41 protein-coding genes, 9 tRNA genes and 1 rRNA gene are annotated in these 42,978 nt (G+C 38.6%); 13 read left to right on the top strand and 38 right to left on the bottom strand.

The features are described from left to right. Window positions 1-310: 310 nt before the first annotated feature. Both ACFQ19_RS18455 and ACFQ19_RS18450 read right to left on the bottom strand, forming a co-directional pair. A complete protein-coding gene (locus ACFQ19_RS18455; protein WP_379594154.1) occupies window positions 311-1,480 on the bottom strand; it encodes a lactate 2-monooxygenase in 1,170 nt (389 codons plus the stop codon). Window positions 1,481-1,775: 295 nt separating this feature from the next. Beyond that, a complete protein-coding gene (locus tag ACFQ19_RS18450; protein ID WP_379594157.1) occupies window positions 1,776-3,257 on the bottom strand; it encodes a peptide MFS transporter in 1,482 nt (493 codons plus the stop codon). A 792-nt stretch (window positions 3,258-4,049) separates the two neighbouring features. Between ACFQ19_RS18450 and ACFQ19_RS18445 the strand changes: the two genes are divergently transcribed. Next, entirely contained in the window at window positions 4,050-5,264 is a 1,215-nt protein-coding gene (locus tag ACFQ19_RS18445) for an RNA polymerase factor sigma-54 (RefSeq protein WP_379594153.1), read from the top strand. Window positions 5,265-5,294: 30 nt separating this feature from the next. On the opposite strand, the gene ACFQ19_RS18440 is transcribed toward ACFQ19_RS18445, so the two are convergent. The 5 genes from ACFQ19_RS18440 to ACFQ19_RS18420 are packed head-to-tail and all read right to left on the bottom strand — an operon-like array spanning window position 5,295 to window position 10,531. After that, window positions 5,295-6,176, bottom strand: coding sequence for a dihydrodipicolinate synthase family protein (locus ACFQ19_RS18440; protein ID WP_379594152.1), 882 nt, complete (start codon window positions 6,174-6,176; stop codon window positions 5,295-5,297). Then, complete coding sequence (nhaC, locus tag ACFQ19_RS18435; RefSeq protein ID WP_379594151.1) at window positions 6,160-7,581, bottom strand: Na+/H+ antiporter NhaC; 1,422 nt, start codon at window positions 7,579-7,581, stop codon at window positions 6,160-6,162. Before nhaC ends, ACFQ19_RS18440 begins: the two co-directional genes overlap by 17 nt. A 17-nt stretch (window positions 7,582-7,598) precedes the next feature. Next, entirely contained in the window at window positions 7,599-8,336 is a 738-nt protein-coding gene (locus tag ACFQ19_RS18430) for a hypothetical protein (protein ID WP_379594150.1), read from the bottom strand. 15 nt (window positions 8,337-8,351) lie between these two features. Next, window positions 8,352-9,356: a proline racemase family protein gene (locus ACFQ19_RS18425; RefSeq protein WP_379594149.1), complete on the bottom strand. Its 1,005-nt coding sequence runs from the start codon at window positions 9,354-9,356 to the stop codon at window positions 8,352-8,354. After that, window positions 9,353-10,531 carry an NAD(P)/FAD-dependent oxidoreductase gene (locus tag ACFQ19_RS18420; protein WP_379594148.1) on the bottom strand — a complete coding sequence of 393 codons (1,179 nt, stop codon included), beginning with the start codon at window positions 10,529-10,531 and terminating at the stop codon, window positions 9,353-9,355. The genes ACFQ19_RS18425 and ACFQ19_RS18420 overlap by 4 nt, the downstream gene beginning before the upstream one ends. Window positions 10,532-10,672: 141 nt before the next feature. On the opposite strand from ACFQ19_RS18420, the gene ACFQ19_RS18415 reads away from it, so the two are divergent. Genes ACFQ19_RS18415 through ACFQ19_RS18400 form a run of 4 tightly spaced genes read left to right on the top strand, consistent with a single transcriptional unit; the run spans window position 10,673 to window position 13,868 of the window. Further along, window positions 10,673-12,040, top strand: a complete 1,368-nt coding sequence (locus tag ACFQ19_RS18415; RefSeq protein ID WP_379594147.1) for a sigma-54 interaction domain-containing protein — start codon at window positions 10,673-10,675, stop codon at window positions 12,038-12,040. A 52-nt stretch (window positions 12,041-12,092) separates the two neighbouring features. Then, window positions 12,093-12,368, top strand: coding sequence for a (2Fe-2S)-binding protein (locus tag ACFQ19_RS18410; RefSeq protein WP_379594146.1), 276 nt, complete (start codon window positions 12,093-12,095; stop codon window positions 12,366-12,368). Further along, window positions 12,365-12,703, top strand: coding sequence for a (2Fe-2S)-binding protein (locus ACFQ19_RS18405; protein WP_379594145.1), 339 nt, complete (start codon window positions 12,365-12,367; stop codon window positions 12,701-12,703). Before ACFQ19_RS18410 ends, ACFQ19_RS18405 begins: the two co-directional genes overlap by 4 nt. Continuing rightward, complete coding sequence (locus ACFQ19_RS18400; RefSeq protein ID WP_379594144.1) at window positions 12,690-13,868, top strand: NAD(P)/FAD-dependent oxidoreductase; 1,179 nt, start codon at window positions 12,690-12,692, stop codon at window positions 13,866-13,868. The genes ACFQ19_RS18405 and ACFQ19_RS18400 overlap by 14 nt, the downstream gene beginning before the upstream one ends. 36 nt (window positions 13,869-13,904) lie before the next feature. On the opposite strand, the gene ACFQ19_RS18395 is transcribed toward ACFQ19_RS18400, so the two are convergent. Both ACFQ19_RS18395 and ACFQ19_RS18390 read right to left on the bottom strand, forming a co-directional pair. Next, a complete protein-coding gene (locus ACFQ19_RS18395) occupies window positions 13,905-14,432 on the bottom strand; it encodes a helix-turn-helix domain-containing protein (protein ID WP_379594142.1) in 528 nt (175 codons plus the stop codon). 16 nt (window positions 14,433-14,448) lie between these two features. Further along, entirely contained in the window at window positions 14,449-15,945 is a 1,497-nt protein-coding gene (locus tag ACFQ19_RS18390; protein ID WP_379594141.1) for an aldehyde dehydrogenase family protein, read from the bottom strand. 503 nt (window positions 15,946-16,448) lie between these two features. Between ACFQ19_RS18390 and ACFQ19_RS18385 the strand changes: the two genes are divergently transcribed. After that, a complete protein-coding gene (locus tag ACFQ19_RS18385) occupies window positions 16,449-17,138 on the top strand; it encodes a Na-translocating system protein MpsC family protein (protein ID WP_379594140.1) in 690 nt (229 codons plus the stop codon). Window positions 17,139-17,364: 226 nt separating this feature from the next. After that, window positions 17,365-17,763, top strand: coding sequence for an anti-sigma regulatory factor (locus ACFQ19_RS18380; RefSeq protein ID WP_379594138.1), 399 nt, complete (start codon window positions 17,365-17,367; stop codon window positions 17,761-17,763). A gap of 264 nt (window positions 17,764-18,027) precedes the next feature. Here the strand turns inward: ACFQ19_RS18380 and ACFQ19_RS18375 are convergent, their stop codons facing one another. Both ACFQ19_RS18375 and ACFQ19_RS18370 read right to left on the bottom strand, forming a co-directional pair. Continuing rightward, window positions 18,028-18,666 (bottom strand): HD domain-containing protein, encoded by a 639-nt coding sequence (locus tag ACFQ19_RS18375; protein ID WP_379594156.1) that lies wholly within the window; start codon window positions 18,664-18,666, stop codon window positions 18,028-18,030. Between the two features lie 103 nt (window positions 18,667-18,769). Continuing rightward, window positions 18,770-19,693, bottom strand: coding sequence for a LysR family transcriptional regulator (locus ACFQ19_RS18370; protein WP_379594155.1), 924 nt, complete (start codon window positions 19,691-19,693; stop codon window positions 18,770-18,772). A 292-nt stretch (window positions 19,694-19,985) separates the two neighbouring features. Here ACFQ19_RS18370 and ACFQ19_RS18365 point away from each other — a divergent pair, with 292 nt between their 5' ends. Continuing rightward, window positions 19,986-20,678: a helix-turn-helix transcriptional regulator gene (locus ACFQ19_RS18365; protein WP_379594136.1), complete on the top strand. Its 693-nt coding sequence runs from the start codon at window positions 19,986-19,988 to the stop codon at window positions 20,676-20,678. Window positions 20,679-20,771: 93 nt separating this feature from the next. Next, window positions 20,772-21,680, top strand: a complete 909-nt coding sequence (locus ACFQ19_RS18360) for an EamA family transporter (protein WP_379594135.1) — start codon at window positions 20,772-20,774, stop codon at window positions 21,678-21,680. A gap of 48 nt (window positions 21,681-21,728) precedes the next feature. On the opposite strand, the gene ACFQ19_RS18355 is transcribed toward ACFQ19_RS18360, so the two are convergent. Together ACFQ19_RS18355 and ACFQ19_RS18350 are read right to left on the bottom strand one after the other, a co-directional pair. Further along, complete coding sequence (locus ACFQ19_RS18355; RefSeq protein WP_379594133.1) at window positions 21,729-22,328, bottom strand: class I SAM-dependent DNA methyltransferase; 600 nt, start codon at window positions 22,326-22,328, stop codon at window positions 21,729-21,731. A 270-nt stretch (window positions 22,329-22,598) separates the two neighbouring features. After that, on the bottom strand, window positions 22,599-23,066 hold the full coding sequence (locus tag ACFQ19_RS18350) for a nucleoside deaminase (protein ID WP_379594132.1): 468 nt from the start codon (window positions 23,064-23,066) through the stop codon (window positions 22,599-22,601). A gap of 225 nt (window positions 23,067-23,291) precedes the next feature. Here ACFQ19_RS18350 and ACFQ19_RS18345 point away from each other — a divergent pair, with 225 nt between their 5' ends. Together ACFQ19_RS18345 and ACFQ19_RS18340 are read left to right on the top strand one after the other, a co-directional pair. After that, window positions 23,292-23,960 carry an RluA family pseudouridine synthase gene (locus ACFQ19_RS18345; protein ID WP_379594131.1) on the top strand — a complete coding sequence of 223 codons (669 nt, stop codon included), beginning with the start codon at window positions 23,292-23,294 and terminating at the stop codon, window positions 23,958-23,960. Between the two features lie 180 nt (window positions 23,961-24,140). Continuing rightward, window positions 24,141-24,356, top strand: coding sequence for a YjzC family protein (locus tag ACFQ19_RS18340; protein WP_379594130.1), 216 nt, complete (start codon window positions 24,141-24,143; stop codon window positions 24,354-24,356). Between the two features lie 471 nt (window positions 24,357-24,827). On the opposite strand, the gene ACFQ19_RS18335 is transcribed toward ACFQ19_RS18340, so the two are convergent. After that, window positions 24,828-24,980: a hypothetical protein gene (locus ACFQ19_RS18335; RefSeq protein ID WP_379594129.1), complete on the bottom strand. Its 153-nt coding sequence runs from the start codon at window positions 24,978-24,980 to the stop codon at window positions 24,828-24,830. A 174-nt stretch (window positions 24,981-25,154) separates the two neighbouring features. On the opposite strand from ACFQ19_RS18335, the gene ACFQ19_RS18330 reads away from it, so the two are divergent. Together ACFQ19_RS18330 and ACFQ19_RS18325 are read left to right on the top strand one after the other, a co-directional pair. Further along, window positions 25,155-25,643 carry a hypothetical protein gene (locus ACFQ19_RS18330; RefSeq protein WP_379594128.1) on the top strand — a complete coding sequence of 163 codons (489 nt, stop codon included), beginning with the start codon at window positions 25,155-25,157 and terminating at the stop codon, window positions 25,641-25,643. A gap of 72 nt (window positions 25,644-25,715) precedes the next feature. Then, complete coding sequence (locus ACFQ19_RS18325) at window positions 25,716-26,402, top strand: Dph6-related ATP pyrophosphatase (protein WP_379594127.1); 687 nt, start codon at window positions 25,716-25,718, stop codon at window positions 26,400-26,402. Window positions 26,403-26,952: 550 nt separating this feature from the next. Here the strand turns inward: ACFQ19_RS18325 and ACFQ19_RS18320 are convergent. The 24 genes from ACFQ19_RS18320 to rrf all read right to left on the bottom strand — a co-directional run bounded on the left by ACFQ19_RS18320 (window position 26,953) and on the right by rrf (window position 42,766). Further along, window positions 26,953-27,303, bottom strand: a complete 351-nt coding sequence (locus ACFQ19_RS18320) for a DUF2200 domain-containing protein (protein ID WP_379594126.1) — start codon at window positions 27,301-27,303, stop codon at window positions 26,953-26,955. A gap of 18 nt (window positions 27,304-27,321) precedes the next feature. Continuing rightward, window positions 27,322-28,302: a tRNA dihydrouridine synthase gene (locus ACFQ19_RS18315; protein ID WP_379594125.1), complete on the bottom strand. Its 981-nt coding sequence runs from the start codon at window positions 28,300-28,302 to the stop codon at window positions 27,322-27,324. A 183-nt stretch (window positions 28,303-28,485) separates the two neighbouring features. After that, window positions 28,486-28,785 (bottom strand): hypothetical protein, encoded by a 300-nt coding sequence (locus tag ACFQ19_RS18310; protein WP_379594124.1) that lies wholly within the window; start codon window positions 28,783-28,785, stop codon window positions 28,486-28,488. Between the two features lie 125 nt (window positions 28,786-28,910). After that, a complete protein-coding gene (locus tag ACFQ19_RS18305; RefSeq protein ID WP_379594123.1) occupies window positions 28,911-30,578 on the bottom strand; it encodes a hypothetical protein in 1,668 nt (555 codons plus the stop codon). Between the two features lie 79 nt (window positions 30,579-30,657). Continuing rightward, window positions 30,658-31,008 carry a Uma2 family endonuclease gene (locus ACFQ19_RS18300; RefSeq protein ID WP_379594122.1) on the bottom strand — a complete coding sequence of 117 codons (351 nt, stop codon included), beginning with the start codon at window positions 31,006-31,008 and terminating at the stop codon, window positions 30,658-30,660. Window positions 31,009-31,265: 257 nt separating this feature from the next. Further along, window positions 31,266-31,676 (bottom strand): DUF3021 domain-containing protein, encoded by a 411-nt coding sequence (locus ACFQ19_RS18295; RefSeq protein WP_379594121.1) that lies wholly within the window; start codon window positions 31,674-31,676, stop codon window positions 31,266-31,268. Window position 31,677: 1 nt separating this feature from the next. After that, window positions 31,678-32,127 (bottom strand): LytTR family DNA-binding domain-containing protein, encoded by a 450-nt coding sequence (locus tag ACFQ19_RS18290; protein ID WP_379594119.1) that lies wholly within the window; start codon window positions 32,125-32,127, stop codon window positions 31,678-31,680. Window positions 32,128-32,160: 33 nt separating this feature from the next. Beyond that, window positions 32,161-32,910 (bottom strand): ABC transporter permease, encoded by a 750-nt coding sequence (locus tag ACFQ19_RS18285; RefSeq protein ID WP_379594118.1) that lies wholly within the window; start codon window positions 32,908-32,910, stop codon window positions 32,161-32,163. Window positions 32,911-32,931: 21 nt separating this feature from the next. Next, on the bottom strand, window positions 32,932-33,831 hold the full coding sequence (locus ACFQ19_RS18280; protein ID WP_379594117.1) for an ABC transporter ATP-binding protein: 900 nt from the start codon (window positions 33,829-33,831) through the stop codon (window positions 32,932-32,934). 231 nt (window positions 33,832-34,062) lie between these two features. Further along, entirely contained in the window at window positions 34,063-35,199 is a 1,137-nt protein-coding gene (locus tag ACFQ19_RS18275) for a DUF418 domain-containing protein (RefSeq protein ID WP_379594116.1), read from the bottom strand. Window positions 35,200-35,734: 535 nt separating this feature from the next. Then, window positions 35,735-37,273, bottom strand: a complete 1,539-nt coding sequence (locus tag ACFQ19_RS18270; protein ID WP_379594115.1) for an MFS transporter — start codon at window positions 37,271-37,273, stop codon at window positions 35,735-35,737. Window positions 37,274-37,372: 99 nt separating this feature from the next. Then, a complete protein-coding gene (locus ACFQ19_RS18265) occupies window positions 37,373-38,224 on the bottom strand; it encodes an arylamine N-acetyltransferase (protein ID WP_379594114.1) in 852 nt (283 codons plus the stop codon). A 147-nt stretch (window positions 38,225-38,371) separates the two neighbouring features. Beyond that, window positions 38,372-39,007 carry a response regulator gene (locus ACFQ19_RS18260; protein ID WP_379594113.1) on the bottom strand — a complete coding sequence of 212 codons (636 nt, stop codon included), beginning with the start codon at window positions 39,005-39,007 and terminating at the stop codon, window positions 38,372-38,374. A gap of 6 nt (window positions 39,008-39,013) precedes the next feature. Next, window positions 39,014-40,693 (bottom strand): GAF domain-containing sensor histidine kinase, encoded by a 1,680-nt coding sequence (locus ACFQ19_RS18255; RefSeq protein ID WP_379594112.1) that lies wholly within the window; start codon window positions 40,691-40,693, stop codon window positions 39,014-39,016. Between the two features lie 892 nt (window positions 40,694-41,585). Beyond that, window positions 41,586-41,659 (bottom strand) — tRNA-Ile (locus tag ACFQ19_RS18250). Window positions 41,660-41,673: 14 nt separating this feature from the next. Continuing rightward, window positions 41,674-41,744: transfer RNA gene (locus tag ACFQ19_RS18245), tRNA-Gly, on the bottom strand. 12 nt (window positions 41,745-41,756) lie between these two features. Beyond that, window positions 41,757-41,842 (bottom strand) — tRNA-Tyr (locus ACFQ19_RS18240). Between the two features lie 14 nt (window positions 41,843-41,856). Continuing rightward, window positions 41,857-41,932 (bottom strand) — tRNA-Phe (locus ACFQ19_RS18235). Between the two features lie 15 nt (window positions 41,933-41,947). Further along, window positions 41,948-42,040 (bottom strand) — tRNA-Ser (locus ACFQ19_RS18230). Between the two features lie 45 nt (window positions 42,041-42,085). Beyond that, window positions 42,086-42,162 (bottom strand) — tRNA-Asp (locus ACFQ19_RS18225). 4 nt (window positions 42,163-42,166) lie between these two features. Continuing rightward, window positions 42,167-42,243: transfer RNA gene (locus ACFQ19_RS18220), tRNA-Met, on the bottom strand. 22 nt (window positions 42,244-42,265) lie between these two features. Continuing rightward, window positions 42,266-42,341 (bottom strand) — tRNA-Val (locus tag ACFQ19_RS18215). A 107-nt stretch (window positions 42,342-42,448) separates the two neighbouring features. Continuing rightward, window positions 42,449-42,523: transfer RNA gene (locus tag ACFQ19_RS18210), tRNA-Glu, on the bottom strand. A 127-nt stretch (window positions 42,524-42,650) separates the two neighbouring features. Further along, a 5S ribosomal RNA gene (gene rrf, locus ACFQ19_RS18205) occupies window positions 42,651-42,766 on the bottom strand. Window positions 42,767-42,978: the final 212 nt, after the last annotated feature.

The following is a 42,978-nucleotide window of genomic DNA, read 5'->3' as shown; positions in this document are numbered from 1 at the left end:
TACCCAAGTTAAATATTGGAAGAAACGCCTCTTAAATGGGGAGGGGGAATTTGTGCGCTTTTTGAAGGGAATAAGTCTTATTGAATCAGAGTGTATTACCATTTATGAAATATAATGGAATGAAAGGGAAAATCAAGCTTGTGAATAAGTGCTGTTATCCACAAGCTCGAAATGCAGGATTATTATTTTCCAATACAAAGCAATCATACAAAAAGAAAAGGCATGATAAAAGCCCATTACCAAAAATGGGCTTTTATCTACGATTCACGATGTTAAAAAAAGTGACCCGAAAGCTGCTCTCGAATATTTCTTACTCCATTTTCCTTAACAACGATGCCTCTAAGTTACTTACGGAGCTTTGCCCAGCCAGTCCCATCGTAATGTCCAAATCAGCAAGCATGTTTTGCATGACTTCTTTTACGCCTTTCTGACCTGCCGCTGCAAGTCCATACATAAGCGGTCTGCCGACAAGTACTGCTTTTGCGCCAAGCGCCATGGCTTTCATAATATCTGACCCTCGCCTGATTCCGCTATCCATGAGGATTTCCGTTTTATCCCCGACTGCAGCTACAATATCAGGAAGTACGTCCAAAGCCCCAATAGCGCCATCTACTTGACGTCCGCCATGGTTTGATACGATAATACCATCTACACCCTTTTCTACAGCAAGTTTCGCGTCTTCCGGATGTAAAATCCCCTTTAAAATAATTGGCAGGCTAGTATGCTCACGCAAAAAGTCGATACTCTCCCAAGTCAATCCTGTATTCCCAAAAATCTTCGTCCAATGCATAATGGCAGATTGCGGATCTTCCTGCGGCGATTGGTCCAACTTAGCCAAGAATGCCGGATCCGTGAAATAATTCCCGACACCTTCGCCTGCCAAGAATGGCAAATAGACATTTTTTAAATCATGCTCTCTCCAAGCCATCATCGGAGTATCTAAAGTCACTACAATCGCAGAATACCCCGTTTTTTCAGCACGCCTTAAAAAGCTTGCTGTGATTTCAGGGTCTCTGCTCCAATACAATTGAAACCAGCGTGGTGCATCTCCCATCGCCTCTGCTATTTTTTCCATCGGTACGGAGGAAGCTGAACTTGCAATATAAGGAACGCCCATTTCAGCAGATGCCTTTGCAGAGCCAATCTCTCCTTCTTCATGTATGATAGACTGTACCCCAATAGGTGCTTGTAATATGGGAAAAGGGTATTTTTGACCCAATAAACGAACCGATAAATCACGTTTATCTACATTCCGTAACATACGCGGAATGATCCTTTGGTTCGAAAATGCTTGCAAATTGGCTTGCATGGTTTTCTCACCACCAGCCCCACCTGCAATATAGTAATAAGGGCCATCCTGCAATTTTTCACGAGCTACATTTTCCCATTCCTCATGTATTACTGGAAGTCGGTTAGGGTCTGGATTATGCATTGTTGCATAGATTTGGTATTGAATATCATTCCCGATATTATTCTCCATCGCTTATTTCTCCTCCATTTCTTATATTTATATATACTATTATCATATACCATATTTTATTAATTTTGCATTATCAGAAAATAATTCTTTTCTCCCTCATATTTTATATGTAAGCATTAGGGCTTAATGAAACGTTGAATTACACAAAAAACGTCTTCTAAAAGGAATATAATATTCCTTTTAGAAGACGTTCAGGACAAGTAAGTACGCAGTAAAATCCCAGTTCCATATAGCATTTTCAAATCTTTTCTATTCTTAAAACAGGAGTCTTACTGTCTGTTGCTCTGTGATAAACTTATGCTCTCTTCTTAATTACAGAAGAAACCACAAACAAGATTACCCCCAGCAACACAGCAATTCCGCCGATAATTCCAAAGTAAAGAATCTCTGTTTCAGGGCTGTATAACTTAACAATTTGCGCATTAATTGCCTGTGCCGAAGCATTGGATAAGAACCAGAGACTCATGGTCTGTGCAGAAAATGCTGCTGGCGCCATTCTTGTTGTTGCCGCTAGTCCAACTGGCGACAAGCATAGTTCACCTAAAACAACAATCAAGAAACTGAGCACAAGCCATATTGGACTGACAAGGGTATCCGGGCCAGCGTAAACAGCTGGAATAATCATAATTAAGAAAGAAAGACCAGCAAATATCAAACCAAATGAAAACTTCTTATTGGTAGATGGCTGCCTCTTGCCAAGCTTCATCCATAATGCCGCAAATACTGGAGCTAACAGCACAATAAATAATGGATTGAATGATTGGAACCAAGAGGATTGTAAGGAAAATTCGCCTAATGACAATCTGATTCGTTCATCCGCATATCGAGCTAAAATGATTGAACCTTGCTCCTGAATAGCCCAGAACATCATTGCCGCAATAAATAACGGGATATAGGCCAATAGACTTTTCTGTTCCTTTTTCGTTGTTTTCTTGCTGAAATACATTACTAAAAAGTACATAACGGGAATGAGTATTCCTAAAACACTGACCGTCATGACAAATCCGTCAATGGTTAAAATACCGTTGGAAATCAGGACAGCGCCAACTACAACGATGATGAGCGCACTGATTCCAAATTTCAGAAACGCAGATTTTTTTTCGTCAGCAGATAGCGGATTAGGCACATAGGATCCGGCCAGTCCTAAATATTTCTTTCTTGTAGCTAAGAATATAATGAGTCCCACAAGCATGCCAAGAGCCGCTACACCAAACCCAAGGTGGAAATTGTATTTTTGGCCGAGTGTTCCGACAATAAATGGTGCTATTAAACCACCAAGGTTAATACCCATATAGAATATACTAAAACCGGAATCAATACGCATATCTTCTTTATCATATAAGTCCCCGACAATGTTGGACACGTTTGGTTTTAGCAGTCCAGTACCAATTACAATTAAGCCCATCGATACGAAGAGAGCCGTTACTCCGCCCGGGAAGGACAAGGCAATATGACCTGCCATTATCAATATTCCGCCATAAAAGACGGTTCTTTTCATTCCAAGCATCCGGTCGGCAATCCAGCCGCCGATAATCCCTGACATATAAACAAGCGAACCATAGATGGCCATAATGGAACCAGCAGTCCCTCTATCAAGGCCCAATCCCCCGTCTTTCAATGCATAGTACATATAGTAGAGCAATATCGCTCTCATTCCATAATAGGAAAACCTTTCCCAAAACTCAGTGAAAAATAATGTAAATAAGCCTTTAGGATGTCCAAAGAAACCTTTTTGCGGAATGCTATCAAGGATTTCTTGTGAATTCTTCGTAGTCATAATCTTTCCTGTCCCTTTCTTTTTAATTTCTTTCAGCTTTTGCAATATATAGCTTCTATCAATGACCGCAGCATTTATTTAGATTAAATTAATGCTCTTACGTAAATATTCAAACAATTAAAAAATACCCCGCCGTTTGTGTGCTGGTTTACTGAAATCGTAAAACCGCCAAACAGAAGAGGTACCTGTAATTGATGAGCCTTATAAGCAAATACTGCATGAAATAAACACAACTTTTATAGAAATAAACGGATGTAAACATTTTTCATGCAAGTATGACAAAGCCTTTCTGACATTGCTACCTTCTATTTTCAAACACATTATTTATTTCTGCTTTGAAAATAAAGGTTTCTTTTATGCTTCACTTCGGTTCGTCAGGGTACTGCTTCTTTTGTTTATTTCCATGTTTAAAAGTTGAATACTATATATCATACCACTCCGAAACCCCAATGTAAATTAACTGGAAAGTGGTTATTTTTTCATTTTTTAGCAAGTATACACATAACTAAATACCATTTATGCTTCATGATTAATCAGAATTGGACCTATACAACATCACCTTTTTACGCTCCAAAAATCCTTTCTTCAAGCATTATTCACTATTTAAATATTGTATCTTTATTTTAATTTTTGTTTTGACTGCTTTGAAAATTTTTTATATGTATAGCTTAATATAAATCTTTTTACATGTTACTATTCCTTATTTGACTTGTATTTTTATAAAGTATAGAATTGTCCTAATTAACAAATGTTCTAAATTTTTGTTTTATTTTTACATAAAGGAGAATATGGATGATTTCAATACAAAATACCGTAAACAATGATATCAATATTTCTTTAAATCATTACATTGTTAACTCCATTCAACTATTTAAATACAACCAATATGAACTTTATAATTATATTAAAAATAAATTCAATGAAAATCCGCTGGTTTTTATATATGAAGATAAGATTCCAATATCCAATATCTCACAGCAGCAGGTGGATTCTCATTATATCGTCGATGACATACTGTCCCATTTCCTCTGTACACTTCATAAGCAGGATCAATTGACGATGGAGTTTATCCTTCATTCCCTTAATTCCAAAGGCTTTTTAGAAGAACAACCCTATGAAATTGCTTCTTATACCGGATCTTCACTAAATAGAGTGGAAGAATTAATTAATGAGCTGCAAAGCTATGAAAATAAGGGTATAGGAACTTTTCATATGCTGGATTTTCTTAAATTTCAACTGAAAAATAAAGGCTTTTATGACGAAAAGCTATTTGCTCTTTTCTCATCTCATTTGAATGAAATCAATCAACATTCCTTTCGTTTTCTGGAAGATTCAAATGTAAATGAAGCTGAATTCAAAGAATACATCGATTTAATTACCACCCATTGCAATTTGACTCCTTTAGAAGCTGATGAAAAATTAAATATTTCTCCTGATGCTTCCATTGTGTATGGAGAGAACGGATTACAGGTTATCATTCATGATTATCTCAGCGGTGACATTTCTTATGAACCACTTTTAAAGGATAGTCATCATCATTCATTCAACGCTGAATTGGAAAAATTTAAAACAGAATACGATGAACTGATTTCTATTTTGAATGCAAGAAAAATATACTTAACTCAGGTCATCTCTATCATTGCAAATGTTCAATATGATTATTTAACCGGGAAAAGTGACTTTTTGCATGCTTTAGATCAGACAGATTTAACAGAACATACGAAACTGAGCCCGGCAACTATCAGCAGATTGCTCTGTAATAAATATGTCGCTACACCCAGAGGAACCATTCCAATAAAAAAACTATTATCCAAAAAGTACCATGAAAACCTGTCTGTCAGTTATATTAAATACTTGATTCAAAATATAACTGGCTTCGAAGCACTTTCTGATAATAAAATTTCGAAGCATTTAGATGAAATCGGTATATCTATTTCCAGAAGAACCGTAAACAAATATAAAAATCAAATACTGGGGAATAACAAAAGGATTAGTCCAAAATCGTGAGGACTAATCCTTTTCTTTGCTGTATAATATTTAATCCAGCTTCTCCATAAGTTCTTTCATCTTCGTAACTTCTTCCTCTGTAAGCCCTAATCTAGGTTTTCTTGCCGGTCCGCCATTTAACCCTTTCAGGTCCATTGCCTTTTTCACTATTTGAACATACTTCCCGGAATCCTCCAGAAACTCACATAGTGGCAATAAGTCTTTATACAGCTCCTTCGCTCCGTCGTAATTCTTTGCTTTCACCAGTTCATACAGCCTACCTGCACTGTTTGGTGCAATATTTGCCGCTACCGATATCCAGCCCGTTGCTCCAAGAACAAATGATTCCAATGCCAGGTCATCTGCTCCACAGAAAAGTACAAGGTCTGTATTGTCGGCCACCGCTCTAACCTTGTGTATATCTCCACTCGACTCTTTAATATACTGTACATTATCAAGCTCCTTATCAATTTTATAAATGGTCTCATTCTCCAGATTCACATTAGCCGTAAATGGATTGTTGTACATCATAATCGGTGTGGAAACGTGATCATTTACTTCTTTAAATTGTTCAAATGCTTCTTCTTCCGTCGGTGTCATGTAATATGAGTTGATAAGCAACAGTCCATCTGCGTGATTTGCTTCGGCATGTTTTGCATATTCTAACACTTTGTCCGTCCGTTCATCGGCGATTCCAACCAATAAATCCGTCTCTGTATCTTTTACTGCTTCCCCGGCTATCCTAACGATTTCATTCTTTTCTTCATCATTTAATGAGGCAAATTCTCCTGTGCTTCCAACCACCACTATTCCTGGGACTTTTTGATCTAAATAGTACTGGATATTCTCTTTTACCCCTTCATAGTTTACGCTGTAATCCTCATTCATTGGTGTAATTAATACAGGAAATGCTCCTTCAAATTGCTTTTTCATGTTCCTCATCCTTTTCTTTTTCATATTTGTCTTTATCTAAAATAAACCATCCAAAATAACCATAAATTAAGTTGATTATAATGACTAAAAATCCGTACCAGAAGAAAGGCAGGTATGCAAGGGTAGACACTCCAAGTGTTGTTGCCATAAATACCCCTCCATCAGTCCAGGGAACCATTGGATTAGCAATTGTACCTCCTGACTCTACATTTCTTGATAACAAAGTTCTGCTGATTTTTTTCTTATCATAATTAGCTTCTGTAATTTTCGTTCCTGTCAACATTGAAACATAAGCTGCGCCGCCAAAAAATACACCAAAGAAAGCTGCGAGCATTGTTGTAAATGTCAGTTTACCTGTATTTGTTGCCCATTTAGCAAAAAGTTCACCAATCACTGTAAATGCACCGATAGTCTGTAACAATCCGCCAACACCTAAAGCTAGAAGAATCAACAATATGACTTCAAGCATGAAAGTAATACCGCCACGGTCTAAAAGATTATCAATGAAATCAATTCCTGTAGTGACACCACTTCCAGAATATAGTGTCTCTATCGCTTCAATGAAACCATATCCTTGGAACCAAACCGCCCATAAACTTCCTAGCAACGCTCCAAATATAATTACCGGTATGGATGGGAGTTTAAATGCCAGCATGACGACAACTACCACTGCCGGAATCAACATCAGCCAAGATATATTAAATGTGCCCTGTAGGCTTGCCATTGTATTTTCGGCAATTGACAGATCACCGCTGCCATCTTGCATGATTAAACCTACAACCCAATAAGCAATTGCCGAAATAATGAATGCTGGTATGGACACATATAACATCGACCTGATATGTCTGAATAAATCGACTCTTGATAAGGAGGCTGTCATCACAGTTGTATCAGATAATGGCGACATTTTATCCCCAACGTAACACCCTGAAATAACTGCACCAGCCACCAAATATGTTGGCAGACCAAAGCTTTCCCCAATACCCATCATCGCAATGCCAGCTGTCCCTGCCGAACCAAATGATGTTCCTGTGGAAATAGATGTAATCGCACAAATAATCATTGCTGCCATCAGAAAAATACTTGGGCTAATGATACTTAGACCATAATAAATCATCGTCGGTACAATACCACCTGCAATCCAAGAGCCGATAAGCGCCCCTACAGCGATTAAAACGAGTGTCGCTCCTAAGCCTTCATAAATTCCTTTTAATAAGCCTTTCTCCATTTCTATATACGTGTTACCCAAGTATAATCCAAACCCCATAATCACAAACCAGATTGTAAGTAATGCCAGCTGGATAGGCAACTCTAATATAACGATAAAACCAAACATAATTACTACAAATAAAACCAGAATGAGCAATAAAACTGGTATACTTGGCAGTTTCTTTTCTCTAGCCATGTATTTCTCCCCTTGTTTTATTTAATAACAAACCCTTGCGAATAAATATCAGTATGATCAATATAAAATTGTGAATTAGAAATTAAATAATAATGAAGCTGCATATCTTCTGCACGTATTTTTAATCCAGTAAAGAAAGTAATGATTTCCTGAGAAAATTGCTTTGCAAGTACAGCCATGACTTCGATAATTGGATATGCTAAAATATCTCCGTTTTTATTTGCAACTACTTGTTTTTCTCCCTGTTTAAGCACCAGATAATCACTGTCTCCATCTTTCTTAGAACGAATGTACTCTTTAATCGTTGTTATATTTTTTATTTCTAATTCTATATCCACTTCATCTACGCTTATTTTCTTGTCGTTGACCAGGTAGATATTCTGTTGTTTTGCTACTTCAGGTAATTTTTCTGTCGTCAGACAATCATGCCGGTATTCATAGATTTGGTCATTATATCTTACAGAATAGCTTTCCTTTTGATTTATTCTTCCTCGATCGACAAGTGATAAAATCAAGCTTTTTAGTAAAATATTTTCATTGTCAACGCTTTCATTTTCATGTAAATCTACCTCTAAAACATTGTCATTCCATTGAAAGATTAGTAAATGAACATATTTACTCCCTCTCGGTTCATTGCGCATTAATGCCCTATTTTCATAACCTTGTAATGCCGTTTCCAGCTCACTTTTCTCAATAATTCTTAATTGCTGTCCATTAATATGAATATCATAACTATTGATTACTTTTGAAATCATATATTCACTCCTTCCTTATATCTCTGGAATCAATAGATATCCTTGATTTAAGGGATCATCCGGATCGAAGTAAAGGTCATGCCTCCCCATTATCCATGCAGATCCTGTAATAGCAACTTTATTATAAGTTACACCGCCTTCCTGATTCGCATGAATGACCTGCGCTTTAAACCGGGAACCCGTAATACTTTCATGGAGAAAGCTTTCATTCAAATCCAGCTGGCCATCTTTATAAAGTGTCGATACTTTTGCACATGTCCCTGTACCGCACGGCGATCTATCAATACCTCCCGGTGGCACAATTACCGTGTTTTTGACAACATCACCTGGTTCATAGAATTCCATATGCGTCAGCTTATTAATAAATGGATACTCAGGATGCTTCACCTCATGCTGGCGATTAATTTGATCTCTGACCGCCATGGCCACGTCCACAATTTCTTCTGATCTTGATACATCAAGCGATAAACCTAAATCACCGGCTTTCATAATCCCATAAAAATTTCCGCCATATGCCACATCACATGGTACATTCTTGAAATCCTTGTAGTCGATATATAATTTCTTCAGATGAAAGGAATCTGTACTGATAAATGTTACTTCTTGTACTTTACCTTCTTCCACTTTGCAGCTGGCTTCCACCACACCTGCTGGCGTATCCAGGACTACCGAAGTATAGGGCTCTTTGACTTCGACATAACCAAGCTCTACCAGTGCTGTACATGTGCCAATGGTGTCATGTCCGCACATTGGCAGATACCCGCCGGTCTCTATAAAAATTACACTAAAATCGGCTTCTTCTTTTAAAGGCGGCAGTAATATCGTGCCACTCATTACATCATGTCCCCTGGGCGGAAAAACCAGATACTTTCGAATGTAATCATGATTTTCCTTCATATCCAGCATTTTTTCTTGAATCGTCTCTCCTTTTAATTTAGGTATACCAGATAAAACAGTTCTTGTCGGGTTTCCCCCAGTGTGCGTATCCACAGTAACAAGCAGTTTTGAATTTATCTTCATATTGCCTCCCCCTGAAATCTATCCATACTTAGCAGACTAATGTCATCCTCGAGTGTATCTGTCACCATCTGAGCCATCCAATAACCTGTTACCGCAGACAATCCAATTCCATCTCCCTCATGACCGGCGGCTACATAATAATCAGGCACGGCGGTCTCTGAAATAATCGGCAAGTGATCCGGCGTCCACGGCCGGAGACCTGCATAACTACGAATAATATTCATATCCTTCATTTTCGGGAAAAATTCTATCGCTCTTTTGGCAATCAGTTGAACAACTTGATGATTGACGGTTGTATCAAAACCAATAAATTCCCGGCTGCTTCCTATCAGGAAATTTTGACTCTCTGTCGGTTCATGCACCAATGCAATCCCATAATCATTCATGATTTTATCGGCTTTTCTCTCTTTGCCAAACTTCGTCATCAAGTATCCAAACTCTTGAATTTTCCTTGTGCCCATCAATTCTGCGCGTGATGAAACCAGGATATGACCCTTTCTTGGTTTAATTGGTAAAGGTACACCGAGATGTTTACTCACTTCCGGTGCAAAAACACCAGCTGCATTAATTACTTTACTGGCCTTAAACACACGATCATGAGAATGTACTTTAAATCCTTTTGTTCTATGTTCCTCCATAAATGTTACGGGCGTTTTTTCGAAAAGCTCAAAATCATTCTTTTTCGCTGCGTGAATGAACGAAAAGGTTAACATGTATGGGTTTACCGTTGAATCATTTGTACATTCAATGCCGCCAACCAAATGATCAGCAAAATATTTGGAATCATTTTTTAAATCTTCTTTGGTTAATTTTTTAAAAAATTGATATTCGCCATTTGCTCTGTTGTGCTGATCTACCCAGTCATATGCCTGTTCCAATTCTTCTTCATTTGCACAAAGGAAAATACTTCCCGGATGCCTGAATTCAAATTTCATTTCTAATTCTTTTGATAAGCTTTTGATTAATGCCTGACTCTTTATCGCCATATTGCTGTCAAATCCCGGCTCTTTATCAATCAATAAAACATTGCCATCACATTTTGAGCTTGTACCAGAAGCAACTGTATCCCCTTCTAACATCCCTACTTTTAAACCTTTTTTAGAAGTAAAATAAGCAATGCTTGCACCGATAATACCTCCACCAATTATCAATACATCATAAGATGGCGTTGTCAAAATTGCTCCCTCCTTCCTTTATAAAATACTAAGAAAAAAACATGCCAACTTCATATATCGTAAAATCAATAAAATTTGAAATAATGTGTAAAGAAAAATATAATTATTATTATAAACTTAACACTAAAGGGGATTATACATATGTTAGAACATTCTATTATTGAAGAGCTAATAAATTTTTATAACCACTCTTTTACGATTATTGATAAACACGAAAAAGTCATTTACTGGAGCGACAGAGCTGCAGTAATATTTAACATGGAGAAAAGCGAGGTAATTGGAAAGGATATTAAAGAAATTTTCGCAGAGGACAAATTGGCGATTTTACAAACATTACGAAACAATGAAGTCATTGAGAAAAAGCAGCACATGGCTACGAAAAGTATTTATGTGAATCTTAAATCTGTTCCGATTCTCATTGAAGGCAAAGTTGAAGGTGCCATTGTTTCAGAAATTGATGTGACAGAGCAAAAACGCCAGGAGGAAGAAATTGAACAACTCAAAAATCAGGTAAGCTTCCTTACCGATAATGTCAAACAATTGAAGAATGAAGAACATTTTAAAAATATTATTTTTAAAAGCTCGATCATGGAAAATTTAAAAAATCAGATAAAACGAGCCGCAAAGACAAATGCCAATATTTTAATCACTGGAGAAACTGGTGTGGGCAAGGAACTATTTGCACAATCTATTCATAACAGCAGTGAAACTTCCGGTGAATTTATTCCTATTAACTGTGGTGCGATTCCGAAGCATTTATTTGAGGCAGAATTATTTGGTTACGAAAAAGGAGCTTTTACAGGAGCGAATAAAGAAGGAAATAAAGGCAAGCTCGAACTTGCCAAAGATGGCACACTTTTTCTTGATGAAATCGGGGATATGCCGTTGGATATGCAAGTAAAATTCCTGCGGGTATTACAAGAAAGAAAATACTTCCGATTAGGCGGTAAAAAAGAAGTTTCCACCCATTTCCGGTTGGTTTCAGCTACAAACAAATCAATTTCTGAGTTACTGAATTCTGATGATTTCCGCTCCGATTTGCTGTATCGGATTAATGTCCTTAACATCCACATACCTCCTTTAAGGGAACGGCCGGATGACATTGAATCCTTATTCTATTATTATCTTTATCACTTATCGAAGAAATACCAGACAGAGCTCCGTTATGCAGATCATTCACTTTTAAACAACCTAAGGAGCTATCACTGGCCTGGAAATGTTAGAGAATTAATCAATGTTGTCGAACGATTAGTTATTTTTTCTAATGAAGATCAATTAAATAATAATACCTTTGACCAGTATTTGGTGGAAGTAGGGCAGTCAGATAAGACTCTGTCTGTACCAAATCTATCAGAAAATCTAAATCTGAAAGACTATATTCATAAGGTGGAAGCAGAATATATTAAATATATCGTCGATCAAAATGATCATAACATTGAAAAATCCAGTCATGATCTCGGTATCAGCAGACCTACATTATATTCAAAAATGCGTAAATTCCAATTTTAAATTGGCACACTTTTTTCTTGTTTATAAATAAATATCCTTTGAGGTGATTCGAATGAAAAAACAAGATGATTTTATAGTATGTCGATGTGAAAATATATATTATTCCGAAATGCTGGAAATATTAGAGAAAGGAGCAGCAAACTCGAGAGAATTAAAACTAAAATCCCGAGCTGGAATGGGCTTTTGCAACTCCAGAACATGCGGACATTTTTTAGACCAGCTGACGCAAGATAAAAATACAAAGACTCCTTCTTATATCAACCTGAAATCCCAGTCTCCTATTCGGACCGTTTCGTTTGAGGAAATTTCAGGGGGTGTGGAATCGTGACAGAAAGAATTACAGATCATAAAATTTTAGGAAACAAAGAGCAGACACTCATCCCTTTTCAATGGAACGGTCAAACGTATTATGGAGCTGAAGGGGAAAGTATCACAGCAGCGCTTCTCGCTAATAATATCAGAACGCTCAGATACCATGAAAAAGATGGCAAACCACGGGGGCTATACTGTAACATTGGACACTGCTCCGAATGCAGGGTCATTGTGGAAGGAAAACGTAATCAACGGGCGTGCCTTACTCCAATTCATAAAGATATGGTGATTGAACAGCAGAAAGAATTGCCTCACTTGGTCAAAGGAGGACATTCCCATGAATCACTTTGATACTATTATTATCGGTGCAGGTCCTGCTGGATTAACAGCTGCCCAAGTCCTGCAAGAAAAGCAAAATGTACTCCTTATCGATGAGTATTATCATTATGGCGGCAGATTGCTTGGGCAGCTATATGAGGAAACAAAAGGAGAATGGTGGAATGGAATGGAAGTTGCCCGGAAACTTTACAATGAAGTCTCTGAAAAGGTGAACTTTAAGCTTGGAACATCAGTGTATAATGTAGAATATAATAATCAAGGGTTCGATATCTACACAACGTCCGGCCTTTTCCGATCAGAACACCTGATTGTTGCGACCGGCGGAAAAGAAAAATCGACTCCGCTTCCAGGCTGGGATTTGCCAGGAGTAATGACGGTTGGTGCTGCTCAGGTGCTGACAAACTTCCAACGTGTGAAACCGGGAAATAAGGGAGTTATTATCGGTATTAATCCATTGTCCATGGTCATCGCGCTAGAGCTCGGTTACGCATATGTTGATGTTGCTAAAATTTGTCTTCCTCCAGTTAATCTAATCAACCAAGCAACACCAAAGGAAGCATTGGAAACGCTGATATCTTTAGGAAATTCTGCTCCATCTAAATTCTTTTCAACAGGTTCAAAAATAGCTGGAAAAGTGACTCCATTCCAGCAGCTGGCATTACAATTTTTTCCTAAAAAAGGAGTCCGTGCGCTTGGATTACCTATCTCCATCAAAGAAAGGGTAATAAGAATAAACGGGCAGCATGAAGTTGAATCCGTGACTATTCAAAAAACGAATGCACGGGGGGAACTTATAGAGGGAACAGAAAAAGAAATAGCATGTGATTTTGTATGCATCTCTGACGGTTTATCTCCAGTCAATGAAGTAACATCCCTATTGAATCTGAAACATATTTATATCGAATCACTAGGCGGGTATGTCCCACTGCATAACGAAACGATGGAAACAGAAATAGAGAATCTGTATGTTGCTGGTAATATCACTGGCATAGAGAATGCTAAAATTGCCATGCTGCAGGGAAAAATGGCTGCAAATCAGATTATAAAAGACACTATTTCATCTAAAAAAACATTGGAAGCCATAACATACGAAAGGCAACATGCAAAAGTAACCTTTCATAAAGATTTGCACCAAGGGAGAAAAAACTTACAGCGCATGTGGAAACAATATGTTTAAAAAACGCTCTTCTCAAAATTTGAGAAGAGCGTTTTTTCATTTTGTGGATGAGACGAGAAGCAGCCTTGTCGTCTCATCGGTTGCATTGTACCAATGGTGCGCCATACTTGAGTCTATATGGATGGACTCATTGCTATACAGTGTTTCTTGGACACCTTCAATTTCAACTTCTAATTGACCGGATAAGACATATACAAACTCCTGTCCACTATGTGTATAAGGAATTTGTTGATACTCCCCTGCCTCTAAGTCAATCCGTGCAGGGATAAAATCCGGATGTTCCATTTTTCCAACTAGGCTTTTATAGGAAAAGTTACCAGTATTTTTATACGATGTTTTCTCTTTTTTTACAAAGCTGGAATCTCCATTATCGAAGAAGAAATTCACATTAACATCTAATGCTTCACAGATTTTTTTAAGTGATGTAAATGTAAGTGTCCGCAGTCCCCTTTCTATCTGGGATAAAAAGCTCACAGACAGACCACTTCGATCACTCAATTGTTGTAAGGTCAGCTGCCTGCTCTTACGTACTTTTTTTAGTTCGCTGCCTAATAACTCATCCATCCACGTCACCTCTTAGTTATGATTGCTTCATATTAACAAAGATACTTTTCACTTCTACATAGTTGGAGATGCCGTAATCTCCACCCATCTCTCTGCCTATACCGGAATGTTTGTAACCGCCAAACGGCATTGTTTCCAATTCAAGACCAAAATCATTCACCCAGACAGTTCCTGATTCTAACTTAGAAGCAATATAGTGTCCTTTTTTAATATTTTCCGTCCATACACTTGCAGCTAAACCATACTCACTATCATTAGCCCGCTGAATCACTTCTTCCACTTCATCGAAGACAAACACCGACATAACAGGACCAAATATTTCTTCTCTTGCAATCGTCATATGGTCTTCTACGTCCGCAAAGATAGTCGGTTCTACAAAATATCCTTGATCCCCTGTACGCTTACCGCCAGTAATAAGCCGCGCACCTTCTTCCTTTCCTTTTTCAATATACCCTAAAACAGTATTCATTTGTTTTTCAGATACAAGCGGCCCCATATCCGTAGCATTGTCTAGCCCAGGGCCAACGACCGTTTCTTCAGCTTTTTTCTTGAGCTTATCCAGTACTTCATTATATAAACTTCGATGCACAAAAATACGGGTAGTTGCACTACAATTTTGACCATGATTATACATCGTACCATCAAAAATACCATCTAATGTTGTTTCTAAATCAGCATCTTCTAAGACAATAGCTGGAGATTTCCCTCCAAGTTCTAAGGTGACCGCCTTCACATCATCTGCTGCTTTTCTCATAATTTCCTTACCAGTTTCTGTGGAGCCTGTAAACGCAACTTTGTTCACTTGGGGATGTGTTACCAAAGCATTTCCAACCACACTTCCTGGCCCAGAAACAATATTGACTACACCATCTGGAAAACCAGCTTCTTTAAATAACTTCGCTGCATATAAAATGGATAACGGTGTATCTTCTGCAGGCTTTAAAACAACCGTACATCCTGCTGCAAGTGCTGATCCCAGCTTCCAGGCAGCCATAAGCAGTGGATAGTTCCATGGAATAATCTGCCCTACTACACCAATAGGCTCGTGAACCGTATACGTAGCATAATCCGGCGAAACATTTGTTGTCTTACCAAAGATTTTGGTTGCCCAGCCCGCATAATATCTAAAATGCTCAATCGTTCCCTCTACATCATCTTCCAAAGCTTGCTGATAAGGTTTTCCGTTATCAAGCGCCTCCAATTGAGCAAGCTCTTCTCTATGCTCTTCTAATAAGTCTCCAAATTTATAAATTATACGGGAACGCTCAGCAGCCTCTATCTTGGTCCATTGCCCTTCATCGAAAGCTTTACAAGCTGCTTGAACAGCCAAATCAATATCGGATTCATCTGCTTGGCTTACTTTTGCAATCACTTCTTCCGTTGCCGGGTTTAAAACGTCAAATGTTTGACCGCTCTGTGCTGTAACGTATTGACCATTAATATAGAACCCATTCACCTCTTCTAAAAACGCTTTCACTTTTGGCTTCAACGTATCTAACGTATCTAGTGACATACACAAACATCTCCCTTAATATAGATTTATTTAACCTCGAAATATAGCAATCTCCAGATTAAATATTCTGTTAATTAACAGGATAATCTATGAATATGTAAAAAGCAATCATTTTTTCACTGAGGGTGAAAAAATGATATAGTCAAAGAAGAAATTGTAAAAAGGAACGTTATATTGTTTTTAGCCATCTTTCTTTAATTAAATTAAGCTCTATATAGAAGCTATTTCTTTCATGGTTATTTTCTACGATTTTTGGATAGCAAAAGTACAAGAAAATCCCTCAATTTAGATTATTATAAAAGTTTTCAAAGCCTTTTTATTAAAATGATTTTCCAACACATAAAATAAATGATATAGTTGTGAGAGGGATTGTAAAATAACGTACGGTCCTTAAAATGTTTTTTTCAAACTTAGCAAATCAAATGAATAGAAATAGAAGCACAACTCTTATTATTACAACGAATTTAAATATAAATTTTATGACACTCAAAAGGAGAAACCAAGTGGAAAAAACAGTAGAATCCGGAATATCCAGTGCAATCGGCAAACTTTTTCGAGATAATTTTGGAAAGGGTCCTGAAGCCATTTTCGTCTCTATAGCGAAACCATATGTTACAATCTATCTAAGAAATTTCTTAGCTCCGATGGAAAAAGTTTTGCTGAAGCAGGAAAATGAATTAAAATTTCAGGAAACCCGCGATTTATTAATGAAAGAACTAACTCCGGAGATACAATCTATTATCTCCTCGCAATTAGGTGTTAAAGTAGACAAGATCTACTATGACTGGTCGGTAGAAAACAGAAGCGGCATTCTCTTTACGGAACTGGACTCCAATCAGGATGAAACAACGGAGGACTACCTTCATTATGCAGCCAAAGATCAAGTACATGAAGAGATACAACGTTTTACTCAAAAAGCACAAAAGTCTCCGCAGCAGCTGACGTCATATATGCTTAATTCCCGGACACTGATATCCAGACGTGAGGATATACTTGTTCTAATTGAACAAGAGCTTATTCAATCTGGCTTTGAAAACCAGCTTAGACTGTCGAAAAGAAAGTTGGAAAAGAGTCTCATTGATAAAAAATTCTTAGAATCTGTACTTCATCAAGAAATACAAGATTTATTTGTTGACTGGGATTTTATTAACGATACAGGATTTGTTATCTTCATATTAAAAGAAAAAAAATAACATGGTGGAAATGCCTGGACAATAGCGCTAAGGCATGAGCCGAAAAGGATCTTCTTTCCTTTTCGGCTTTTTTATTTTAAAAAGCCGATAAATAAATAATGATGTGAACAGAAAACAGTTTTATTTGGTATGTTGATTGATTAGATATCCATCTCCAGAAGTTTTCAACTGTGCAGAATCTGAAGCAAGCATCTTTAAAAATAATCAGAAACTGGAGGAATCGACTATGAATACTCAATCATATGTGAACATCGATAAGGAATTGGATATCGTTCATGCTAGGCAGGTTGGCCGGGATATAGCAAGGGAAGTTGGCTTTGGAACGGTTGATCAGGCACGTATCACCACCGCAATATCCGAATTGGCCCGTAACATTTACCTATATGCAGAAACAGGGATGATTACTTTTGAAGTCACTAAGACGTTTGGTCATAAGGGAATAATTATGACTGCTACTGACTCAGGGCCCGGAATAAACGATATCAGATTAGTATTAGAGGATGGTTATACCACTTCAGGAGGGCTGGGAGCAGGCCTTCCCGGAGTGAAGCGTCTGATGGATGAATTTGATATTCAATCAGACAGCGGAGAAGGGACAACAGTTAAGATAGCTAAATGGATTTGATTTTAACTGTGTACCCTTAAGTTTTTTATACTGCATGTTATATGCAGTAAGGTTTGAGGAATTTTTAATCATCTTATATCCATTCACATCATAGCTATCTTCTGCTGTTGAATATAACCAGTTTTTAAGTTCCAAATCCATGCCTCCTAATTCAAATAATGTTATTTCTCATACAAAAGCATCCCTTTAGAATCAACGAATCTAAAGAGATGCCAGACGTGTTACATGTATTTACAAACCTTCACACTCTGCTATTTTCACCGTTTATTCCGACCACGGCGAGTGTAAAATACAGCTGCAAAAATTTTTATTCCGATATTCTGGTCTGAAATGCTGGACAATATCTTCCTTCATATTGCCGAAAGTTGTTTCCGGCTTATGCTTAAAACCTTCATAAAAAGCTGGAATAATTTCTTCTTTAAAATTATTACGCGGAAAAGCTTTGACAACTTCTTCACGCAAATCTGCCGGAAATTCTTCAAATCCATCTCCCATGACATCTAAACCAACACCATGGAAAAGGAGCGCTACTTCCGATTCTTTATGTTCTGCAACTCCAGGTGTTGTATGTAATGCAATTGCATCCCACACAAGCTGAATCGATTCATCCGGAATTTGATACTGCTGTAAAAAGCTTCTCGCCGCATTGGCACCGTCTACTTCAAAGCGTAAATCTGGACTGCTGTATGCTTTCGTTAAACCTAAATCATGGAATAATGCACTGACATACAGCAACTCTAAATCATAATTCAACTTTGCTTGTTTACCATTGACTGCTCCAAAGAAGAATACACGATTGCAGTGGTTCCACAGCAAATCATTTCCATAATCTCGCAGAATGTCTGCTGCGTCCTTTGCCAATTTCGTATCTGGAACTTTGATACCTGCAACTTCTTGAATCATCATTTAAACTCCCCTTTACCATTTATTTTCACCTTAACCTTATTGTAAAAGGGGTCTTTCCATAAAACAATACAATCATTTCTATGATAATAATAGAAAAAATCTATGATAAAGCATTTTGTAACAAAGCGATTTCTTTCTCCTCTATATGGAAACGCAGTCTTTCGATTTCCTGTATCAATAACTTTAAATACTTACGTGCAGAGTGATTCACGAAGCAATTCTTTTTCATTGCTAAATATACATTTCTTGTCAAAGCAGGCTTTTCAATATGCTGGAAAAACAAATCTTCTGTATCATAAAATTCATATAACGTACGTGATACAACACTATGGCCAACCCCATTGCGCACAAGATTCAAGATAGCTTCAATGCTGGAAGTTTCGACGATAGGAACCAACTGCCTTCCCATTTCTGAGCTCGTTTTATCAAGTATTTTTCTGCATTGATGTCTATCGGGAAATAAAATAATCGGATTATCAAAAATCGTTTCAAATGGAACCTTCTTTCTCCTATCATTCTGACTGCTGATTAAGTAAAATGCTTCTTCATACAGCTTTGTTACTTGTAATCTATCTAGCTGATCAAAATGAAAACCTATTCCAAAATCCGCTTGATTTTCCAAAACAGCTTGCTCTACCTCATCTGTTGTTTGAATAATCACCTTCATATTCGGATACAAGCGGTTAAAATGAATACATAAGGTAGATACCAGATCTGTTATTTCCCCTGGCAGTACAGCGATTTTCAATTCCCCTATCTCTGCTTTGGTAAATGCAGTAATTTGAGAGGTCATGCTTTGCAGTGAGCCTTGAACATTTAATGCTTCCTGCTGTACAATTTCTCCTACCTTTGTAAGTTCAATTTTCTTGCCGACACGGTTGAAAAGCGGGTAGCCAACTTCTTGTTCAAGTATTTTTATTTGATGACTTAATGTGGGTTGTGAGATTCCTAATTCTTCAGCGGCTTTTGTAAAATGTAGCTCTTTACTGACCATTAAAAAATATTCTAAGTGTCTTAATTCGATAATATTTCATTCCTTCCTCTTAAAGTAAAACTTTATTCAGCAGGGGATCCCCTCATAAATATTAAAAAAACAAAAGCTAATTTTGTGACATTGCGGGTCTGGGACTGTGCACACTCGCCAATCGAAACTCATTTTAATATACTCCTATCATATATTAAATGCTTCAAGTTATCCAAACTCCGTCAATAAAAATACAACAACCCAGTAAAGTTTATTTTCCGGCGAATGTATTTACCTCATCGTAAATGAATGGTAAGATATTCTAAATTTAACTTTGAAGGGGGAAGAAAAAATGGAAACAAATAACCACATTGTCTGTGAAAGAAGAACTTATTCTAAAGAATTCCATTCACACGAGCATGCATTTGGACAATTTCTTTTCCCGCTGCAAGGTTCTCTGGATATCCAAACACAACAGCAAGAGCTTCATCTCGAACCAGATTATGGTTTTTATCTTCCCCCAAATTTCCATCATCAATATCGTTCTATAGACAGAAACGAATTTCTAATATTAGATATACCGCTTCATTATCTGCCATACGATACAGAAAGCATGCACATTCCATTGGATAAGCAATGGAATGCTATCCGTTATTTATTATTGGAGGGAGCTGATCAGGAGAATGATTTGTCTTCTTTAACTGACTTAACCCGCTACGTGACCAAAAAACTCCAGACGTCCAACCCTCCTTCTATGGATTATATTCACAATCATTTCAAGGAGCCGATTCGGTTGGAAACACTGGCAAATATCGAGCATTACCACCCAGTCTATTATTCGGAATGGTTTAAGAAACGAACGGGCAAAAGTCCGCAAACATATATTTTAGAACTGCGTTTACAAGAGGCTGCGCGCTTATTACTTTCAACCGGATGGTCTATATCCCGGATTAGTGAGGAATTGGGTTTCGAAAATGGATCCTCCTTTACAAGGTGGTTCGCCCGGCATAAGGGAATGACACCTACAAAATATAGATACCTTTAAAATGGATAACAGAAATATTAAATCTGGTATAGCAAAAAGAGCAATCATTTTCTATGATGAATGTACAATTCTTTTTATTTCGGGGTGAACGACATGCAAGGAAAACTTTCTGCCTTTCTTATCCTGCTTGCTGCTGTCCTTTGGGGAACAACTGGTACAACGCAGGCTTTTGCACCAGAAAATGCACATCCCATTGCGATTGGAACGATCCGCTTAGCAGTAGGTGGTCTCTTTTTATTATCCCTCGTTCTCTTATTTGGCAAATTGGATTTGAAAAATTGGCCTCTGAAAGCTACCATTTTGGCTGCTTTAAGCATGGCCTTATATCAGCCATTATTTTTCTCTGCTGTCACCGTAACTGGTGTAGCTATTGGAACAGTCGTCGCCATTGGCAGCGCGCCCATTTTATCAGGACTCTTGGAATGGCTGTTCTTCCAAGCCCGTCCGACTAAAATTTGGTGGGTCTCTACTTTTCTTTCCATTTCCGGCTGTCTCCTGTTGTTTATGAACAGAGAATCAGCCTACGTCGATCCAGTCGGTGTTGTGATGGCATTAGGGGCAGGACTTTCTTTTGCCAGTTATACCCTTGCAAGCAGAGATATGGTGCAAAAATTCTCTTCCTTAAACGTGGTTGCCATTATTTTTACACTCAGCGCCATTTTCTTAGCCCCTTTCCTATTTATCTTTGATATGTCATGGGTCGCGAATTTGCAAGGGATTGGTGTAAGTATTCAACTAGGCGTTGTAGCGACAGGAATAGCCTACTTTCTTTTTGCTAAAGGGCTGGCGAAAGTCACGTCCTCGACGGCAGTAACGCTTGCTTTAGCAGAGCCTTTAACAGCCGCATTATTAGGAGTGTTTCTGCTAGGGGAAAGCTTAAACATGACTGCGTGGCTTGGTATCGGGCTTTTAATTACAGGCATTGCGATATTAATCGGGTCGTCCAGAGCAGCTAATCGGAAGGAGCAAGCTGCGATGACAGCTTCTTCCCAAGCAAAATGATTTAAAATAGTTAAAGGGCAAAGGAAATACAATCCCTTGCCCTTTTCGTCATTTCGTACTTGCAGCTATAAATAAGGAGGCGTCCTGCTTCATAAAGATATTGCTTCCATGATGGAAAGTATGCATATTCACATTCCGAAAACCGGTATGATGCAATGCTCGCTGTATTTCTGCTTCCGTAAAACCATTATGGACTTTCGGATGTTGCACCTTTTCATTTTTATCAAAATCTACAATGATAAGCTGACCGCCTGCATTCAGCGGTTCATTTAACCTTTGCAGAAGCGGTTCAATGTCTGGAACATGCAGTAAAACTAGCGATAAGACGATAACATCTGCTTTTATATCCAAACTGGTATCTTCCGCTAAATTGAACGCCATCGCTTCGAAGTGTTGTAATTGCTGCTGCTCTATTTTGCTTTGAGCAACTTGAACCATTTCTGGAGAGGAATCAACCAGCCATCCCTTTTCAAAATGATCAGCCAGCTGAAAGGTCACCAAGCCAGTTCCACCGCCATAATCGAGCAGCGAATGATACTGTTTCCCTGCCACATTCTTTTTTATCTCATCGGCAATGATATTTGCCAGCTCTTGTCGTTCTTCTGTATCATATTTGTTTGCCATTTGATTAAATACATTCTCTTCCATCGCTTATATCCTCCTGCACATATACTATTTGTTTTGTCACTTAGCATTGCCTGGTTTATCAATATACCATAATTCCAAGTACAGACAAGAAATAAGCAAACGTTTCTAACTTTCAAAAGCAAGTACCCATACAGATATGTTTGACTGAGTCTTTCATTACATCATTCAAACAAACGATTGATTGATGTAAAGGAAAGCTTTATCACGGAGTACTACCTGTAAAAACTCCCGCTGAATGATGTTTCTTTTTATAAAATGTTTATACGCATGCTAATAAGTTGTTTTATCATTCATGTCTTTCCACATTTGAAAAGGCATATCGTATTGTTCCGGCCGAATTTGTTTCATTTTTATATCGCGTTCTTCCACCGGAAGTGCAATTTGGTCATAAATAAATTGATCATCAAACCCTGCTTCTGCAGCTTCTGTTTTAGAAGCAGCATAGTAAACTGCTTTTGGTCTGGCCCAAAAAATGGCACCAATACACATCGGGCATGGTTCACAGCTGGTGTACATGTCACAATCAGTTAATTGAAAACTATCTAATGTCCGACATGCTTCCCGTATCGCCTGTACCTCTGCATGAGCTGTAGGATCGTTCATCGTTGTGACCTGATTGCTCCCAGTACCGATAATGTTTCCATCTTTTACAACAATCGCTCCAAATGGACCACCGCCAGTAACTGCACTGTTTTGCGCAATTTCCACTGCCTGTTCCATCCGTTTCTCATCTTCCATTCTAATACCTCCATCTCATTCCAAATTAATCATGAAAATTAGCTCAATATGATAACATATGTACGTTTTGATGTTGGAATATCTATTACCGATAAGGCAAATATCAGCTTATAACATGTCATTGTCATAGGGCAGCTTTTGCTAATTATATCATTCCCTATCTCTTGATTAAAAAAACTGCTGTGTTATTATTGCTTCAGTATTGAAATAAAGGAGTTATAACCCATGAATGTTCCCATTCTTTACGAGGACAACCATTTACTTTTCGTGGAAAAACCTGTCAACATGCCTGTACAGGAGGACCAGTCAAAAGACCAAGATTTGCTGAATTACTTGAAAGAAGATATAAAAGTACGCTATCAGAAACCAGGCAATGTTTATTTGGCGCTGGTTCACCGCTTAGATCGCCCTGTCGGAGGCGTGATGGTGTTTTCGAAGACATCGAAGGCCGCATCCCGCCTCTCAGATGCCATTCGCAGACAAGCGGTCGAAAAGAAGTATTTGGCCGTCGTACGAGGTGTGCCTGATAAAAAGCAAGCCTTGCTAGAAGATTATTTAGTCAAAGACAAACAGGAAAACAAAGTCTACACAACACATTCAAATACTAAAAATGCCAAAAAGGCGAAACTAGAATATGAAGTGATTGGAAGTAACAATCATTTAAGTTTGCTCTCCATTAAACTGCATACTGGCAGACCCCATCAAATTCGTGTACAATTCGCTTCCCGCAATTTGCCGCTTTACGGAGATCAAAAGTATGGAGAAAAAGTAAACCAGCCCGGCGAACAGATTGCATTATGGTCCGAAATGCTAGCAGTGGAACACCCCATCAAGAAAGAGGAGATTAAAATAAAATCACAACCACCAAATATATTTCCATGGAACCTGTGGTGAAATTTGAGATCAGGAATGGATTTCGCCTGTATTGGAATTAATTTTTCCGTTTCTCGTTCCATAAAACCGGGCCTGACAGTGGGATAATAGAAAAAGTGCATCCTTTATGATGATTTTCACTTATAGATTCGTTCATTATACCTCATAATAAGCAGGAAATATCCTAAGGAGGTATATGTGATGGGTGAAATCAGCCAATTCAAAGGTGGAGAGAAGGCTCCCAATAACGGGGTCTATATTGAAGTTGGGGAAACAGGGAGCAACGTAGAAGATCCTCAGCAGATTTCAATGCAAGCTGGGGAAAAGTTTCCAGAAACAAAGAACAATGACCGTGTTTGGAAAAACAAACGCAGCCAATCCCACCCAAGCCCGCGAAATAGCAGAAGTACGAATTAATGCAAAGAAGCAAAGAAATTCTGAATCAGAATTTCTTTGCTTCTTTATATAAATCCCCTCTACATTCTTGCCTGACAGTGTACATACAAAATACTGCTAAAAGTGCGTGTTCAAAAAGTTCGATAAAAAGGACCAAAAGTTCAAGGCGACGTGTTTTTTACGAACGGAGTGTATGCTTCTAAATACGTGCGTATCGAAAAAAACACGTCAACGCTGAAATTCGCAGTGTCATTTTTGTTGGACTTTTTAAACATCCTTTAAAATAAAATAAAACTGCATGGAGCAGGTGTTTTACGACACACAGCTCTATCGATGGGGCGAGTAAGCGGCGCAGCAGCCCCAGACTCAGCCTCAAGGTATACTAAAGCAGACGTAGCGAACTTAATCTCGCTGTTTCCTTTCCCTCACTCTATGATAACTGAACTTTATGTGTATTTATTTCCATATAAACATCCTCTTTAAGATTTATGGCTACACATCCTCCCCTTCCGATTCCTTTCCAAATTTCTGAAATACCGCTTCTCCAACCAGACCCAGACCTATCCCTATCATCGCTCCTGCTGCAACATTTCCTGTAAATAAACCAATACCAATTCCCAAACACATTAAACCGCCAACAATCATGTTACCCCTCCCCTATTTCATCATGATGATGTATTTGTACCATGATTTGAACCAGACTCCGTTATCATTTAATACATATTTAATAAATGGTTTAGACTTCTTTAATCTCTTCCTCTTATGATATGAACTGCAAGCGAAAAAATTGTTATATAAAAATAGAAAGGAGTTCCTTGGATGTCTATTCAAAAAATAAATGATTACTTAGGTATATCCATATTTACGTTAATATTGCTTTCTCTGTTAGGTGTCCCTCGTGTCATTGCCCATGATTTATCTATTGTTGAAGAAGGCAGTCTGGCAAACAGGATATTGGTCTTTGCACCAATCGTGATATGGATTATGTTTATCGTTTTAAAAAAGGTGCAAAAGCCTTTTTTATCTTTATTACTCATCGGTTTTTTCTACGGGATATTCTTAGCAATTGTTCATCAGCTTTTTTGGAACATCGCTTTAGATACACCTATTCAATTAGGCGGCAACTTAAGTAATCTGCCACAAGTTGCGGTAAATATTATTGCGCGTATATTTGCATTCTTCAGCAGCATAACAACTGGTATCGTTCTAGGTGTAATAACAGGGGCAGCAAGCTCCCTCTTACGCTTTGTAAGGAAAAGTTTTACAGCAAAATCAGCAGAAATGAAAGATAAAAATCATCAAATATAATCATTCTTCGTCGTGGTAAAATGAAAGGAGCAGGGTTCCGAAAATCATGCATATAAAGGAGGAAGGATAAAAATGACAGAGTCAACAAACTGGAAGAATAATGCTCAGGGTCGTCCATTTATTGCTTCTTTCAGCGGCGGGAAAGATGGTTCTTTAGCGCTTTATCAATCAATGAAAGTTGGAAAAGCAATTGGGCTGATTGTCATGATGGAGGAAGAAGGAAAACGTTCCAGGTCTCATAACATGCCTCCAGAAATTATACATGCTCAAGCTGACTCCATCGGATTGCCCGTTTATACTGCTGCTGCCAGCTGGGAAGATTATGAAACAGCGTTTATAGATCTGTTAGTAAAGGCAAAAAACAAGGGGGCAGAAGTGTTGGTAACCGGCGACTTGGATATGCCTGCCCATGGCTGCTGGCACGAAGAAGTTACCAAAAAAGCTGGATTAAAGCTGGGAATGCCTCTATGGGAAATAGATCACGGACAAGTCGTCAAAGAATTCATTGATTTAGGGTTTGCAGCGACGGTTGTAACGGTTAATCTATCTCTTGGCATGCGGGAAGAAGATTTAGGACGAACATTAGACCATGAATACATACAGGAGCTTGAAAAACGTGGGATTGACCCTTGTGGAGAAAGTGGGGAATTCCATACTACTGTACTGGATGGTCCGATCTTTAAATACCCTATTTCTGTTCGTAAAGGGGAAATTCTAAAAGATGGAAATTATGCTTTTTTACCTTTGAAGTCAGGTTAGATAGTGATGTAAATTCCAAAATGGTAAATATCGGATCAAGCTTCCATACTGCCCCGTTATTTACCATTCTAATTCTGGTTCAGTTTCTATTACTTTTGGTGAAATGCTGGCGCTTTAAAAATGATAACCTTTTGCATACATCTTACCATCTCATACCATTCCTGCATCCTCCATAGGGATAACGTAAAATGTTGCTTTGCAATAAAACCTTTCATATCTACCCTTTAGGTAGCGTTTATGCTCCGTTTTCAAACATTCTTTAAATTTAAATCTGAATACAGCATCTAATCGATATATAACCCGGATTAACCACAAGTGCGTTTTTCTATGCCGTCATTACTACTATATCTATTTAAGTCTAAATTCAATTGTAAGCGCTGTCAATACTCTGTGTTGAACTATCATAAATATCACTGTTTTATTCATATGCAGTTCCATAAACAATTTGTATGACGCAACCTCTTACAAGTTTTTTCCATTGGCGGCATATCTCTCTCTAAACTAAAAGACACTGACCCTAAACAGAATCAATGTCTCTTAATCTTTAAGATTACTTCCTTAAAACCTTCTCCATCTTCTTCCCTTTCGCCAATTCATCAATCAGTTTATCCAAATAACGAATCTCTTGCATCAGCGGTTCTTCAATATCCTCTACACGCACACCGCAAATGACACCTTTGATCAGAGAGCGGGAATTGTTCATCTGTGGAGCTTCCGCAAAGAAGGACTGAAAGGTTACTTCATTTTCCATTTGTGCTTCCAGCTCTTCCTTACTGTATCCTGTCAGCCAAGTGATAATCTCATCGACTTCTTCTTTCGTACGCCCTTTCCTTTCTGCTTTATTTACATAATGCGGGTAAACACTTTCGAAAGTCATGGTATATATCCGATGTTCAGCCATCATATAATCTCCTTATTGTTATTGCGTTACTTCTTCTTCTGTTTCCAAATGAAACTTGTCCAGCAATTCCCGAACTTCATCTGTTGTTTCTGTACTCATCAATTGATGTCTTAATTCACTTGCGCCTCGAAATCCGCGAACATAAATTTTAAAGAATCGGCGTAAAGGTTTGAAAGCACGTGGCTCCTGCTCTGAATATTTATCATGTAAATCCAGCTGCAATCGTAACAGGTCCAGTAATTCCTGACTGCTGTGCTCCCGCGGCTCTTTTTCAAATGCAAATGGATTTGTAAAAATGCCGCGTCCGATCATCACACCATCTACACCAAACTCTTCAACCAGCTTTAAGCCTGTTTCCCGATCGGGGATATCTCCGTTGATAGTTAACAACGTATCCGGTGCAATCTCATCACGGAGTTTCTTAATTTCTCCAATTAGCTCCCAATGCGCATCCACTTTACTCATCTCTTTTCTTGTACGCAAATGAATGGAAAGATTTGCTATATCCTGTTGGAATACGTGTTTCAGCCATTCACGCCATTCATCTATATACGAATAACCAAGTCTCGTTTTCACACTGACAGGAATTCCGCCCGCTTTGGCGGCCTGAATAATTTCCGCTGCTACTTCCGGGCGTTGGATAAGTCCGCACCCCTTTCCTTTCGTAGCCACATTGGGTACAGGGCATCCCATATTAATGTCTACCCCTTTGAACCCCATTTCCGCCATACCGATACTCATTTCCCGAAAATTATCCGGCTTGTCTCCCCATATGTGTGCAACCATTGGCTGTTCATCCTCTGTAAAGGTCAAACGCCCGCGTACACTGTAAATTCCCTCAGGGTGACAATAGCTCTCCGTATTCGTAAACTCTGTAAAAAATACATCCGGGCGGCCTGCTTCCGCTACAACATGACGGAAAACAACATCTGTTACATCTTCCATCGGCGCCAATATAAAAAACGGTCGTGGTAAATCACGCCAAAAATTATTTGTCATTTTTCCATTTCAACCCTCTCATTTATGGATGGATAATTGCTTATATATTTATCCAATATGTTAAAGCAGTAATCGACGCTGCTTCTTTTTTATTTTGTCCATGATAATATTATCATAAGAGGGCTGCAAAATACAAAAAGACCCTTCTATCACCAGTAAAGCATTTGTAAATTCTTTCACCTTCTATATATCGCTATCTTCCACATTCTGGAAAGTATCGATTTCTTTAGAAAGTGCGTTTTTCATTTTCTGACCGCATTTTTCATCACAAACTGTAAACATACCATCTTGTCCATGTTTTTTCGCTTCCGAATCAACAGTTGTCACAATCATTGGTATACTTGTCCGTCGAGAAGATAAATAAACCTGGGTAATCTCTCCTTCCTTATCCTTGAAATCCACTCCTTCTGCAAACTTCACATTTATCGTGGTTAATGGCTGGTTTTCTCCTATTTTCTTCATACACCATGCACATCTAAACAAGGTGAATTCCTCCTTTTTATGAATACAAATTTTATCCTGCATCTTCTAACTTCATTTTGAATCACTTTAAAAAGATTTTCAAAAAAACACCCCAACTGATAAATAGTAAACTACAGAGAATCCCTTTAACTTAAAGCATTTAACTCCGCTTTAAAAGCTCTTTTCCGGGAATGCGCTTTTCTAAAGTGCTCTACCCACTCCGCTTTGCCGTTTGCTTCTCCACTGGATTCCATCGCTTCACCAAATGCCGCAATTAACTCGGCTGGTTTATAATAGCTCTTACGATATCCTCCACCAACAACAGATTCCGTGCGTTTATCTATTTCCTTTTGCAGCCATGCAGCGTACGTTTCATATTGCTCATCTGTTATGTCTATTTTTTCTTTCCAATATAAAAAGCGTTCTGTAAAGCTCTTTTCTTCATCCTTATCTCCCAGTCTTATAGCTATACCTTTAAGCAGTTTCTGTCCAGCTTTCGGCAACTGCTTATTTTTGTTCAGCATCAAAACAAAAAGAGGAACGATGACACCTTTAAAATGGGAGCTCCAGCCTAATTGTATTTTAGAATTTTGGCATTGTTTCATCACTTCATCAAATTCCTGATTAAAAAAATGAATTGCCTTCTTACGTTCTTCAGAGAGCGTATTCATGCGTAACTGTTCATTTTTTCGTTCACGGAAGGATGGTCCTCTATTTTCTGGCAGTATAGCTGCAAATCCAGCTGCTTGCCTCGTTATTTGTTCATATCCCGGCAATTCAAATAATCGTACATAGTGACTTATGGTAGATTCCGCGTAAAACGCAGCTTCATAGCATTCCTTTACGGTTTCGCCGTTCCCCAATTGAATTGCTGCTTTTGCTGTAAGATCCGCAATCTGCCCACGGAGTACCAATTTCTGAGGCAATAAACGAATTGCTTGCAGCCCCACTTTTTCACAGTCCAAAAATGCTGCTTCACGGAGGTAGTATTCGCATGCATTTTTGTACAAAATAGGATGTCTTTTAGAAACAGATTGGGCTACTTCCACTAAATGATGGACTCCCCCTTGATACATACAAGCTTCTGTCAACAGTCTTCCTGCCAAATCACCGTCTTTCTTTTTTAAATAAGAAATCCACTCTTCCATAAATGCAGAAATGCCATGTAATTCTTCCGGTCCGACTATGAATACTTCTTCCACTTTTATACTTTCCGTCATCCTCCACGATATAAAATATCGATACAGTGTATTTACTCTATCTTTTCCGTCAAATACTTGGTAAGCTGCGTACATTAAATGAAGCATACTGTCTTTTAGATCGATATCTGCCAAATCTTCTGCAATCAGTTCTTCCAGTTCCAGTTCAAATTCTTCTCCCACCTCTACATCAACTGCGGTAAATTCCATACTGCATAACCGTTCAAATAACTCATGGGATTGTTTGTATTCTTTCAAATACAATAAATCCTCTGCAGTTTGAAATGCTTCCGAGAGCGTTTTTCCTACTTCAAAGACATCTGTGTATTCATTTATCCATTCTCCATAACGGCTTTCTCCATAAGCTTCATAACCAGTACATTCTATATAGATATTTTGATTTTCTATTTCTTCACACCATGCTTCTATCTCATTTATTACCGCTTGTGCTGGATAATTTATTTCTGTACGTATATTCATTAAACTATCTAAAAATTTCTGACGCTGGGTTTCATGTGTTTTTCTCGCTGTTTCTCGAATCCAGTCATCCTTTTCTTCCTCAGACACGGTGGCCAGGCTGTCATCCACCTGCTTCATAAAGTCTCTGTAGTTCATTGTGATTTCATCTCCCTTCAAAAATTATTCCTTTGCAGTACTGATCATGTACTACATAAGGGTTTTAAGTACGACTCCCCTATATAAATATTTGCTCTAAATCTAATTCTAAATTAGACAGTATATTAACAGAAATCGTATCGCTTTTTGTAAAGACTCCTTTAAATGTATATTGCTTGTCAGTTAGCAGATGGATTTCTACAGATTCATTCACCGGATCAACAATCCAGTATTCTTTCACTCCTGCTTCTTCATAAAGGCGATATTTTATCCAACGATCTAGTTTAACAGATGCAGGTGAAAGGATTTCGACAATCATATCTGGAGATCCATTACATCCTTTGTCATCCAATTTTTCGGAGTCGTATATAATAGATAAGTCAGGTTGAACCACATTATTTATCTCATTATCCTTCTTAATTTTGTCCAAACAACCGTGCATCAAAGGAAGCAAAAACTACTTCACACTTCTTTCCCTTCAACGCGTGTTTTACAATTATCATAGCATAGTCATCAAAACAATTAACTCATTTAACATAGATAAGCTTCTCACAAGTAAATATATCGATTTCGATAGTATTTTTCTATACTTATTTTATCATTTCTTGATACGTCATCATCAAAAAAGACTGAAACATATCTTTTCTGAATAACCCATATTCAGCAAAAATGTTTCAGCCCCCATATCTATTTATTTTTATGCAAATATTTATTTAATTCCTCTTCCTGTCTTTTGAAGTATAGATACCAGCAAGACCAATTGATGACATACAGCAGAATGAAAGCCAGACTGCTCCATAATATCACCCAGCCGTCGAGAAGAATCCATCCAGCCATACCAGCGATAACAAGCCAGGCACTATACGTAAGAACAAAATGAATAACCGACTTTTTAATAAGATGATTGCCGCTTTCTCCAAAGATAAGAGACGTCACGCCAGTATAGACGCCTAATAACATGCTGGCGCCCAAATGCATCCAAATTTCTGATACACTAGCTTCCCAGGCATTGAATTTCATCACAGTGAGGACAATAAACGTAATTATCGCACCAATAGCGATGCCCAGCGTCGAACGCTTTAATATATCAAGTATCATATCACTGCCCTCCCTGCATCAGTTTGTCTTTAATGGCACTGACATATTTTCGCGTAATATATTCCTTGTTGCCAGATTGAAAATAAACACATAAATTTCCATTAAAAGAAGCTTCAAATTTTTCAATACGATGAATATTCCCGATGACTGACTTGGAAAAGCGCATAAAACCATGAGGAACCAAGAACTCCTCCACTTCATAGAGCTTCATTCGCACTTCAAAATGCCAATCCTTAGAAACAGCATAGATTTTTCGTTTTTCCGCATGAATGTAATCTATTTCTTTTGGATCCAACAGGACCGTCTGCTCTTCATCAATACCAAATAAACGCTGCTGTTTTTCCTTTCTAATTACGTTCACAATATCCTCCAGTTCCTGTGTCCATTCCTTAGCCTGGATAGTGATTTGCGTTCCCTCGTATTTATCATCGATATCGATGTTTATTTTCATTCCGATCCCTCCAAATACGCTTCCTATCTTCTGCTAGTTTACAGCTCGTTTTAGAAAATACGGGTATCGGATCATGGCAATAATAAATGCTGCTAAACCAATTGCAAATAATACGCCTAACGTTTGGAATAACTCCGAAACTTGCGTGGTTCCTGCCATCGCATCCTGGAAAGACTGATGCGCCCAGTATTGTGGCAGGAAACGGGCGATGGTCTGCATAAAGTCCGGCATCATTTCTAGCGGCATCCATAATCCACTCAGCATTGCTCCGCCGAGAGCAATAATTTGTGTAATCGCTATTCCCATATTTTCCGTATTTACTATTAGTGACATGGCAAGCCCAAGTGCTGTCACTGTAAATGTGATAAACAAGGACAAAATCAACAAGATAATTGGTTCCCCTAATGAAATATCGTAAACGACCTTTCCAAATAAAAATAACACAATAATCTGAAATAATACAATAAACATGAAAGGGAGCCACTTGCCTAGTAAATAAGAATAGCTTTTGAGAGGAGTACTTGCCAGCCTTGCTGTCATCCCTTTATCCCTGTCTTTAATAAACACCTCCACCATCGAAATCATAATAAAAAAGACAAACATCACAACATACCCTGGAACAATGGATTGAATAACCTCCTGCCTCGTTGCATCATCGACACCTGATGTAAATATAGCAATAAATAATACCGTAAATAGAATCGGTAAAAGAAATATCCAAAACACAAGTCCTTTATCCTGTACATGCTTTTTTAATTCAACAATCATCACAGCATTCATCATAAAACACCTCCAGTTTTATTTTTAATCTCTCAAGTTGCTTCCAGTCAACCTGAAAAATACGTCCTCTAACCGTGGCCGTACAAGCTCTAGCCGCTCTATATCAATGTCATTCTCTCTACAATAGGAAATCACATTTTCCATTGCTGAAAGAACTTCTTCTGTATAGATAAAAAATGCATTTTTCTCCTGTGAAACTTCACCATAGGCTTCCAGCTGCTCGGTAGAAATACGATCTGCTTTGATATAAATGGAAGGGGTCGCATATTGTTGAAGCAATTCACTAACCACACCGTTTTCTACCATTTTCCCTCTATCGAGAAAAGCAACATTATCACAGAGTCTTTCCACTTCCTCCATGTAATGGCTGGCATAAATAACAGTTTTTCCAGCTGTTTTTAGTTCTTCAATCATTTGAAAAATATATTGGCGTGATTGCGGATCAATACCGACTGTCGGCTCATCCATGATAATCAATTCTGGATTATGCATCAGCGCAGATCCAATATTGAGTCTGCGTTTCATTCCTCCTGAAAACGTGGATACTTTATCCTTGCTTCTTTCACTAAGCCCAATGAGTGTCAATACTTCCTTTGTCCGTTCAGCTAATTTACTCTCGTTTAATCCATATATTCTTCCAAATAGATATAAGTTGCCAGATGCTGTGATATTTTCCTCTAAAACAATATCCTGTGGAACATAGCCTAATTTCTGTTTTGTTTTGTCGGAGATTTGTTGTTCATTAAATTCAATTTTCCCTTCGTAATCGCGGATAATAGAAGTAATCATTTTAATTAAAGTCGATTTTCCTGCCCCATTCGGGCCGACCAATCCATAGCAGATTCTCCCAGGAATGGTCATGGAAATATCTTTTAACGCTTCCGTCTTCTCATAATGTTTTGTTACATTATTGATTATCAGCATACTCACCATCTCCTTTCACTTATATTATGGCAAAGCAATCCAGGACTGCGGGAAGGAATAGAATAAGATGCAAAGTTCTATGTATGAGAAGCTGAAATTTATGCATAAAAAATTGCTCCTAAATTGCGATACTGCTTGTCAATATTGATTCCAGACATACAGACATCGTTAAAATTCTTCATTATAAAATCATAATGACAATGTTTGCTTATCCTATTTTCATTTGATTCATCATTTTTTGAATGGGCGATAAGATAACCTGCGCCAAACCCATTCTAAAGGCCCTGTTCCTAAAAATTTCATAAATAATTCGGATATAAACATCATCAGAATAGTAATTCCAGCAAATGCGATAAATGTTCCAAAAGCCCCTGTAATTGGAGCCAATTGAAACCCCCAACTATAAAATAAAATGGAGGCGACAATATTTTGAAGAACGTAACAGCTAAGAGCCGTTTGACCAATTGCTTCAAATCGTTTCACGAACCAACGTAAGACTCCTGCTTCCATAAGCCAAGCAATTAAACCAATATAGCCAACTGATAGTACCGGTGCAAACAAATAACGAACTGGGATTTCAAAGTAACCTCCAGGTACAAGCGCAAGTAAATTAAGTGGCAACCCTACACCGACACCCCAATATAATAATTTTCGTCTAATACGTTGTCCGTTCCCATCTGATGCAAACGCGCCTGCTCTCATAAGGCGAATACCAAATAAATAGAGGAACATATTCATAAATAAAATAGCAATTGCTTCCATTCGCAAGGAACCAAAACCTATTAGTCTGTATTGAATTTGTTCCAAATACGTACCCTTCATATAAATATCCGCTGTCCCTGCCGCCAAATGATCCATCATCGTTAAAAATTCAGGGTCTTGCAACACAAAGATCATGGATAAGGTAACGAATAAAACACCACTCACATGAATAGCAACAGTTACACGCATCCATCGTGTCACAACCTTCTCCCTGTATCTGATAATGAATGCTACAATTACCCCAGTAATGGCGTAACTCATCAATATATCGTAATCAAATACAAAAAGGTAGTGCAATAGACCATCCATAAATAAAATGACCATTGTCCATATATACACTGGAAGCCAAGGTAATTGGCTCCGCAATGTCTTCCGGTATTTTAATTCTAATCCGATCCCAAACAGGATAGTTAATAAACCAAGAAATTTTCCATTAATAAAGACGGATTGAAGATTTTCAAATATGGAATTGCCACTATCTCCCCCTATAAACATGGATAAAGAATCACCAGGGTGAGTAAACAACCAAATATTTGTTCCAAGCGTCCCAATAATAGCAAATCCACGTAAAACATCTAATAAACGAATTCTAGACTGCTTTTCCAACGCTATCTCTTCTCCTTATTGTTCTATTATTTAAATTCATACTGTAATCTTTTTATTTATCTTGATTCATAGCTTTTAACGTAGTAGCTGTAACAAAAAAGGTTAAACAAATGATTGCTGTAGAAACAACGATTGCTACTGATAAAGACATGATACATTTCCTCCTCTAATAAAAATATCTTTTAAAATCAATGGCTTTTCACCTTGTTTGATTGATCTCCTTTCACTTATATTATGGCAAAGCAATGGAGGCTTTTGAGAAGAGAAGGAATAACATGCAAAGCTATTCGTATGAAAAGCTAAATTTTTTACATGAAATATATACAGGTTGATGGACGGATCATGTTGGTGTAATTGTTAAACTAAAGTGGACAGTTATTGCTAAATAAAACGGAACACTTTGGATACGGGTGAAAGGGGCTGTTAGACAATGAATTTATTGTCTAACAGCCCCTTTTCTTCAAAAAGAATATAAGCTTGTGTTGTACTTTTTTCATGATTGAAATTAAACATTCCAGAACTTAAAAACAGCTATTCAGTCCCCCTTCCCTATATATCTAAACTTCCATATAATAATAACCATTAAACCAAACAATCCAATTGCAGTTATTCCATAAATTGTTTGAAGTGCAACCGTAAACGACGATTGGATTGCTTGAAGCATTTCCGGTAAACTTTCTGATACAGCGATAGCAGAACCAACATTTTCCATAACTGAATCAGCTATTTCTGAAGGCACTCCAGCAGGGACGGAATCCATCAAAGCCAAGCGGTAAACCAACATTCCAAGACTTCCAATAAATGCAATGCTCATTACCGAGCCAAATCCGCCGCTGACATCCGACATCGCAGAAGCAGAACCGGCACGTTCTTGCGGAACACTGGAGATAAGCTGTTCACCAGTAATTGTCATCACAGGTCCTACTCCAAATGCAAGCAGGGAAGCACCAATAATTAAAATAAGTGATCCTGCATCATGCACCGTTAATATAATAAGCAGTGCACCAACTAATGCAATTAAAAGTCCCATGACCATGGCGTATGCCGGGCGAATCCATCTTGTAAGTACGGGTGATATCAAGGTCCCCGCCATTGACAGAAGTGCAGGGATGATCAATAAAAGCCCCGCCTCTGTTGGAGTAAGCCCAACAACTGCTTGCAAATGCTGGGCAAAAAACATATCTGCCCCAGTTGTTACAAGGATGATAACCATCAAAGCAATCAAGGAAAAATTAAATATGCGGATTCGAAACATGCTCAAATCCAATAATGGGTCTTCCGCTTTTAACTGTCGACGAATAAATAGAATGCCAGCTCCAATCCCAATCACTATTGATCCAGCATAAAGCATATTAAAACCGGCGTTAGCTATTTCCTGTAAGCCAAAAATAAATGTTACTAATGCAAATGAGGATAACAAAACACTGATAAAATCGATACGTTTTGAATCCTTGTTACGATATTCAGGAAGAAGGGGTGATACGGCTAATAAGACAATTGCAATCGGGACATTAATGAGAAATACAGAGCCCCATCCAAAATAATCAAGAAGCAGCCCGCCCATTGGAGGACCTAATGCCATACCGGCTGAGAATGCACTAAGATTAATAGCGATGGCAACTGAAAATTGCTTTGGGTCAAAAAACATATTCCGCAGTAAAGACATCGTGGACGGCATCACAGTTGCAGTCGCAACACCAAGCATTGCTCTCGCAGCAATTAACATCCAGGGCTCTGTTGAAAATGCGGCAAGAAAGGAAGCTGCTCCATAGACAGATACACCAATCATAAGCAGCCGTCTTCTTCCTACATTGTCACCCAGACGTCCCATCGTTAACGCAAATCCCACTGCCAGCAATTCGCCAACATGGATAATCCAAAGCATTTGTGTCCCGCCAGGTTCCAAATCAGCAGCAATGGATGGCGTGGCGAGAAAAAGAACGGTCATATCAGTTGAAAGCATAAAAACTGCCAATGTTAAAGCTCCCAGCCCTATCCATTCCCGCCATGTTGCTCTTGACGTTTCTTCCATATTCCCGTTATTGCCTCCTTCACTATCGTTTGTGTTACTCATAGCTGCATACTCCTCTATTCATATGACTTAACTATTTCCAAACTCAGAGTTATTGTTCACTTTTACGAATCTTTCTTTACGCTCGCTAGTTTTTCTGTCTTATCGTGTAAAAATATCTGTCCCCAGTTCCTCAAGAACATCTATTGCCTCTTCGACCGGCAATTTAGGAAGTTCAAATTCCTGATTGATAACCTTGCGAATAGCCTGACGATCTGCCAAAACATGCTTTTCAACTTCTCCGTCCCTATATTGAATACTTAACACATTATCAACTAAAGACAGAGACCGCTGTTGATCCAGTTGCCAGATTTGGCAGCGTAAATGTGACGTAAATAATCCATTGGGTTGAAAATATTCTTTAATTGCTGACTGAAAATCATCAAATTGGTAGATTTTCTTTGTATCAAAATCCCAAACCATATTTTCAGATACTTCTCCATTTGCAGATCGATAATACGTATGTGTTCCTCGTTCATCTCCCGGACGAAGCCTTATTTCCACTCTTCCAAATCTGGAGACATTCGTCGGATTTGTCTGCAAATGAACTGGTTCAAAAAAAGGAGCACCATTCCCGGCATCGACATACACCTCTTCCGCTTCACCTGGAATCTGAACGAGCAAAGCCACATGTCCCCCGCCTAAAAAAGCATAACGGCTTTGGAAACCAAGTTCTTTTAATAGCTGATGAAGGCTGCTGTTAATGACGTAACACGTTCCACCCATATGATACTGAAATAATTGTTTAACAAATCGCTCCTCATCTTGAACAAGCTTTCCTTTTTGGTGATACTCCTCAAATTGCAGTAATGTGCTAATATTTTCAAAAGGTATCTGGTTTAAGTGAGCGCTGGATATTTCCGTTAAATATTCCAGCGAAGGCTCTTTCACAGAGACTTGAATATAGTGCAAATAGTCTCTCGCCCATTCGGGTAATTGTTTTTGATTCCTCATTCTTGTCACGCTCCTTTATTTCTTATTTTTAATCTACTCTAACTATACTGATTCTAGAAATCTAACACACCATACAGTTGTCTAAAAATTCCATACAAAAAAAGCCTTATCATCAATAAGACCTTTTCTAAGACAATCGTCGTATATTTATTTTTCGAACCACTTATGTTTTAAAGCATGTATCGCTGCTTGTGTTCGATCTTGAGCCTCCATTTTTCCAAGAATACTGGTAATATGTGTTTTCACTGTTTTCTCTGTAATATAAAGTGCCGCAGCAATCTCCTTATTACTTTCTCCATACGTGATATGTTCCAAAACCACACGCTCTCTTGGAGTCAACTCATAGTAACTGGATTGATTCTCATCTTCTTTGGAGACATGCACCATTAAATAACTGGATATTTGCGGATGAAGCGAGGTTCCTCCATCCATGACGGCGATGAGCGTTTCTTCCAGAATATTTGGATCCACATCTTTAAGTTGATAACCGCTGGCACCCGCTCGAATTGCCGGTATGACATGGTCTTTATCAGAAGAACTGGTCAATATAACGACCTTCACATTGGGATAATCTGCTTTGATTTGCCTGGTCGCCTCGATTCCATCCATATTTGGCATAATCACATCCATCAACACAATATTCGGCTGAAGTTTTTCCACCTGCTGTAACGCTTCTTTTCCATCTTGAGCTTCTCCAACAATATCAATATCAGGCCGTGTTTGCAGAAAAAAGCGCAGACCTTTTAAAACGACAAGATGGTCATCGACAAGTAATACTTTCAAAAGCAATCACCTTCCTTTTCTATCGTTTGGAACACGGATAATAATCGTCGTCCCTCTTCCTTTTTCACTGTTGATATGGAAAGAACCGTCAAGTTCTTCGGCTCTTTCTTTCATACTTGTAATACCAAGCGATTGTTGTTTCTCAACAGCGCCTCCGCTGCCTTGATCAATCACTTTCATCATAAAACCATCCGAATCAGATTCCATGACAATTGCAGCTTTCGATGTCCCTGCATGTTTTTGAATATTATTCAATGCTTCCTGTCCAATTCGCCATAACGCTTCTTTACACGATTGGCTAAGCTCTAAATTATCTGGAGCCTTCATGGATAAATCGATTCCAATTTTTTGTGCATATTCGTTCAATGAAGTAATCAGTCCTTGTTCCAGATGATCGGGACGAAGCTGCCAGATCAAACTCCGCATATCTACCAGTGCTTCTTTTGAAAGCTGCTGAACCTCCAAAATACCCTCCATAATTGAACTTTCTTTCTTATTGATTAGTCCTTGCAGCCCTCCTGATATTAACGAGAGAGCAAACAATTTTTGATTAACGGAGTCGTGTAAATCCCGGGCAAGCCGATTTCTTTCCTTACTGACAAGCAACGCTTCCCATTCTTCATACAAACGAATGCGTTCCATCCCCATTGAAAAATGATTCGCAAGCCCTTCCAGCATTCCAATCTCCAAATAATCACATGCTGTCGTACTTCGGCTGAGCAATAACACACCGAATGTCTCCTCAGGTCTGTCACGCATAAACAACGGGAGGGCGATGGAATAAAGAGAATGATGATCTTTCAAAGAGGAAAAATGCAATGGATTCTTATTGTCTTGTAACGTCCGTTGCTGAACATAAGCTCTTCGAATCAGATCTGGCTGAGAAAGGTTCATTTTTTGCTCTGTATCAAAAACCTCTTTAGGTCCGTGATCATCTAAACAAATTTGGACCGTTAGTATCTCCTGCTCCATTGTAATAATGGCTGCATGTGTCCAATGAGGTAAATAATGGTGCAGCTCCTGCATGATTCTCTGAAGCAATTCATTCCGGTTCCGAACATTGCCGACTTCTTGTTTAATCCTTTCAGCATTGGCATAAGCCTCGATCAGATAACGCGCTGTAGCATTCACCTCTTTTTTGGTTTGCTGTTGATGTAAACGTGTCCGCTCTACTGCTGCACCTATTTGATAAGCAATAGTTTCCAAAAGAATAAGGTCATCCTCATGAAAGCGATGACGTCCAGGGGAAGCTAAGTTAAGTAAGCCAATTTTCTTCCCGCGAATGGTAAGAGGAATACTCGCATGGTGAGTAAGTCCCCGTGTTTCCCCCATCTTGTCCGTGACGGCCTGTTTTAGACGAATACATTTCACATGGTTAACAGCCTGTTGCATATGCCCTTCCCAATAAAGCTGCAAACACGTACAATCAGTACAGCCTTCCTGACAATGCATCAGTTCTTCTCTATTATCAGCCATTGCAGGCGGTAGTTGATAATCAGCAGCCAGCTGATAAAAGGTATTATCCTCTGTTAAAAAAAGCCATCCGGTTTCCAGTTCCATTAATTCAAGCAGCCGCTCTAATGATAATTGCAATATTTCATGGAGATCCGTACTTTTATTTAATGTCTCCGAAATTTCACGCTGGATTTGCAATGCTTTGTAATACTTTGATGGGCGACTCGACATCCAACCATCCCCTCTTATCCGTGTATATAGTGACCCTTCTCTTTGAAAGTAACTTTTTTCTCCGTTAAATCTATAAACAAAACAGGGTAACCTTAAATAATGACCCACCATGGGTAAGCGGTTTCTTTTTGTGATTAACGTAGCAAACACATTAAGTCTTAGCAAGTTACTTATTTCAAAATTAATCATCTCACAATTTCTCCAAAATTGCCGTTAATTGCTCAATATACTTCTCTCATGTTGAAAGCAGCTTTAAGGTTATATACTTTTTTGTATAATCTACTCTTTAGAATGATAACAATGAATATGAAAGCACGTTATATGCATCATTTTTAGTCACAATTATTATATCCGCACTGTTTACACAATCTATTTTCATATGAATGCGTTTAAAATGTTCTCAATTGTTGGATAATCTCATGATGAGGTACCTGCTATTCTTATTGAAACACACTATCAGTTACTATGCTAGCTAACAGACAGGGTTAAGGTTAAATGATATTTTATATGGATAAACCATACACATCTTGATCCTTACAGTAGTCGGATGTCTCATTCGAAATTTTACTATTATCGTCCGTTGCCTTATTGTTATTTGGGTTTGGGTTTTCTATGTATTTCACATACGAAATTTAAGTGATGGAGTGAGACTGTTTTAAATACTTTGAACCAGCCATCTCTATTTGTTTAAGAAATCTGTTTCTACGAGCGTCTAATTAAACGTAAATGAAGAATCCCCTTATAAAAATAAAAAAAGACGTTAGCGAATTTCCACTCTATCTCCTCTCAAAAAAAGAGGACAAGGGTTTCTTTCACCAACGTCGAATATTATATATACAACCGAAAAACCATATAGTGAGGAATCATACTTTAAGTCCTCAACTATAAATAATGGGCCTGAGTGGACTCGAACCACCGACCTCACGCTTATCAGGCGTGCGCTCTAACCAGCTGAGCTACAGGCCCATTTACATAATAAAAGCGGGTGAAGGGAATCGAACCCTCATCATCAGCTTGGAAGGCTGAGGTTTTACCACTAAACTACACCCGCATATAAAAATTATGGTGGGGGGAGTAGGACTCGAACCTACGAACCCAATGGGAGCGGATTTACAGTCCGCCGCGTTTGGCCAACTTCGCTATCCCCCCGTTTTTTGAAAAGATGGTGGCTCGGGACGGAATCGAACCGCCGACACAAGGATTTTCAGTCCTCTGCTCTACCGACTGAGCTACCAAGCCCGTTATTATTATGTATGGAGGAGGTAGAGGGATTCGAACCCCCGCGCGGTTTGACCCGCCTCTCGGTTTTCAAGACCGACCCCTTCAGCCAGACTTGGGTATACCTCCACGTTATTTAAAATCTTGCAAACACATTAAAATCATTAGTAAATATGGCGGTCCGGACGGGACTCGAACCCGCGACCTCCTGCGTGACAGGCAGGCATTCTAACCAACTGAACTACCGGACCATTTTGGTTGCGGGGGCAGGATTTGAACCTGCGACCTCTGGGTTATGAGCCCAACGAGCTGCCAGACTGCTCCACCCCGCGATATAAATTTATGAACCTTATATGGTGGAGGATGCAGGGCTCGAACCTGCGACCCCCTGCTTGTAAGGCAGGTGCTCTCCCAGCTGAGCTAATCCTCCGAAGTACAGGATGTACGAGTGCACATGTTGTAACAATGCTTTCCGATGGGGCGAGTAATCGCAGTCCCACGACGTTGCGAACTTAACATGCCTTCTTTGAAACAAATTGGTGACCCGTACGGGATTCGAACCCGTGTTACCGCCGTGAAAGGGCGGTGTCTTAACCACTTGACCAACGGGCCAGTTAATTATTTTAACTGATAGACAAATAAATAATTTCACAGGCAGACTTTTAAAGTGAACTTTAAATCTACGATCAATCGGGAATAACCGATATTCTACCTTTAAGGTACTGTGAAATAATGTATTGCCTGGCGGCGTCCTACTCTCGCAGGGGGAAGCCCCCGACTACCATCGGCGCTGAAGAACTTAACTTCTGTGTTCGGCATGAGAACAGGTGTGACCTCTTCGCTGTCGCCACCAGACCTACAGGATGTAGGTCGTTCGATGTTGTCCACAAGGACGTGGACGGTCTTAATCGAACATCCTTAACTATTATCTTGTACAGGGTTTGTACCCTGAAAACTAAATAAGCGTAAGGCGACATGAAAAAACTTAGATAAGTCCTCAATCGATTAGTATCCGTCAGCTGCACGTGTCGCCACGCTTCCACCTCGGACCTATCAACCTCATCGTC

Origin of the sequence: Oceanobacillus locisalsi (assembly GCF_042675985.1) — a bacterium.
Taxonomy (GTDB): domain Bacteria; phylum Bacillota; class Bacilli; order Bacillales; family Amphibacillaceae; genus Oceanobacillus; species Oceanobacillus locisalsi.
The sequence above is the reverse complement of the archived record's forward strand: the minus strand, read 5'-3'. Positions and strand labels throughout refer to the sequence as shown.

Bases quoted from the DNA above. Each gene is read 5' to 3' on its own strand.
- ACFQ19_RS18325 (WP_379594127.1), top strand. From the start codon at position 25,716: ATGACAGAGTCAACAAACTGGAAGAATAATGCTCAGGGTCGTCCATTT.
- ACFQ19_RS18280 (WP_379594117.1), bottom strand. From the start codon at position 33,831: ATGCTGATAATCAATAATGTAACAAAACATTATGAGAAGACGGAAGCG.
- ACFQ19_RS18265 (WP_379594114.1), bottom strand. From the start codon at position 38,224: ATGAGGAATCAAAAACAATTACCCGAATGGGCGAGAGACTATTTGCAC.
- ACFQ19_RS18330 (WP_379594128.1), top strand. From the start codon at position 25,155: ATGTCTATTCAAAAAATAAATGATTACTTAGGTATATCCATATTTACG.
- ACFQ19_RS18360 (WP_379594135.1), top strand. From the start codon at position 20,772: ATGCAAGGAAAACTTTCTGCCTTTCTTATCCTGCTTGCTGCTGTCCTT.
- ACFQ19_RS18390 (WP_379594141.1), bottom strand. From the start codon at position 15,945: ATGTCACTAGATACGTTAGATACGTTGAAGCCAAAAGTGAAAGCGTTT.
- ACFQ19_RS18320 (WP_379594126.1), bottom strand. From the start codon at position 27,303: ATGGCTGAACATCGGATATATACCATGACTTTCGAAAGTGTTTACCCG.
- ACFQ19_RS18285 (WP_379594118.1), bottom strand. From the start codon at position 32,910: ATGATGAATGCTGTGATGATTGTTGAATTAAAAAAGCATGTACAGGAT.
- ACFQ19_RS18425 (WP_379594149.1), bottom strand. From the start codon at position 9,356: ATGAAGATAAATTCAAAACTGCTTGTTACTGTGGATACGCACACTGGG.
- ACFQ19_RS18350 (WP_379594132.1), bottom strand. From the start codon at position 23,066: ATGGAAGATGAGAAACGGATGGAACAGGCAGTGGAAATTGCGCAAAAC.
- ACFQ19_RS18430 (WP_379594150.1), bottom strand. From the start codon at position 8,336: ATGATTTCAAAAGTAATCAATAGTTATGATATTCATATTAATGGACAG.
- ACFQ19_RS18380 (WP_379594138.1), top strand. From the start codon at position 17,365: ATGAATACTCAATCATATGTGAACATCGATAAGGAATTGGATATCGTT.
- ACFQ19_RS18345 (WP_379594131.1), top strand. From the start codon at position 23,292: ATGAATGTTCCCATTCTTTACGAGGACAACCATTTACTTTTCGTGGAA.
- ACFQ19_RS18255 (WP_379594112.1), bottom strand. From the start codon at position 40,693: ATGTCGAGTCGCCCATCAAAGTATTACAAAGCATTGCAAATCCAGCGT.
- ACFQ19_RS18365 (WP_379594136.1), top strand. From the start codon at position 19,986: ATGGAAACAAATAACCACATTGTCTGTGAAAGAAGAACTTATTCTAAA.
- ACFQ19_RS18355 (WP_379594133.1), bottom strand. From the start codon at position 22,328: ATGGAAGAGAATGTATTTAATCAAATGGCAAACAAATATGATACAGAA.
- ACFQ19_RS18375 (WP_379594156.1), bottom strand. From the start codon at position 18,666: ATGATTCAAGAAGTTGCAGGTATCAAAGTTCCAGATACGAAATTGGCA.
- ACFQ19_RS18395 (WP_379594142.1), bottom strand. From the start codon at position 14,432: ATGGATGAGTTATTAGGCAGCGAACTAAAAAAAGTACGTAAGAGCAGG.
- ACFQ19_RS18305 (WP_379594123.1), bottom strand. From the start codon at position 30,578: ATGAACTACAGAGACTTTATGAAGCAGGTGGATGACAGCCTGGCCACC.
- ACFQ19_RS18410 (WP_379594146.1), top strand. From the start codon at position 12,093: ATGAAAAAACAAGATGATTTTATAGTATGTCGATGTGAAAATATATAT.
- ACFQ19_RS18335 (WP_379594129.1), bottom strand. From the start codon at position 24,980: ATGATTGTTGGCGGTTTAATGTGTTTGGGAATTGGTATTGGTTTATTT.
- nhaC (WP_379594151.1), bottom strand. From the start codon at position 7,581: ATGGCTAGAGAAAAGAAACTGCCAAGTATACCAGTTTTATTGCTCATT.
- ACFQ19_RS18315 (WP_379594125.1), bottom strand. From the start codon at position 28,302: ATGACAAATAATTTTTGGCGTGATTTACCACGACCGTTTTTTATATTG.
- ACFQ19_RS18450 (WP_379594157.1), bottom strand. From the start codon at position 3,257: ATGACTACGAAGAATTCACAAGAAATCCTTGATAGCATTCCGCAAAAA.
- ACFQ19_RS18455 (WP_379594154.1), bottom strand. From the start codon at position 1,480: ATGGAGAATAATATCGGGAATGATATTCAATACCAAATCTATGCAACA.
- ACFQ19_RS18400 (WP_379594144.1), top strand. From the start codon at position 12,690: ATGAATCACTTTGATACTATTATTATCGGTGCAGGTCCTGCTGGATTA.
- ACFQ19_RS18415 (WP_379594147.1), top strand. From the start codon at position 10,673: ATGTTAGAACATTCTATTATTGAAGAGCTAATAAATTTTTATAACCAC.
- ACFQ19_RS18270 (WP_379594115.1), bottom strand. From the start codon at position 37,273: ATGAGTAACACAAACGATAGTGAAGGAGGCAATAACGGGAATATGGAA.
- ACFQ19_RS18440 (WP_379594152.1), bottom strand. From the start codon at position 6,176: ATGAAAAAGCAATTTGAAGGAGCATTTCCTGTATTAATTACACCAATG.
- ACFQ19_RS18445 (WP_379594153.1), top strand. From the start codon at position 4,050: ATGATTTCAATACAAAATACCGTAAACAATGATATCAATATTTCTTTA.
- ACFQ19_RS18340 (WP_379594130.1), top strand. From the start codon at position 24,141: ATGGGTGAAATCAGCCAATTCAAAGGTGGAGAGAAGGCTCCCAATAAC.
- ACFQ19_RS18290 (WP_379594119.1), bottom strand. From the start codon at position 32,127: ATGAAAATAAACATCGATATCGATGATAAATACGAGGGAACGCAAATC.
- ACFQ19_RS18295 (WP_379594121.1), bottom strand. From the start codon at position 31,676: ATGATACTTGATATATTAAAGCGTTCGACGCTGGGCATCGCTATTGGT.